The organism is Halopseudomonas pachastrellae (assembly GCF_900114765.1).
Taxonomy (GTDB): Bacteria; Pseudomonadota; Gammaproteobacteria; order Pseudomonadales; family Pseudomonadaceae; genus Halopseudomonas; species Halopseudomonas pachastrellae.
Genome location: NZ_FOUD01000017.1, coordinates 1 through 51,165 on the forward strand (window position 1 = coordinate 1; position 51,165 = coordinate 51,165).

At 58.9% G+C, this 51,165-nt stretch carries 45 protein-coding genes, 1 other RNA gene and 1 pseudogene; 28 read left to right on the plus strand and 19 right to left on the minus strand.

What is annotated here, in order from left to right; translation table 11 throughout:
* Positions 1 to 134: 134 nt before the first annotated feature.
* From BM116_RS13460 to phnC, 5 genes are read right to left on the minus strand one after another with little or no spacing between them, the layout of a single operon-like run.
* A complete protein-coding gene (locus BM116_RS13460) occupies positions 135 to 1,004 on the minus strand; it encodes a LysR family transcriptional regulator (protein WP_010466239.1) in 870 nt (289 codons plus the stop codon).
* On the minus strand, positions 998 to 2,008 hold the full coding sequence (gene ptxD, locus BM116_RS13465; protein ID WP_063142062.1) for a phosphonate dehydrogenase PtxD: 1,011 nt from the start codon (positions 2,006 to 2,008) through the stop codon (positions 998 to 1,000). Before ptxD ends, BM116_RS13460 begins: the two co-directional genes overlap by 7 nt.
* An 8-nt stretch (positions 2,009 to 2,016) precedes the next feature.
* Entirely contained in the window at positions 2,017 to 2,844 is an 828-nt protein-coding gene (phnE, locus tag BM116_RS13470) for a phosphonate ABC transporter, permease protein PhnE (protein WP_010466252.1), read from the minus strand.
* Positions 2,845 to 2,852: 8 nt separating this feature from the next.
* Complete coding sequence (gene phnD / locus BM116_RS13475) at positions 2,853 to 3,716, minus strand: phosphate/phosphite/phosphonate ABC transporter substrate-binding protein (protein ID WP_083728746.1); 864 nt, start codon at positions 3,714 to 3,716, stop codon at positions 2,853 to 2,855.
* Positions 3,713 to 4,540: a phosphonate ABC transporter ATP-binding protein gene (gene phnC / locus BM116_RS13480; protein WP_083728748.1), complete on the minus strand. Its 828-nt coding sequence runs from the start codon at positions 4,538 to 4,540 to the stop codon at positions 3,713 to 3,715. The genes phnD and phnC overlap by 4 nt, the downstream gene beginning before the upstream one ends.
* A 461-nt stretch (positions 4,541 to 5,001) precedes the next feature.
* Here phnC and BM116_RS13485 point away from each other — a divergent pair, with 461 nt between their 5' ends.
* The 6 genes from BM116_RS13485 (at position 5,002) to BM116_RS13510 (ending at position 11,547) form a co-directional block, all read left to right on the plus strand.
* Positions 5,002 to 5,982, plus strand: a complete 981-nt coding sequence (locus BM116_RS13485) for an IS5-like element IS1384 family transposase (protein ID WP_090475210.1) — start codon at positions 5,002 to 5,004, stop codon at positions 5,980 to 5,982.
* 208 nt (positions 5,983 to 6,190) lie between these two features.
* Positions 6,191 to 6,787 (plus strand): hypothetical protein, encoded by a 597-nt coding sequence (locus BM116_RS13490; protein WP_083728750.1) that lies wholly within the window; start codon positions 6,191 to 6,193, stop codon positions 6,785 to 6,787.
* 177 nt (positions 6,788 to 6,964) lie between these two features.
* On the plus strand, positions 6,965 to 8,077 hold the full coding sequence (locus BM116_RS13495) for a metallophosphoesterase (protein ID WP_083728752.1): 1,113 nt from the start codon (positions 6,965 to 6,967) through the stop codon (positions 8,075 to 8,077).
* Positions 8,074 to 10,722, plus strand: coding sequence for an AAA family ATPase (locus tag BM116_RS13500; protein ID WP_083728754.1), 2,649 nt, complete (start codon positions 8,074 to 8,076; stop codon positions 10,720 to 10,722). Before BM116_RS13495 ends, BM116_RS13500 begins: the two co-directional genes overlap by 4 nt.
* Positions 10,723 to 10,846: 124 nt before the next feature.
* Positions 10,847 to 11,260 carry a hypothetical protein gene (locus BM116_RS13505; RefSeq protein WP_139057020.1) on the plus strand — a complete coding sequence of 138 codons (414 nt, stop codon included), beginning with the start codon at positions 10,847 to 10,849 and terminating at the stop codon, positions 11,258 to 11,260.
* A gap of 53 nt (positions 11,261 to 11,313) precedes the next feature.
* Positions 11,314 to 11,547 (plus strand): hypothetical protein, encoded by a 234-nt coding sequence (locus tag BM116_RS13510; protein WP_083728758.1) that lies wholly within the window; start codon positions 11,314 to 11,316, stop codon positions 11,545 to 11,547.
* Between the two features lie 212 nt (positions 11,548 to 11,759).
* Here the strand turns inward: BM116_RS13510 and BM116_RS13515 are convergent, their stop codons facing one another.
* Both BM116_RS13515 and BM116_RS19330 read right to left on the minus strand, forming a co-directional pair.
* Positions 11,760 to 12,638 (minus strand): LAGLIDADG family homing endonuclease, encoded by an 879-nt coding sequence (locus BM116_RS13515; protein WP_083728760.1) that lies wholly within the window; start codon positions 12,636 to 12,638, stop codon positions 11,760 to 11,762.
* Positions 12,639 to 13,681: 1,043 nt separating this feature from the next.
* Positions 13,682 to 13,858, minus strand: a complete 177-nt coding sequence (locus tag BM116_RS19330) for a helix-turn-helix transcriptional regulator (protein ID WP_083728764.1) — start codon at positions 13,856 to 13,858, stop codon at positions 13,682 to 13,684.
* A 98-nt stretch (positions 13,859 to 13,956) separates the two neighbouring features.
* Between BM116_RS19330 and BM116_RS13530 the strand changes: the two genes are divergently transcribed.
* Positions 13,957 to 14,268: a hypothetical protein gene (locus tag BM116_RS13530; RefSeq protein ID WP_083728766.1), complete on the plus strand. Its 312-nt coding sequence runs from the start codon at positions 13,957 to 13,959 to the stop codon at positions 14,266 to 14,268.
* 288 nt (positions 14,269 to 14,556) lie between these two features.
* Here the strand turns inward: BM116_RS13530 and BM116_RS13535 are convergent, their stop codons facing one another.
* Positions 14,557 to 14,997 (minus strand): Xre family toxin-antitoxin system antitoxin, encoded by a 441-nt coding sequence (locus BM116_RS13535; RefSeq protein WP_235846764.1) that lies wholly within the window; start codon positions 14,995 to 14,997, stop codon positions 14,557 to 14,559.
* 730 nt (positions 14,998 to 15,727) lie between these two features.
* On the opposite strand from BM116_RS13535, the gene BM116_RS13540 reads away from it, so the two are divergent.
* The gene (locus tag BM116_RS13540; protein WP_083728770.1) at positions 15,728 to 17,830 is read left to right on the plus strand and encodes an AAA family ATPase; all 2,103 of its coding nucleotides are present in this window, start codon (positions 15,728 to 15,730) and stop codon (positions 17,828 to 17,830) included.
* A gap of 895 nt (positions 17,831 to 18,725) precedes the next feature.
* Positions 18,726 to 18,935: pseudogene (locus tag BM116_RS13545) on the plus strand (helix-turn-helix domain-containing protein); the annotation flags it as partial.
* A 1,202-nt stretch (positions 18,936 to 20,137) separates the two neighbouring features.
* Here the strand turns inward: BM116_RS13545 and BM116_RS13550 are convergent.
* The 3 genes from BM116_RS13550 to BM116_RS13565 all read right to left on the minus strand — a co-directional run bounded on the left by BM116_RS13550 (position 20,138) and on the right by BM116_RS13565 (position 23,104).
* Positions 20,138 to 21,706, minus strand: coding sequence for a tyrosine-type recombinase/integrase (locus BM116_RS13550; protein ID WP_083728772.1), 1,569 nt, complete (start codon positions 21,704 to 21,706; stop codon positions 20,138 to 20,140).
* A 322-nt stretch (positions 21,707 to 22,028) separates the two neighbouring features.
* Positions 22,029 to 22,715 carry an RES family NAD+ phosphorylase gene (locus BM116_RS13560; protein WP_083728774.1) on the minus strand — a complete coding sequence of 229 codons (687 nt, stop codon included), beginning with the start codon at positions 22,713 to 22,715 and terminating at the stop codon, positions 22,029 to 22,031.
* Positions 22,709 to 23,104: an antitoxin Xre-like helix-turn-helix domain-containing protein gene (locus BM116_RS13565; RefSeq protein ID WP_407920317.1), complete on the minus strand. Its 396-nt coding sequence runs from the start codon at positions 23,102 to 23,104 to the stop codon at positions 22,709 to 22,711. The genes BM116_RS13560 and BM116_RS13565 overlap by 7 nt, the downstream gene beginning before the upstream one ends.
* A 307-nt stretch (positions 23,105 to 23,411) precedes the next feature.
* Here BM116_RS13565 and BM116_RS13570 point away from each other — a divergent pair, with 307 nt between their 5' ends.
* Positions 23,412 to 24,731: an MFS transporter gene (locus tag BM116_RS13570; protein ID WP_090475213.1), complete on the plus strand. Its 1,320-nt coding sequence runs from the start codon at positions 23,412 to 23,414 to the stop codon at positions 24,729 to 24,731.
* A 38-nt stretch (positions 24,732 to 24,769) separates the two neighbouring features.
* Here BM116_RS13570 and BM116_RS13575 read toward each other — a convergent pair whose 3' ends face one another.
* The 4 genes from BM116_RS13575 to flgA all read right to left on the minus strand — a co-directional run bounded on the left by BM116_RS13575 (position 24,770) and on the right by flgA (position 27,292).
* Complete coding sequence (locus BM116_RS13575; protein WP_083726575.1) at positions 24,770 to 25,519, minus strand: flagellar brake protein; 750 nt, start codon at positions 25,517 to 25,519, stop codon at positions 24,770 to 24,772.
* A 68-nt stretch (positions 25,520 to 25,587) separates the two neighbouring features.
* Positions 25,588 to 26,046 carry a flagella synthesis protein FlgN gene (locus BM116_RS13580; RefSeq protein ID WP_083726577.1) on the minus strand — a complete coding sequence of 153 codons (459 nt, stop codon included), beginning with the start codon at positions 26,044 to 26,046 and terminating at the stop codon, positions 25,588 to 25,590.
* Between the two features lie 78 nt (positions 26,047 to 26,124).
* Positions 26,125 to 26,451: a flagellar biosynthesis anti-sigma factor FlgM gene (flgM, locus tag BM116_RS13585; protein WP_083726579.1), complete on the minus strand. Its 327-nt coding sequence runs from the start codon at positions 26,449 to 26,451 to the stop codon at positions 26,125 to 26,127.
* Between the two features lie 130 nt (positions 26,452 to 26,581).
* Positions 26,582 to 27,292, minus strand: a complete 711-nt coding sequence (gene flgA, locus BM116_RS13590; protein WP_083726581.1) for a flagellar basal body P-ring formation chaperone FlgA — start codon at positions 27,290 to 27,292, stop codon at positions 26,582 to 26,584.
* A 108-nt stretch (positions 27,293 to 27,400) separates the two neighbouring features.
* Between flgA and BM116_RS13595 the strand changes: the two genes are divergently transcribed.
* The 13 genes from BM116_RS13595 (at position 27,401) to flgL (ending at position 40,339) form a co-directional block, all read left to right on the plus strand.
* A complete protein-coding gene (locus BM116_RS13595) occupies positions 27,401 to 28,348 on the plus strand; it encodes a chemotaxis protein CheV (RefSeq protein ID WP_083726736.1) in 948 nt (315 codons plus the stop codon).
* Between the two features lie 33 nt (positions 28,349 to 28,381).
* Entirely contained in the window at positions 28,382 to 29,209 is an 828-nt protein-coding gene (locus tag BM116_RS13600; protein ID WP_083726583.1) for a CheR family methyltransferase, read from the plus strand.
* Positions 29,210 to 29,441: 232 nt separating this feature from the next.
* Positions 29,442 to 29,849, plus strand: a complete 408-nt coding sequence (gene flgB / locus BM116_RS13605) for a flagellar basal body rod protein FlgB (RefSeq protein WP_083726585.1) — start codon at positions 29,442 to 29,444, stop codon at positions 29,847 to 29,849.
* A 2-nt stretch (positions 29,850 to 29,851) separates the two neighbouring features.
* Positions 29,852 to 30,292: a flagellar basal body rod protein FlgC gene (gene flgC, locus BM116_RS13610; protein ID WP_083726587.1), complete on the plus strand. Its 441-nt coding sequence runs from the start codon at positions 29,852 to 29,854 to the stop codon at positions 30,290 to 30,292.
* A gap of 17 nt (positions 30,293 to 30,309) precedes the next feature.
* Positions 30,310 to 30,990: a flagellar hook assembly protein FlgD gene (gene flgD, locus BM116_RS13615; protein WP_083726589.1), complete on the plus strand. Its 681-nt coding sequence runs from the start codon at positions 30,310 to 30,312 to the stop codon at positions 30,988 to 30,990.
* 37 nt (positions 30,991 to 31,027) lie between these two features.
* Positions 31,028 to 32,425, plus strand: coding sequence for a flagellar hook protein FlgE (locus BM116_RS13620; RefSeq protein WP_083726591.1), 1,398 nt, complete (start codon positions 31,028 to 31,030; stop codon positions 32,423 to 32,425).
* Positions 32,426 to 32,620: 195 nt separating this feature from the next.
* Positions 32,621 to 33,358, plus strand: coding sequence for a flagellar basal-body rod protein FlgF (gene flgF, locus BM116_RS13625; RefSeq protein WP_083726593.1), 738 nt, complete (start codon positions 32,621 to 32,623; stop codon positions 33,356 to 33,358).
* Between the two features lie 42 nt (positions 33,359 to 33,400).
* Positions 33,401 to 34,186: a flagellar basal-body rod protein FlgG gene (flgG, locus tag BM116_RS13630; RefSeq protein WP_083726595.1), complete on the plus strand. Its 786-nt coding sequence runs from the start codon at positions 33,401 to 33,403 to the stop codon at positions 34,184 to 34,186.
* 12 nt (positions 34,187 to 34,198) lie between these two features.
* A complete protein-coding gene (gene flgH / locus BM116_RS13635; protein WP_083726597.1) occupies positions 34,199 to 34,876 on the plus strand; it encodes a flagellar basal body L-ring protein FlgH in 678 nt (225 codons plus the stop codon).
* Positions 34,877 to 34,889: 13 nt separating this feature from the next.
* A complete protein-coding gene (locus BM116_RS13640; RefSeq protein ID WP_083726599.1) occupies positions 34,890 to 35,990 on the plus strand; it encodes a flagellar basal body P-ring protein FlgI in 1,101 nt (366 codons plus the stop codon).
* A 14-nt stretch (positions 35,991 to 36,004) separates the two neighbouring features.
* Positions 36,005 to 37,093 (plus strand): flagellar assembly peptidoglycan hydrolase FlgJ, encoded by a 1,089-nt coding sequence (gene flgJ, locus BM116_RS13645; RefSeq protein WP_083726601.1) that lies wholly within the window; start codon positions 36,005 to 36,007, stop codon positions 37,091 to 37,093.
* A 2-nt stretch (positions 37,094 to 37,095) separates the two neighbouring features.
* Positions 37,096 to 39,069 carry a flagellar hook-associated protein FlgK gene (gene flgK / locus BM116_RS13650; RefSeq protein ID WP_083726603.1) on the plus strand — a complete coding sequence of 658 codons (1,974 nt, stop codon included), beginning with the start codon at positions 37,096 to 37,098 and terminating at the stop codon, positions 39,067 to 39,069.
* A 13-nt stretch (positions 39,070 to 39,082) separates the two neighbouring features.
* Entirely contained in the window at positions 39,083 to 40,339 is a 1,257-nt protein-coding gene (flgL, locus tag BM116_RS13655; protein WP_083726605.1) for a flagellar hook-associated protein FlgL, read from the plus strand.
* Positions 40,340 to 40,343: 4 nt separating this feature from the next.
* Here flgL and BM116_RS13660 read toward each other — a convergent pair whose 3' ends face one another.
* The 4 genes from BM116_RS13660 to BM116_RS13675 form a co-directional block, all read right to left on the minus strand.
* A complete protein-coding gene (locus tag BM116_RS13660; RefSeq protein ID WP_083726607.1) occupies positions 40,344 to 41,234 on the minus strand; it encodes a LysR family transcriptional regulator in 891 nt (296 codons plus the stop codon).
* Between the two features lie 8 nt (positions 41,235 to 41,242).
* Positions 41,243 to 41,635, minus strand: coding sequence for a Cu(I)-responsive transcriptional regulator (gene cueR / locus BM116_RS13665; RefSeq protein ID WP_083726609.1), 393 nt, complete (start codon positions 41,633 to 41,635; stop codon positions 41,243 to 41,245).
* Positions 41,632 to 44,004: a heavy metal translocating P-type ATPase gene (locus tag BM116_RS13670; RefSeq protein WP_083726611.1), complete on the minus strand. Its 2,373-nt coding sequence runs from the start codon at positions 44,002 to 44,004 to the stop codon at positions 41,632 to 41,634. Before BM116_RS13670 ends, cueR begins: the two co-directional genes overlap by 4 nt.
* 154 nt (positions 44,005 to 44,158) lie before the next feature.
* Positions 44,159 to 45,901: a potassium/proton antiporter gene (locus tag BM116_RS13675; protein ID WP_083726612.1), complete on the minus strand. Its 1,743-nt coding sequence runs from the start codon at positions 45,899 to 45,901 to the stop codon at positions 44,159 to 44,161.
* A 108-nt stretch (positions 45,902 to 46,009) separates the two neighbouring features.
* Here BM116_RS13675 and BM116_RS13680 point away from each other — a divergent pair, with 108 nt between their 5' ends.
* The 5 genes from BM116_RS13680 to dnaX form a co-directional block, all read left to right on the plus strand.
* Complete coding sequence (locus BM116_RS13680) at positions 46,010 to 46,660, plus strand: thiopurine S-methyltransferase (protein WP_083726614.1); 651 nt, start codon at positions 46,010 to 46,012, stop codon at positions 46,658 to 46,660.
* Between the two features lie 8 nt (positions 46,661 to 46,668).
* Positions 46,669 to 47,589, plus strand: coding sequence for an AEC family transporter (locus tag BM116_RS13685; protein WP_083726616.1), 921 nt, complete (start codon positions 46,669 to 46,671; stop codon positions 47,587 to 47,589).
* A 306-nt stretch (positions 47,590 to 47,895) separates the two neighbouring features.
* Entirely contained in the window at positions 47,896 to 49,524 is a 1,629-nt protein-coding gene (locus BM116_RS13690; protein WP_083726618.1) for a methyl-accepting chemotaxis protein, read from the plus strand.
* An 81-nt stretch (positions 49,525 to 49,605) separates the two neighbouring features.
* Positions 49,606 to 49,702: signal recognition particle sRNA small type (gene ffs, locus BM116_RS13695), an RNA gene on the plus strand.
* A 184-nt stretch (positions 49,703 to 49,886) separates the two neighbouring features.
* The coding region (gene dnaX / locus BM116_RS19200) for a DNA polymerase III subunit gamma/tau (protein ID WP_235846765.1) at positions 49,887 to 51,165 on the plus strand (1,279 nt) is incomplete at its 3' end.

The following is a 51,165-nucleotide window of genomic DNA, read 5'->3' on the forward strand; positions in this document are numbered from 1 at the left end:
GGCGTCGGCGAAGGTCATCTGCTTCATCGGGAAACTCGGTGGGTGGGGTCGCGGTATTTTGCCAAATCAGAAAGTCTTTTTCAGAGTTTCCCTAGGCTGACAAGCCAAGCGCTGGATCGCAACCATCCATCACCTTATCCAGCTAGATCTGCCTCCTCCAATAAGTGCCGCACAAATCCCGGCGGGTGCAGATTTCCGGGAGGTTTGCGCCAGATCAGTTGGAGACGCTTTTCAAGCCCCGGGATGGGAAGAGCTACCAGCGCGCCACTGCGAACTTCGTCTTGTACTGCGGAAGCCATCACCAACGACACGCCGAGTCCCGCCCTCACTGCTTGTTTGACTGCCTCGGTGCTGCCTAGCTGCATACCGCTGCGAGGCACGCCCAGTTCGCCAAAGTATTCGGTCAGAAGCCGTCCGGTACCGCTACCCGGTTCACCTCCCAGCATCGGCAGGTCCACCAGACGATCACGTTCTATGCACCCTGCTTCAGCCAGCGCATGGTCGGGGCTGACGATAAGCACCAGCGGCTCGACCCGCCAGAGGCGGTGTTCGAAGTCGGGGTGAGGTAGCCACCATTCCATGATCGCGGCGTCGAGCTGGCCCGCCAGTAGCTGGTCGGCCACATCCGGGTTGGCGGCGATGCGCAGATCCACCTCGCCCCTCTCATTTGCGGTCGTCAGATAGTTGCGCACGAATGGCTGGAGAAGGTAGGTGCCGATGTTGGAGCTGGCCCCGACGCGCTCACGATTGCCATGCAGGGCTTCTAGCGCCCGGGCGTGCATGTCGAGCAAGGCGGTCGCATGCGGCATGAAGGCCAGCGCCCGTGTGGTAGGCTGGCAGCCGCTACGACTGCGCTGCACCAGCGTTACGCCGACCTGCTCTTCAAGCTTCTGCAAGTGCTGCGACACCGTCGGCTGGGCCAGCCCCAACGCCCTCGCCGCGCTCTGAAAACTGCCTGTTTGAACGATCGCTACCAGGCTCTTCAGCCAGACCGGATTCAACATGCGGCAGGCTCGGCCTTGGGCAGACGGTTCGCAGCGTTGATTGGGCGCGCACCTGCCAATACCTGGATGATGTTCTGCGCTGCACAACGTTCAATCTCCAGGCGCACCGCGCGCACTGCCGACCCTATGTGCGGAGTGAACAGCGTATTCGGATGCGCGAGCAGCGCAGGATCGATCAGCCGCGGCCGGTCCGCGCGAGCCCAGTCTTCCATTTCGAATACATCCGCCGCATACCCGCCGAGCTGGCCTCGCTCAAGCGCCGCGAGCACGGCGGCTTCATCCACTACCGAACCACGACAGGGGTTTACAAGCAGAGCGCCCGGCCGTACGAGGGCAAGCAGCTCGGCGTTGACCAGATGCTGGGTATCGGCATTCAAGGGAAGCGCCAGCAGGATGAAGTCCGAGCTGGCGAAGAGTTCGCTGCACGCCACCCGGCGCAGGCCGAGCCGTTGCTCGGTTTGTGTATCCAGAGCCTTCGCCTCGTGGTACTGCAGGGTCGCGCCCCATCCCTGCAAGCGATCAGCCATGGCCAGTCCGATGGCGCCCATGCCAAGGATGCCGACCGTAGCGTTATCCAGCCCCGTGCCGTAGAACTGTGGTTGCCAGCCCTGGAACTCGCCAGAGCGGACGAACGCATCTGCTGCCCGCAGATGCCGCCCCAGCCCCACCGCCAGTCCGATCGCCAGCTCGGCAGTCGGGACCGTCAACAGATCAGGCACGAAGGTCAGCCAGACCCCGCGGGCAGTACAGGCGTCCACATCGAAATTGTCGAAGCCCTTGAGCGCGCAGCCGACTACACGCAGCTCAGGGCAGGCTTGAAGAAAGTCTGCATCGACCCGATCGGGCATGAACGCCATCATCGCCTGAGCATCGCGGCAGCGGCGCAGAATTTCCTCGCGCGGCAGCGTGCTGTCGGTCTGGTTGGTCATCAGCTCGCAATGTGGCGCCAGCAGTTGCAGGATCTCATCGTGTACTCGGTGAGTTATAACGAGTTTCGGCAGCATGGTTTGTCCTATTTGAAACGTTTGCGCAGCACGCCACTGAAGGCGTCTACTAGCGTGACCATGGCCAGGATGACCAGCAGGATTGCTGCAACCTCCTGGTACTGCATGATGCGCAGCGAGCCCATGAGTTCGAAGCCGATACCGCCGGCGCCAACCATGCCCATCACGGTGGAGGCGCGAAAGTTGTATTCCCAGCGGTAGATCGCCACGTCGGCGAACTGCGGCGTCACCTGTGGCAAAACCGCGTGCAGCAGCACTTGCATCGGCGTAGCCCCCGCCGCCCGAGCGGCTTCCACCGGCGCTTCGTCGACGTGCTCGATGGCCTCGGCGAAGAACTTGCCGACCATGCCGACCGAATGCAGACCCAGGGCAAGCACGCCCGGCAAGGCGCCGAACCCTACGGCTGCAACGAAGATGATGCCCATGATCAGCTCCGGCACCGACCGCAGGGCATTGAGCAGCACCCGGGCAACACCGAACACAAGGGGGTGCGGCGCCGTATTGCGCGCTGCAACGAAGGCCACCACCAGCGAGAACACCACTGCGATGGCCGTACCGGCGATGCTCATCGCCAAGGTGTCGATCAAGGGGCGAATCCAGCTTCGATAGCCCGAAAAGTCTGGCGGCATGGCCTCGCCTGCCAGGGTCGCGATGGAGGGCAGCCCGTTCAGCAGCGTGGTGGCATCGAGCAGCCCCACGTACCAGCAGGCCAACAGCACCACTCCGAATACAATCGCCACCTGCCCCAGCTGGCGCCACCAACCGAGGCCGAAGCCTCGAAGGATGTGCTCGCGTTGCTCTGCAGGCAGCGCCTGCACGTCGTAATGAGTAGACATATCGGTGCTCACATCGTGGCGAAGTCGAGGCCGAGCAGCGATCCCATGTTGCGGATCACATCGTAGTCGGCGTCGGTGATTGGCGCGAAGGCCTCGGCCTTGAAGTTGCGCAGCACTTCGGGATCGTCGATACCGACGAATACATCCCGCACCTTGGTTTTCAGCTCGGGGCTCAGGTTCGAGCGCATCGCCCAGGGGTACTGGGGGTATTCGCCGCTGTAACCAAGTACTTTCACCTTGCTCGGATCGATTAGGCCACGTTCGACTGCGTGATTGAAAATTACCTCCGACAGCCCACCCGCATCGGCGTTGCCGTTCGCCACGTTGACGGCAACGGCGTCATGCGTGCCCACAAAATGTTGTTCGTAGTCCTGCCCACCCGTCAAATCGGCCGTCTCAAGAAGCACGGTTTTGGGAATCAAATGGCTGGACGTCGATGCCCGGTCACCATAGGCCATCTTCTTGCCCTTAAGGTCGGCATACTCATTCACGCCTGACGCCACATTGGCGATAATCACCGAGCGATAGGTCGGCTTGCCGTCGATGACCATGGCAGCGAAGGGCTCGATGTCGCTTTTGCTTTTGGCCATGACGTAGGACAGCGGACCGAAATACGCCAGGTCGATACGGCCAAAGCGCATCGCCTCAATCATCGAGGAATAGTCGGTGGTTACGATCAGCTGCACCTTCTTGTCCAGATGCTCTTCCAGATAATCCTTCAGCGGCTGGTTACGCTTGATCAGCTCGGAGGCGTTTTCGTCCGGCAGCAGGGCAACCTTTAGCACATCCGGATCGGCATCGGCCGCTAGGGCGGACAAACTTGAAACAGCGGACAGCAAGCAAGTCAATAAGAGCGCGGATAAGCGTTTCATCGGGACATCTCCAGTGAAGGTTCGAGCATGACAGGTGGTTCAGCCGGAGCATTCGCTGGCTGAGTCGTAGAGCGGCCTGCATAGATGCGCTCAAGCTGCGCATCGGTGAGTTCCGAGGGCGCGGCATCGAAAACGATCTGAGAATCGGCCAGCCCGACGACGCGATCGGCGAAGCGGCGGGCATATTCGAGTTGATGCAGCGAAACGATGGCGGTGATGCCGTCTTCCTTGCAGATGTCGCGCAGCAATCCGAGAACACGGACCGAAGTGGCCGGGTCGAGACTGGCTACCGGCTCATCGGCCAGAATGATCGCCGGCTGTTGCGCTAGCGCACGCGCGATGCCTACCCGCTGCTGCTGGCCACCGGACAGTTTGTCCACCCGGCTTAGCGCCTTGTCTGCCAGACCGACCCGAGCGAGGCAACTGAGCGCAATCTCTTGATCGGCACGCGGCAGAGGAAACAGCGAGCGGAGCGTGTTGTGAAAGGCCAGCCGACCGGTAAGCACATTAGCCAGTGCGCTTTGACGTTCGATTAGCTGGTGGTGCTGAAAGATCATGGCGGTACGCCGACGATGCTGACGCAAGGCCGAGCCGCTGCCGAGTTCACCGAGTTCGCTGGTGACACTGCCGCCAGTGGGCGTGACGAGTCGATTGAGACTACGGAGCAAGGTCGACTTGCCTGCGCCCGAGAGACCAAGCAGCACGGTGAACTCACCACGCCGAAATGCAATCGAGGTATCGCGTAGGGCTGTCACGCCGCCTGGATAGACGACGCTCAACCGGTCGACCCGCAGCACGGCGTCCTGTATCGGATGGGGCTTCATTTGATCACCTTTCGCAATATTGCTGGCCGCACAATTGCGGTTCGCGATGCAAAGGGTAGAAATTCCTTGTTACCGCACTGCTTCTAAAGGATGACATTTCGATGAATACTTCGAATCTGCCGTAGCGGGGCGGCAAGCGAAGCCGTGGAAGAACGGGCGCAACGTAGCGTCTTTCTTCACGCGGGATACAGGAGGCTTTGATTGATACTGCTGCGGATTCGCTACAGTAACGTTGGGCCAGAACGTAATGCCATCCAAGCAAGAGAGCGCACACTAGCGGACTATAGGAGACATTCTATTCTTGCCCGTCGATTGACCTAGGCCGTTATGTGGCTGGTCGAAACCTTCAGGTGCCGCCCAACTAGACGTCTGTTGTCGCGCCCAGCTTAATGCTAGGGAAACTCTGAAGAAGACTTCCAGATTTTGGCAAAATACCCGGATTCCACCCACCGAGTTTCCCGATGAAGCAGATGACCTTCGCCGACGCCGAGTACGCCGGTAAGCGCAAACAAACCCGCAAAGAGTTGTTCCTGATCGAGATGGATCGGGTGGTGCCGTGGAAGGGCTTGATTGCTTTGATCGAGCCACATTATCCGAAGGGTGAAGGCGGTCGTCCGGCCTATCCGCTGATGGCGATGCTGCGCGTGCACCTGATGCAAAACTGGTTCGGTTACAGCGATCCAGCGATGGAAGAGGCGCTGTACGAGACCACGATCCTGCGCCAGTTTGCCGGGCTGAACCTGGAGCGCATCCCCGACGAAACCACCATTCTCAACTTCCGCCGCTTGCTGGAGAAACACGAGCTGGCGGCCGGCATCCTCGCTGTCATCAATGGCTATCTGGGCGACCGCGGCCTGTCGCTGCGCCAGGGCACCATCGTCGATGCAACGCTGATCAATGCGCCCAGTTCGACCAAGAACAAGGACGGCAAGCGCGACCCGGAAATGCACCAGACCAAGAAGGGAAACCAGTATTATTTTGGCATGAAGGCCCACATCGGCGCCGATGACGAATCGGGTCTGGTGCACAGCGTAGTGGGCACGGCGGCCAATGTGGCGGATGTCACCCAGGTGGACAAATTGCTGCATGGCGACGAAAACGTGGTCTGCGCCGATGCAGGCTACACCGGTGTCGAAAAGCGGCCCGAGCATGAAGGACGTGAAGTTATCTGGCAGGTGGCGGCACGCCGCAGCACCTACAAAAAACTCGATAAGCGCAGCGTGCTGTACAAAGCCAAGCGCAAGATTGAGAAGGCCAAGGCTCAGGTACGAGCCAAGGTCGAGCATCCGTTCCGGGTGATCAAGCGCCAGTTCGGTTATGTGAAGGTGCGCTTCCGTGGTCTGGCGAAGAACACGGCGCAACTGATGACGCTGTTCGCTCTGTCGAACCTGTGGATGGCGCGCCGACATTTACTGACGAATGCAGGAGAGGTGCGCCTGTAATGCGGGAAATGGCCACCGGAGTGGGGTCCGGGTGGCGAAAACGTAAGAAATACTCGTCGAATTGATTGTTTTTTGATCATTTGGCGAGTTTAAAAGTTGCGCTAGGTGGTATGCCGGGGAAATACATGGCTACTTCAGACCATCCCTAGTTCAGGCATAGGTACCAGAGAGTTGGTGCTCTACAGATAATTCAACAAGGAAAGGTGGCATGAGCAAGGCTATAGGCATTAGCGATTGGGGACAGGTGTTAGATGAGGTGAATGGTGGCTATGGCGAGTACCTTTCGCTCTATAGCTATGACAAATACCCCGCGGCAGACTACGAGCGGTTCAAGAAAACCTTCTCAGCGTTAAACGCCGATGTCGAAATGCGTGCAGCCTTAATGTGGAAGTGGGGCCACTGGGGTAAGGACAACTTCCCTGCCAAGCAGCAAGCATTGACAGCAGTCGCCGGCCAACTGTGGCCACGTTATTGCGATTGGGCGAGTTCACTCGACTGCGAGCGTACGGCAGAGAGTTGTTTTAAGTGGTGGTGGGGAGCGCTGGAGAAGAAACGTTACATTACGTGTGCGTACCTGACTCACCTGACCCATCCAGAACAGGTTCCGATTATCGATCAGCACAACTTCCGCGCCATGAATCACTTGTGTCGTGTTCAGAAGGCCAAGAGAGTTCCTTCAAATTGGAGCGATATTGAGCGTCTGAAGTCCTTTGTTGTGCAGCTCGCCGAACGCCTAGACGTCACAGAGTCGGATTTGGATAAATATCTGATGATGTATGGGCGCAGCTTGAAGCGGGCGCGGTAGAGCCCTGCTTTGGCAGGGCTCCGTGCGGCAAGCGGCAACTCCTGCCCCAAAACTTTACCTGTACGAATAGCCAATCTGGACGTCCAGACGGTTGTTGCATAGGGTTCATGCTTGGCCAGATAGCCAGCGGGGTTTCGCTCGGCTGGCGCCACCCGCAGCAAGGAGAAGAAGCGGCCCATGTCGAGGATATTACACACCGCTGATTGGCAGATCGGTCGGCAGTACAGCAGATTCGAGGTGGAAGACGCTGTGGTATTGGCGGCAGCGCGGACCTCCACGGTTGAAAAAATTGCAGCACTGGCGGCGGCTGAGAATGTTGATGCGGTGCTTGTGGCTGGGGATGTATTTGATGCGCAGGGCGTCAGCGAACTGACCATTCGGCGTTTGTTCAATGCTACATCCGTCTTTGCCGGCCCTTGGATTATGTTGCCCGGAAATCATGATGCAGCTTTGGCTGAAAGCGTCTGGGATCGTGCCGAGCGCATCGGTGCCATCCCAGCCAATGTTCATGTAATCAAAGAGCCGGGTGTGCTGGTGCTGGAAGAACAAGGCATTGCTGTTTTGGGCGCGCCATTGACCCAGCGTCAGACATACGATGACCTGACTGCCTGGTTTGACAGCGCGCAGACCCCAGCAGGGCTTCTACGAGTCGGGTTGGCCCATGGCAGCGTGCAGGGCTTGCTGCATGAGGATGTCGATTCCCACAACCCGATTGCTGCTGACCGCGCGGCAACCGCGCATCTTGATTATTTGGCTCTGGGCGACTGGCATGGATTCAAGCAGGTCGACCAGCGCACGGTTTACAGTGGCACTCCGGAGCCTGATCGCTTCAAGGACAATGGGGCTGGTCAGGTTGTGTTGGTTGACTTGCCGGCCTTGGGCGAGCCTCCGGTGCTGTCTACAAGGCATGTAGGGCAGTTTATCTGGCTCCAATGGAGTGCTCAGCTCGAAGTTGCCAGCGACTTGGATGTGCTGATCGAACGGCTTCAAGAGCTGGAGCCCAATTCAGTGCTCAGTCTGAAAGTTTCAGGGCAAACCGATCTCGCCGGTCAGGCTCGTTTGCAGCGTGCGCTCGCGGTTGCGCAGGCTCGCTGTCGTAGCGTCGACTGTGATGTTAAAGACTTGCGTCTTGAGCCCACAGACGAAGATATAGCCGCGTTGAGCGCAGACGGTTACCTGGGCGACGTTATTGCCGAGCTACGCGACCGCGAGGGTGATTCCCCAGTCGCCAAGGATGCCCTCGTGCTGCTGACCAGCTTGCTGAGCAAGGACGCGGAGGTGCAGGCATGAAGGTTCAATCCATACGTGTTGAGCAGTTGCGGCAGTTTCGCCAGCCGCTTGAAATCCGTGACCTCGGACCGGGCATCAACCTGTTCGTCGGCCCTAATGAGTCTGGCAAAAGCACCTTGGTACGCGCAATTCGAGCCGCGTTTTTCGAACGATATAAGTCCAGCAGTGTTGAGGATCTGAGACCCTGGGGGGACTCCTCGGCAGCGCCTGAAGTGGCGATCGAATTTGAGTGGCAGGGCGAGTATTGGAAACTCAACAAACGCTTTCTGCGGCAAAAGCGATGCGACCTGCAGATCGGAGGTCGATCTTGCAGTGGTGAGGAAGCAGAAGACCAGCTCAGTACTCTGTTGGGCTACGAATTCGCAGGCAGCGGTGCCAGCAAGCCTAAGCATTGGGGAATTCCAGGCCTCTTGTGGGTAGAGCAGGGGCAGGGGCAGGAGATCAACGACGCGGTAGACAGTGCCGAGGCGCATTTGCAGGCGGCTCTTGGCGGCAACGTAAGCGAGCTTACCAGCTCCGTCGGCGATGCCGTTTTTGAGCGAGTGCGGGAGGAGCGTAGCAAGCTCAGGACCGCGTCCACCGACAAGCCAACCGGTGAGCTAGCCAAGGCGATCAAGCATGTTGCGGAGCTGGAAAGCCATCATGCTGAGCTACTAGACAAAGTTGATAGCTACCGCTTGCAGGTTGATCGTCTAGGGGACCTCCTGATTGCTCAAAAGCAGGATGACAGTAAACCTTGGTTGGCCTTCAGGGCCGATGCCAAGGCGGCAATGCAGCAGCTTGAGGCAATCAAGGCGATGCAGAGCGAACAGGCTCGAGAACACCGTGAGTTGCAGCAGAATCAAGAGAGCCAGCGACTATATAGTGAAAGCCTGCAGCAGGGTTCGCAGCGCCAGGCGCTGCTTGCCGAGCGCCAGCGTGAGTTGAGTGGTGCCACTCACTCGCTGGCAGACAAACAGGCCCTTGAGCCTTCTCTGTTGCAGCGTTTGCAACAAGCGCAAAGTCAAAGCCAGGCGGCGGGGGAGCAGCTTAGACTGGCCCGACTGCAAGAACAGCGGTGTGAACGGCAATCTGCCCTGCAGCTGCTCAAGAGCGCCTTGCATGATGCCGAGCAAAAGCTGGAGCAGGCGAAGTCCGAGGCCGCGAGCTTGGCGCAGCAACGCGCGCAGCTGGCAGCCCTGGTTGTTGAGCCGGCCGCGCTGAAGCAGTTAAAGGTGGTAGCGCAAGAACTGGATCGATTACAGATTCTGCAGCAAACAGCGGCTACCAGGCTGCGCTATCAATTCCATGATGGACAGGTTGCGAAACTTAACGGCGTAGCTATCGAGGGCGCGTCGGAGCAGCTTTTGTCTGTTCCGGGCATATTGGAAATTGAAGGCGTTGGTCGGCTGGAAATTTACCCGGGCGGCACCAACCTCGCGGTTACTGCTGAGCGTCAGCGGCAATACGAGCAGGAGCGCCTTGCCCTGCTGGACCGGCTCGGAGCCGCCGATCTTCAGCAGGCTGAAGGCAACGCGGTGCTGGCGCAGAGGCTAGAGGGCGAAATCGGTAGTCTGCAGAAGGCTATTGCACAGCTGGCACCCGATGGCATCGACGCATTGGCGCAAACAGTGCAATCCCTGCGGGAGCGTGCAGAGCACGCGCAAAACCAGCTTGACCAGATGCCCTCTGCAAGTGACAGCGTCACCACTGTCGACTTGGCGCAGGAGCAGCTGAGCGTTGCGACAGAACGGTTGAGCAGTCTCGAGTCAGCCTTGGTCGATCAGCGCCGTGAGGTTGCACTACTTGCGCAGCAGGTACAACACCTCAGCGGCGAGTGTGAGCGTCTACAACGCGAGGTGGATGACCCCGCAACCAGGGCTCGAGAAGAACAACTGCTTCAGCAATTGGGTATGTTGAAACTTGAGCAGCGGCGTCTGGAGCAGTCGCTGGAACAGCGTAGCCAGGAAATTCACGCAGCCCGTCCGGATATTTTGGAGCAGGATATCAAGCGGCTGGAGTCGAGTGCAGACGCCGCGGAACACGCCAGCCGTCAGCGCGATAGGGAAATTCAGGATCTCAGGGTGCGTCTTGAAGTGATGGGGGCTGAGGGGCTTGAAGAGCAGAGCGCCGAAGTCCAAACCACGCTGCAAGCCGCTCGGGGGCGACTGGATGAACTCGAGCGCAGAGCGGATGCGCTTTCATTGCTGCAACGCTTGCTTCAGGAAAAGCGCCAAGAGTTAACTCAGCGCTTGCAGGCACCGCTGCAGAAACACCTGAATCACTACCTGCAGCTACTGTTTCCACAGGCCTCGCTGGTTGTCGATGAACACCTGAAACCTGTTCAGCTAGCACGTGGCTCCCGCGGCGAAGCATTTCATGAAGCGTTGGGGGCCCTGAGCTTTGGGGCAAGGGAGCAAATGGGGTTAATCAGCCGTTTGGCCTACGCCGACATGTTGCAGGAAGCGGGGAAACCCACGCTGATCATTCTTGACGACGCATTGGTGCATAGCGATACGCAGCGATTAGCTCAGATGAAGCGCGTTCTATTTGATGCTGCTCAACGGCATCAAATTTTGTTGTTCAGTTGCCATCCGGAAAATTGGCAGGATCTGGGTATACGGGCTCGTGAGATGGCGGGGCTAAAAGCCGCTGGGACAGAATAATTTTGGCGCGAAGCTAATGTTTATGGGGACAAAGCCCGCCATTCTGGCCGAGGTTCGGCGCCTGACGCAAAGTCAGCGCTGAGAGCGCCCCTCTTGCTGCAGAGCCGCAGTTTGAGCCAGGGCCGTGTTACAAGCCAAGGGAGCAGTGGGCGCCCCGGTACCGGATACGCATGAGCGCCCGCCTGTGTTGGTAGAGGCGGAGTTGCTCAAAAGCAGCATTACCGGCGGTAACAAAATCCGTATGGCTTCGCGCTACGTGGAGAATATCTTCGCCGATACTATCGAGCCAGAAACTCGCAGAAGCATCTGGAGCCCGGCGTACGCGGCTAGCATCATCTGGACTGCTGCCGGCAATAAGATCCAAACACGGATTGAGAGTTGTCCCTACTTTACAACGCCTGCGGACGTATTGGCGCGTGCCAAACCTGCCAAAACCATTGAGAAGGTGCACCGATTTATCCGTGCTCTATCATCTCACCCTTCGACCTCGCTAGCCCTGCGCTATTGGGCGACTGAGCACCTAGATGAAATCGAGTGATGCGCCTGTTGTTCTGGTAATTTTACGGTTTGAAAAGGATTTATAGGGGATTTATGGAGTATTTGTTCTATATCGGCATCACGCTGTTCGTGATTGGTTTTATTTGGTTCTATGTGTTGGCCTTTGCTCAAAGCATTCTATGGGGTATTGGTTGTGTGCTGTTTTTCCCAGTGTGCTTGGTGTTTCTGGTGCTCGATTGGCAGCGAACTTGTATGCCGGCCATCGCGATGTTCTCCGGTGTTGGCTTTATAGTGGCCGCGACCGCGGCGGGTGTTGGGATGAAATGAGCCAGACGCGGGCTCACATACTCAGTGTGATCTATAGTGTTTTGCCGCGTGCATAGGGGCGGACCCCATCTCCAGCGGGTGTTGAACGGGGCGGCGGATTCGATTCCGGGCTGGCTTTAGCTGACTTTCTTGCAGAGCGCGAATTGAGGGGCGGCGACACGTTCTATATGCTGCGGACAACTACAGTCAGGGAGACAGGCTTGATATATCCGCTAACGATTTTTGCGTGCACTTGGCTTCTTGAGGAGATCACGGTGTCGCATTCTGTCGATCTCGGCCTCCGCCACAGTCCATTTTCGGGTGAGTTTATGCACCCCCAGGCTCAGCAGCTGCTCGCACAGGCGGCGGGCGTTGTAGCCATACAGGCTTATATAGTGGGCTACGCCCCGGACGTGGAGGTAACGAGAGGGAGAGCCGCCGCTGATACTAGCAAACTCTATAACTAGCCAATCTGCGATCTCCTTGGACGCTGTGACGATGCTGACTTCCAGTGTGCGGTTCGCGTCTCCTATGTGCCCATCCCCCTCTATGAAGCCGACTAGAAATGCTAATGTTTCAGCATTGTTCAGGTTGGCACCTGGAGGTTTCAGAGTAGTGGTTTTGTTAGGAGTGACGTTCCAGTTCCGCTCGAGGTCTTGTATCCACTGAGGTACGCCGGAGATGCGCAGCTCTGCCTGAAGGTGGCCGCTCCCAGATTTGTAGATGCGGATTGGTCCGGTGTAGCCCGTGGCCATGCGGACCCACTCCAGCAGATAACGGTCCTCGTATTTTAGGGAAATGCTAACCTGATTTATTTTTTTTCCGCCGCTTTCTAGGCGAATACAGCCGTCGGCAGCGAGCAGCCCGGCCAGATAGGAGTTGTCGGCGTTGGGGGTCTGAAAAAAACTATGGTTTTTGTCGTAACAGGCGTTCTTTCTAGAATTTACAAAGCTGATGCCCAACCGTTGCCCCCGCTGGGTGACTGACCCCTCGCTACGCCCTAGATGCGCCGCTATCTCAGCGCGAGTCATTGCTGTAGCGTGCGCTCGGAGATATTGGTCTTCAGCGTCGGTATAGGCGTCGATCAGGTAGTTGGCGTGTCTGAGTTGCATCTGGTGCGCCTGCCCTCTGACCGAGGACCAACTGCGGTTCAGGCGGGTAGCGATATCGCGTGCGCAGACCCCTTGTGCATATGCGTCTGCCAGAGTGGAACGTTCCGATGGTGTCCAGGCGCGTTTTCCGCTAGGCATAGTAGGGCTCCCCCCCCATTGAGAAATCGTGGTCACTCGTTATTGTAGTCGGCATTTTTGCGGGGGCAGCGCCAATGCCTTTCTAGGACGCTATCGTGAATGAGGGTTTTGTGTGGAGTCAGGGTTGCACTACGCCAGATGCTTGGTGTGGCACACCGGAGCTGCTGGTATCGGAATCAGAATATGGATACAGACCCGAGGTCCTTCCAGCCTTCCATGATGACTGTCACGTGGCGGGAGGCTTCACCGCATCTATGTACGCTTCTTCCGTTTTAACTGCCGGAAGCCAATCCTTGGCGGCTTGGCGGCTTGGCGGCTTGGCGGTTGCTACATTTCGGTCCATATGGCTGTTATTGGGCGTTGCGGGCGAGTATCTGCAATGTTCGATATGATGAGAGGTGTGTATGGACGTCAAAATTCAGAAGTGGGGCAGAGGGGCGGCGATCTTCCTGCCGTCCGCTGTGCTTGAGCAGCCGAGTCTAGCCGTTGGTAATGTGCTAAGACTTGTTGTTACGCCTGAAGCGATAACACTGAAACCGGTTAGTGCGACGCCGCACTACAAATTGGCTGACTTGATCGCGCAGTGCGATGTTAGCGTGCCGGAGCCGGCAGACCTTCACGCGTGGAGCTTAATGCAGTCGGTGGGGCGTGAAGTAGATCTGGGAGAATAGAGTCGGCGATTGCTGGCGTTGGCATATTTCGGGAGCCTGTAGGGAAGTGCGGGGGAGACGGCGCAAATTATTCGCGAGCTCTGGTTGTGTTGTGTGGCCTATAGCGTTTTCAGCACGGGAGACTGCATTACGAATTGCGGAAAGCTGCTGTTGACGTCGTATACGCGCCCACCTTGTCTCCCAAAGACTGAAGTGCCCCTATCCCATGATGGCACTGGGGTAGGGGCTCAGAGCTTAAGCTACGGACGGCGCCATCCAGTCCTCAATCTGATCGCTGCGCCAGGCAACACGTCGAGGCCCCAGTTTTGTACGCTGCGGAAAAATGCCGAGTTTTTCCCACCGGTATATGGTGCTGGATGACAGTGACGTCCGGGCGATGACCTGTTGCAGTGTGTAATAGGTTGTACGCATATGAAACTCCAGTCGTATAAATAGGATACGGGAATATTTTGAGTTTTCGGAGGTAATGGTAGTTTTGACGCTGATTTTTCAACGGAGTGTTGAGCCTCATGCCTAATGATCTGCGCAGCTCATTTAGTAGTTTTTTCTATGCGTTCATGCAGGTTGCGTTTGCAGCTGCATTACTGTTCGTGTTGTGGTTGGATGCACAGCTGGAACCGGACCAATCTGTATTTTTAGTGGTGCAGTCAATTGCAGTTTTTTCGCTGGTTTTGTCTGTCTGCTGGTTGTTGGTTGCAGTTTTTTCCAGCCAGCTGTCCGGCGTCCTCGCAGGTATTCGAGCGCACCCCTGGGGGCACGCAATCGGTGTGGTGGCGAGTGCGGCTATGTTCTGGGTGGCCTGGTGCCAGGTCCCAATTTGAGGAGCCGATATTTTTTGCGGCGTTGGTCTCAGCAGTTTTGCCGGTCGTAATGATTAAACGCGCGAGCGGTTGGGGGCTGCACGTTTCAACTCTATTCGGTTACTAATAATTTAATTGCTGTTTTCTGGTCTAGCCAGCTACTAGAATGAGCCTGAAAGCTCATGGTCTAGAGACTATCTGGGCGGTATTAGAGTTTCAAGTTTTTTAATTGGTTGATAATTTTCAATGGTAGTCAGCAAAGCCGACCATTTTCTATGGATGGCGATTTTTATTGTCGGAACTAAGTAGTTACGCCTGAGCTCCCCACTCTATTGCATTTAGCAGGCGCCGAACCTGGCGACCACCTAGTTCAGTGCGGCAATGCGATGTCGGAGACTCGCCGCCCAGAGAGAGGTTGCTTGATGAAAGCCATTTGATGGCCGCGTCTCGGGTCTCAAGCACCTCAAACGCGTGTTGGGCAACCACTAAGAGTCGATCAATTCGCTCAGAGCCGCCGCTATTAAGTCGCCCGCCGTCGCGCTCTAAACGAGCTAGTGTCGCCGGACGCGTGTTCGCCATATCAGCAGTTTCCTGCTTGGTCAGTTGAAGTGACCGACTGATCGCGCCCACGAGGGTAGCGTCGATCCCGCGCTCGATTCGCTGGATCCGCTCCCGTTCGCTGAGCTGCTGATGTCCAAGCACGATATCCCAAAATGCTTCTGTATCCGTGCTGGTTGTTGTCATGGTCATAGCTACGATCATCGGCGACTGACGAACGTTAGCATAACGTGTGCGAGCCAGAAATCGCTGGAGCCATCGCTGTTACTTCGTTGGGAAATTGCGGGCGGAAATGAGCCCGCCGCTACGGATCCCTGTTTGCCGCCACGCCGCAGGGAGCCTGGCTCTTGATCTGGCTGCCTGTGCCGGTGACCTAGGGGAAGTAGCCTAAACATTGCCTCTACTTAACGTCCTCAGCGGGCCTGGAATTCTCTGGCGCGAATTACACAGTCAGTGAGCAAGTCGCGTTCGGGTAAATTTTTACAATACCGATATTCCCTCTAGATCGGCCTTCGATTCTGCAGGTGTGGACATGACGGAATGATGGCGGCGGTTGCGCGTTGAGCTGGGCCAATGAGCCTGGAGGGCGCCAGAGCTCTAGTGCTGTCGGAGGACGAACAGGGCGGTTGGAATCGGTCACGGATTATATCGACCTTCGGTGAGCTGGTTTCCGTTGCGTATTACGGCTCTTGCATGTCAGGCGCCTATCGTTACTGATACTAGGATACTCCAGCGCTTTGTGCGTCCATTCGCTGATGGTTTGCTGCTGCAGGCCGCTCAAGGTGTTGTATGCCTATGTTTAGGCATCGGAGCCTCTGCTCAGCAGTGGCGCTATAAGCGACCAACGCTATGCGACATCAGTTGTCGCGCTCTGGTGTCATGATGGCTTTTGTCGCTACCAGGAGCTAATGCGGTAAATGCTATGAAAGCTTTTTCCCAGTTTCTTCCGCTTGACCTCGAACTGCCCATGACACCTCAACCCGATGTCTCGACGCTGTCGATGCATTTTGCATTTCGTCTGATGATCTATATGCAGGGGCACCGCCAGTTGCTGCAGCATCGTGGCATTGCTGACGTTGAGGTAGCTCGCAGCCTTGGACTGGGAGAATTTGTCGAAGTAGACACCTATGACCGCCAGCACTTGCAACAGCAGTTGCGCCGCAATGCTCGCTGTTTTGCCGAAGCTGGGCACAAGCTTGCTTATCCCGAGCCCCTCGGCATAAACCTCCAGGCGCTGGCGCGGATGCTAGGGCTTAACAGTGCTGCTTGTCAGGTGCTTGGGTTGTGCGCACTGATGCACAGCGATTCCTTGCTGCACCGCTGTATTACCCTTTTTGGCGGCTTTGATAATCGCCGCTTGGTGCACACCCTTGCGCTGCTGCTGCAACTGCCGCCTGGAGATATTCAAATAGCTATGGGCAAGGGGGCGCCGCTGTTTGCCAGCGGCTTATTGGAGGTCGACTACGCGGTCGGCGACTTCCACCTCTGTGACCGCCTGTCCTTCAGTAGCCCCGACCTGCTTGATCAACTCTGTCATCACCGCGGCGCTACCGAAGACTTGTTTCGGCATTCGTTTCGGATCAGCGAGCCTGGCCTACTGAGCGCCGCCAGTTACCCCCATCTTGAGCAGGAAATTGACATTGCGCTCCGTTTTTTACGCAAGAGTCAGGCGCAGAGCAGGGTTGGCGTAAACGTGTTGATCTACGGTCCACCGGGTACAGGAAAGACCGAGCTATGCCGCCTGCTTGCCAGCGAGCTGGGAAGCGAACTCTACGAGATCGCGGTCAGTGATCGCGATGGCGATCCAATTCCTGGGCATCAGCGTCTATGCGCTCTACGCTCGGCAATGCACGTGCTACGCGGTAGTCAGGCGCTGGTGCTGCTTGATGAGATTGAGGATATCTTTCATGAGCACGGCAACAGCTCCCGGCGACTGTACAAGAGCTGGGTCAACCGCGTTCTGGAGGAGAACAATCAACCCTGTTTCTGGCTGAGCAACGACATCCGTGAGTTGGACTCGGCCTATATCCGTCGTTTCGACCTGATCATCGAGGCGACCAACCCGGCTCGGCAGTCTCGCGAACAGATTCTGCTCAATTTAGGCGCCGGGCGATTGGGGCAGGACATGCTGGGCAAGCTGACTAGTCACGATGCGCTGTCACCAGCAGTGTTCAAGCGGGCCTATGAAGTGGCGCGCATGAGTCAGCCGCGTGCGGGGCGACGGCAAAACCAAGTGCTTGAGCGCATTCTGGATGCCACGCTCAAGGCTCAAGGCCATGCTCCCCTGGAGCGGAGCGGCGATAAATCCTCCCGTCTACCGGGGCTATATTCACCTGCCCTGGTTAATACCGATATTGCCCTTGATGACCTGCTTGCCGGGCTTAGGCGCTGCCCGCAGGCGCGCCTGTGTTTCTACGGCCGGCCTGGCACCGGCAAAACAGCTTTCGCCCATTGGCTGGCTGACAGCCTCTCCAAGCCGGTGCTGGTCAAGCGCTGCTCAGACCTGATCGGTCCTTTGGTTGGTCAAACGGAGCAGAATTTAGCCGCGGCCTTCAGCCAGGCTCAAGAGACCGGTGCAGTGCTGGTGCTCGACGAGGTCGACAGCTTTCTGCAGGATCGCAGCAAGGCTAAGCACACCTGGGAAGTTACCGGCGTCAATGAAATGCTTACGCAGATGGAAGCCTTCGACGGCCTGTTCATCGCTTCGACCAACCTGATGAATGACCTGGACGAGGCAGCACTGCGGCGTTTCGATCTCAAGGTTAACTTCAAGGCGTTGCGTGCTGAGCAGATCGTTGAGTTGTTCCAGTCGCATATCCTTGAATTGAAACTGAAGGACCCGCATCAGTTAGGACTGAATAAGGTTGTCGGGTTGAACAATCTGGCCCCGGGCGACTTTGCTGCCGTGGCCCGGCGCGCCCGTTTTAAGCCATTCAGCGATGGCCTTGGCTTTGCCGACGCGCTGGTGGAAGAGGTCGGATTGAAGCGAGACGGCGTGAAGAGGCCGATTGGGTTCGTAAACTGAAAAGTACACTGAGAGTTTTTCACGCACGCTGATTCACAAAGAATCTTGCCTTCCTAGCTTGCACTTAGGGGGGGGGCAAGTCCATCAGAGCTTATGCCCCAAATGATAAACGTGAGGCGAAGTGTGTTGAAGGCCAGAAAAGGCTGATTAAAACACGTGGAGCATACGCTTACATTCCTGATGTGTGACGAGATGCTGTAACTAGTGCCGGAGACTTGCTTGGCCCCAGCTGATGGCGGTTGCGTAATATTAGTTAAAGTGTGATGTCTCGGGTAGGGAGTGACGATTTGGGAAAGTTTGCTCTCGAATACCTTGGGTTTCTCCTTTTTAGAAGGCGTCGCTAGTGCGCGAGTTTTTAATATTTTGGGCTCAGGGTTGAGAGGGTTTTTTTAAATTCGTTTTGTTGGTCTTGCCTTTTTTGGCTCTTGCTCTCCTGAGAGAAAATGCGTTTCATATTAATTTGGCTATGGCTCGGCGGGCGATTTTAACGGCAGGGAAATATGGCGGGTTGAGCGAGATGTGAGTTGCTTTGTGATGCGGTGGCGGAGCAAGTGATGTTGGGTTTAAATTTTGCGTTCGGGTGGTTTGGAAAGTATAGGTTTCTTGCGGTGCATTCTGTTTCGCATGTAGATGCAATTCATATGCTAGTTTGAAGGGGTGTTGGTTTTTTATCTTTCTTTATCGAGGTGCTGCTTGATGGCACGCGTTAGGGTTGTTAATCGTCAGTGAGTTCTGGGGTGGCGGGCGCTTGTTTCTCTAGAGTTTTACTGCGCTGGTTGCCTGTGGTTGAAAAAAGAAAAAGTTTTCCCATTTATAGCGCTTTATTAAAAAGCGCTTATCAGTTGGCGGCCGCAAAACTGAGTGCAACACCTGACCTTTCCGGTACAGTGTCGCCATGTCCTACCACGAACTCAGTCTCGAAGAACGCTCCAACATCCAGGTCGGTCTGCTGCGCGGCATGAGCCAGCGGGCCATTGCCCGAATGCTTAACCGCAGCCCCTCGACGATCTGTCGCGAGATCCGTCGTAACCGCGGCGCCCAAGGCGAGTACAACACCCAGCACGCCCAGCGAGCGACGTGCGAGCGCCGCATGCCCTGCCGCCCCCTTTTCTGCGGGGCTGCTTGGGAGCCTGCTCTCAGCCAATCATAGGGTTCGGTTTTTTGTCGGTGGTTACATCAGCACGTAAATTCGACCGATTTGCATGGTCTGTGAATTTTTCCAAGTAAGTGGCTGGCAGCTAGTTTTCAGCCTCTCGAAGAAAAACATGGAATATTTGTCTGCGAGCCAGGGGTACGGTGCTATCTAAAATAGCGAAATTAGGCCCGTGGAGTGATTTTTTCTGCCCTCTGGCACCCTTGAGCGTTTTCTCAGGAAAAATTGAATCTGGCGCGAGTTTGGGGCGGGCGCGATGCCACCATTTTTCAGTAGGTATTTTGCAGCGGGGCTATTCGCGTAAGCCTTCAGGTATGGACCCATTTTGCCATTCTCTATCTATGGAAAAATAGGGGGGTATTTGTCCCTATGTAAAGTCTCCGCGAAATTGGCAGTTTATCACCTAGGGACAAATACCCCCCCTATTTGTCCCTAAATATGGAAAATCACCTCTGAGCCAGGCGGCATCGATTGCTGTTTGCTGCAGGGGTATTTGTCCCTAATTAGGGACAAATGGGGTATGACTCGATACAAAAGGCCGCTGGCGAATCAGTCGGTTGGTGGCCGACTCGTTATGTGACCCGAGCTCCATCGAGTAGACGGGAATAACCCCATTTGTCCATATATATGGACAAATCACCCCTAGGATAGGGAGCGCTGCCTGTATGGCGTGTGGGGGTATTTGTCCCTAATTAGGGACAAATAGGTATTGGCTGCTGTCAAATTGACAGGGCTTTCGATGCGGTTGCCGAAGATGAACGTCATATCTGCCACCTGCCGCTTGAGCCTTGGCAGATGCGGGGGCTGGGAAGGTGCGAGACCATCAGGCTGTATAAGCTTAGGCGGAAAGCCTGAGCACGGATACTTCCCGGCGGGCGCCCTGTCTGTCATTAATCTTGCGCGATGGAGATTTCGACACGAAGAAGGTGCTATACACTGAAAATTAGATTATTAGCGCTATAAAGTAACAAGTGGCTGGCGTGATCTCAGCATGCCCGGCAGCACTTTCTATAACTGGTGGAGCAAATATGCCGGTGTGGATGTAGTGAGCGTAGTGCCCTTTTAACGAAGTAAAGTCATTTCTTAGGCCGATGATTCGTAGGGCGCCTAGATTGTTATGTATCTCAGGACTGATCTGAAAATCTACAATATAATTATATGTCTCTAATGCTGACTATTACTTCCTTTCCTACCCTGGCGAGCATGTTTGAAAGAGATTCGAACGTGAAACTTTTCGATAGACCTTTCTCTATCTGCCCTAAGCGCTGGGCACTAATGCCTAGCACTCGAGCTGCTTCCGCTTTACTTATGTTTTGCTCTTTTAGCCAAGCGGATAACGCGTTAACCAACGTGGCCATTACGATGGAATGTGCAGCCGAATAAGGCGTCATTTTTTGACCCGCTAATTCTGCAGCGCGGGGCGCGATTGATTCAGGGGATTCACTATTGGATCCAAGCAGTGCTGTAGTAACTACATAGGCCCACTCATGCCAGATAAGTTTCTGCTCCTCCTGATGCCGGTTTTTGTTGTAGGTTTCCTCTAATCGTGGTTTCGAGTGGTTGAGCATACTCTCGATAACATCACGTGTTGCCCCGCAACGTTGGCTCCACCCTGTAGATGCTGACCTTCTAAGGTCGTGTGGTGAGAAAGGTTCGAAGTCTTGTAGCGGAGCAGGGTGAGTTGTGCGGCTTGTACTTGATCCCAAAAGTCGGGCGATGGCAGTGTTGATGCTATCGGGATGGATAGCAGTTCCCCGGCCTTGTCCGCTGAATACGAAGTCGTTGCCCTCGAACATTTCCAAGTTTTGTAGCAGCTGGATGGTTTCGGGTGCGAGGTAAACAGTATGGGGACGGCGGTTTTTTGTCCTTTCTGAATTAATTTCCCATGTGCCTGATTGCAGGTCGAGTTCCTGCCAGCGCATGCCGGCAACCTCATCGCGTCTTGCGCCGGTCAATATCAAAATCTTTATGGCTGTGCTGAGATGCTTTCCGAGCAGGCCGGCTTCTTCCTGAGTTTCCAGGGTTTGCCAAACGCGGACTATTTCTGGAACCGTGAGAAAACGCTTGCCTATGGCGCCAGCAGAGCCACCAATTTTGCCTGATGTAACCCCGCGCAGAGCGTTGTCATCAATGAGCTGACAGTCTTCCGCATAGCTGAGCATTGCGCGCAGGACATTTAGTTGGTGCCTAGCTTCAACCGGGACCGTTGTTGCTAGCTTTCTAAGAAATGGCACGAGTATCTGTCGGTTGACGTCGCGCACCAGCAACGGTCCGAGCTCGGCTTTGCAGTATCGGTTCCAGCGAGCCTGATGCTCCCTGACCGTTTTGGGGGCCGGAATTCGTTTTGATCGTTGGCTGGGAGTTGCGCCATAAAATTGCAGCCATTCGTCAAAAAGTGACTGCATCGTTGTTGCCTGCTCGTTTGACTTGATCCGAGCTTGCCAGGAGAGGCGTGGGTCCAGCCCATCGGCTGCGAGATTGTAACCTTCCAGGTGTTTGTCCTTGGCCTCCTGCAACGTCATGGACATTGCGTTACCGATCGTCACGTCGACAGGCTTACCTTTGATGATGTAACGGGCAACGTATTTGCGCCCAGCTGCAGCTGTGACTTTGACGTATAGTCCTGACCCGACATGGCTGTGTACGGCTCGTCGATAGAAGGGTTTTAAAGGGTTTGGTTTGAGCTTGCGGATCAGATCTTGGTTATTCAGTGCCTTGGCCATTTAGGTTCTCAGGAGGCTGAAGATATCCTCAAAATGATACACGTTTTAATACCCGAAATCTGAGCGATACCCTGAATGAACACGGTGTTTTATGACGCTTTGTGGATTTTTAGGTTTTTGATTTTTAAGGAAAAAAGATGTTTGTGGTGTGTGTTGAAATACACCTGAAACCGCCTCCTAAGCGGTAGGTCCCCGGTTCGAATCCGGGCTCGCGCGCCAGTAAAAACAAAGGCTTGCCCGGTTTTTAATCGGCAAGCCTTTTGTGTTTTTGGTGCATGGTGGCAGCTTTGGCGGCACTATAGGCTCAGTTTCCTGCCTACACTCAAAACACCGACAATTTCCCCACACTGGTAATGCCGTCAGACCAGATCATTTCGTAGGCGGCGGTCTGGACGCAGCTGTGTACGATTTTTGGGGTGAACAGGCCCCAGCAGAGGGCGTGCTGGGTCTGGTTGCGTACCGACCAGTACTTCACGCCGTTGGCGCCATCCTTGCGTAGGCTGGCGCCGAAGGCCTGGCTGGCGCTGTAGTCGGCTGGTGCGTAAACGGGGTCGCTCATGGGGCGGTCGGTCAGATCAAGCAGGCCGTGGTCTGCGAAGGTGCAGCGCAGGCCGCGAAACAGCATGCGTTCGTATGCCAGTGCCGGTACCTTGCTCCAGTACAGTTGCTGGTGATGCCTTACCTCAAGTACGGCGGTTTCGATGGTGTCTGCGACATAGAGCACACCGTAGCTGCCGTTGCTGAAGCGCGAGCCTGCCGGGTTGACGTGGGTGAATGGGGCGGTGGCCATGTTGCAGCCGTTGATGCCAAAGGGGATGTCGGCGGTGTTGATCAGCTGCAGGTTGCCCAGTTCGTTTTGCAGGCGGGGGTTGGTCAGCTCCTGAAGCAGGAACAATGCGTGGAAGTCGTCGGCGTCGGCGACATCATCAAACAGCGAGGTTGACGGGTATTTGCTGTTGATCAGGCGGTAGCCCGTGATACTTGGCGCCGAGCTTGCCGCGCTTACCATTGGGCCCCGCGGAGGCTGTCGATGCGGCGAAAGGTTTCGTACAGGGCAATCATGTCGCCGCCTTGCACGACGTCCATTGGGCTTCTGCCGTTGAAGAACTCGTTGTGATTCTCCATTTGCATGAAGCCGTAGACGTTGGCTGGGTTATCAAACAGCATGCGCAGGGCGCTGTGGATGTTGAGTACCAGTGACACGCGTTTGAGCTGGTCTTCATCCAGCGACACGGCCTTGTCTGTCCGCGCGCGGCTGATGGTGCTGCGCGATACTCGCAGAATATTGCCAGCCTGCTCGGTGCTGGTTTTCCATTTGGCCAGGATGTTCAGCGCGGTGCGCAGACCGACCAGGGCCATGTCTTTCTTTGCGGCGGCGGGTGCTGTGGTCATGGCGATGCCCGTTGAGTTGCTGGTGTTGGTTCAATGCTCCTTTATATTGCGCCTGCTGAAACGTAATATCAAATTTTGTGTCTTGAGAGTCTGTTTGGTGCTGCGCTCAGGGCGCTTTTACTGCGGAACACCGGCTGCTATTGCCTGTCCACAAATGCATTGCCGCCGAATCCGTGTCTGCAGGCGCTGTTTCATGTAGATTCGGCTACTCTTGTTAGGCGCTGATCTCGCCTGCATCGTGCCCGGTCGGAGTGCCGGGTTGGCAGGTCGGTGTTTAATCGCTTTCACGCACTGCAATCGCTACGGAGTTTGGATGTCTCGCGCGCTTACGGCCTTTTCCTCATTGTATTTCGCTACGCTGCTGATGCTGCTGGGCAGTGGTCTGTTGAGTACCTACCTGGGGCTGCGGCTGGCGGCCGAAGGGGTTAGCGAGTTGTGGATCGGTCTGTTGATGACCGGCTATTACGCAGGCCTGGTGGCGGGGGCGTCGATCGGGCACCGGCTGATCGCCCGGGTGGGGCATATTCGCGCCTTTGTGGCCAGTGCCGGCGTTGTCACGGCCTCGGTGCTGGGGCATGCGCTGACGGAGTCGGTGCAGGTCTGGCTGGCGCTGCGGGTGCTGGTGGGCATGGCGATGATGTGTCAGTACATGGTGCTGGAGAGCTGGCTGAACGAGCAGGCCGAGTCGCACCAGCGGGGCATGGTGTTTGCCAGCTATATGGTGGTTACCTTCCTGGGGCTGGTGCTTGGCCAAGTGGTGTTCGCACTCAAACCGGAGTTGGCGATTGATCACCTGCTGTATGTGGCGATGTGCTTCTCCCTGTGTCTGGTGCCGGTGGCAACCACCCGCCAGATTCACCCGGCACCGCTGCATCCGGCGCCGCTCAAGGTAAAACTCTTTGTGCAGCGTATTCCCCAGGCGCTGACGACCATTGCGGTGGCGGGGCTAATGCTAGGTGCCTTTTACGGTATGGCGCCGGTGTTTGCCGGTGCGGTTGGGCTTAACAACTCCGAGATCGGTATGTACATGGCGGTCACCATTTGTGCGGGCTTGGCGGCCCAGTGGCCGGCCGGTTGGCTGTCTGATCGGGTGGATCGCAGCCAGCTTATCCAGCTCAATGCGATGGTGTTGACGGCTGTCTCGGTACTGATGGCAATCGGTTTCATACCGGGCGGTGCGCTGATCTTCTTGACGGCGTTGTTCGGGTTGATGGTCTTTACCCTGTATCCGATGGCAGTGGCGCTGGCCAATGACCATGTGGAGCCCGATGACCGGGTACCGCTGTCGGCGATGTTGCTGGTGACCTTTGGTCTGGGTGCCAGTATCGGGCCGCTGCTCAGTTCGGCCATGATGAAGCTGTGGGGGCCGAGCATGCTCTACATCTTCATGGCGGCCTGCAGTGCCATTCTGGTGTTCCGCGTGCGGGCCGATGCGGTTACTGGCGAGAACTTGGTCGAAGCTGCGCCCCTGCAGTTCATGCCGGCGGCCGGTAACCTGGCCAGCTCACCGCTGGCGGCAGCCTTTGACCCGCGCGTTGATGAGCAGGCAGTAGCCGATCAGATGACCGATGAGGATGCCGCGGCGCCTGCCGCCGCTGAAGAGGTAGCAGAAGACGATCACCTGCCAGGGTGATCGTCTTCTGCCGGTCTGGCGTGGTTATGGAGGAGGGCCTAGAACAGGTCTTCCCTCTCCAGTCGGCGGGCCTCGCGTTGCAGATAGTTGACGAAGCGATCGATGCTGCGCTGCGCCAGCGCGCTGGGCTGTTTGAACATCAGGCCGACGTGGGTCTCGTTGGCGTCTTCTCGAAAATGCACGTGGCGCACTTCAGCTGCCACTTCCACCCGACCTGCATCCGGCAGGTAGAGGATGGCGGGTGTGTACAGCTCGCCCGCCGTCATGGAACGGCTCAGGTCTCCCTCCAGACGCACCTTGCAACCGGTGGCTGACAGGTCCATCAGATAGGCGGTGAAGCGTCGCTGGCGCTCCGGGTGCGCCAGTTCGATGGCGATATCGGCAGTGCGTCGGACGCTTGCCCGAAAGGCGCCTCGCTTCTGGTGGTAGTGCATCTCTTCAGGTACGCCGGTGGCGTAGGCCGGGGCATCTTCCAGTTGAACCTGGGTGGCGCCGGGGCAGTGCCAGCGCATGTGAATGCCTTCATGCCAGGCGTCGATACGGAAGGGCTCGCCCTGGCTGGCGTACTTGTCGCCTTCTCGCGGGATCATTTCATCGATCCACAGCTCGGCCTGATCGGTATCAAGCTTGACGATAAAGCTCTGGAATTTCTGGTTGCGGTCGGCAAAGGTAATGGTCAGCGGGTCGCGACTTTGCATCAGCGTTTTGAGCAACGCCATGATTTCGACTTGGGCGCGGATTTCGCGGGGCGGCTGTGGGTCAGCTTCTTGTGAGAATAGGTTGGACACGTCTGCTACTCGGTTTCAGCAATAAATTGACAACTATACACAGCGTGCTGGCGCTTTGGCATATGCGATCAGGCTTTGGTGAGGTCGCGGGTCTGACCGCTGCGGCTGGCGTTGCCCAATTGGTCATAGACGCCGGCGCTGGGTTCGCCCTGATTACGCAACAGATCCAGCAGTGAGCGGGTTGCGTGCTGGCTGTGGCGCACCAGTCGGGCGTTGCGATCATTGGCTTGCTGGCATGCGCTCAGCGCTGTGATGAAAGCCTGATAGGCCGCAGACAGAGCCGGGTCTTGCTGGGCTTTGATGTGATCGGCCAGTTCGCCCAATTGCAGCTGGTTCTGCTGGCAGTAGCTCTTGATCTGCTGGTCGTGGCGGATCAGTTGTTCGGCGTAGGGGCGTTTGGCGTCAAGAATTTGCTCAAGGTTGCCGATATCCTGACCGGTCAGCGCGTCGCGTTCCTGGTCAAGCAGGGCCAGGTAGGACTGGCAGTCTTGTTCGGCTTGCTGAAAGTGCGGGTGCAAGGGGTGCATGACCTGCCTCCTGGCTGCGCGTTAATTGGATGCTGCAGCCAAGAGTACAGGCACGGAGGGCTCGGTGACTACTGCCTGTCAGCCTTCCAGGTTCAGCAGCTTGTCGGCAATGCGGCTGCTGTCCGGTTTGTAGCTGCCATCGGCGATGGCCTGACGCAGTTGACTGACGCGCTCGCTGTCGACCTCGGGCAGGTCGCGCAGCTTTTCTTCGATGGCCTGCAGTTGCTGCGCCTGGGCGCTCAGGTTGACCGAAGAAGGAGCGTCGCTCTTTTCTGCCTGCTGCGCTGCAGTATCGGGGGTGCGATCGGTTACGGCGCCGGCTTCGCGCTTGGCGGCGGCACTGCTGGCTTGGCTGTTACGGCCGACGCCATTGGCTCCGTTGGGCGAGTTGAAGTCGATGACCATGATAAATTCCTCAAGCTGTTAAATCTTCTCTAACCGCTGTAACGGCAACGCGATGGAAAACTTTAGGGAAAATTTGTGTGACGACGATCACAGCCCTGCAGGGCCCGAGTATACCCGTTTTATTGGCGCATCACATGCCAGCCTCAACCTGTCCGGGGCCGGTCACCCGCGCGCGTATCACGCGGTTTGAGCGGGTGTTGCGCACGCGAATCTGCTCCCCTTGGGTACCGTCCTCCAACGCTTCCCCCGGCATTTTTACCGACACGCTGCTGTTGCCGGAGCTGATCACCACCTTGTCGCCACGGCGCACAATGCGGTTGTTCTCAAGCTGGGTGTAGCTCAACACGGTGTCCGCCGAGACGTTGCGCTTGAGTTGCATGCCGATGGCCTGGGCCGGATCAAGCAGGTAATTGCTCCCCAGTAACCCGGTGTCTCGTTCGGCCAGGTGCACATCCTCTGCGCCCACCACCGAGCCACGCGACAGCGGGCGGGTACTGACGACCACCGGTTGAAACAGGCTGACCTGCGCCGGTACAAACAGCCGCCAGGGGGAGGGTGCACTGCAGCTTACGCGCACGGTTACGCGGCCCACCGGTGTGGCCGGGCTTTCAAGGCTTGCGCTCAGCGCATCGTCATTACATAGCGGCAGACGCAAACGTTGATCCAAGCGACTAAGCTGTATCTCATGGCGCGCTTGCAGGCCGCTACTGGCGACATGTTCTTGCACTTGCTGTTCAAGAAAGTCGCGGGTGGCGCCGATAAGCTGTTCGATGAGCGGGTTTGCGTGGAGACTGGCGGAAAAAAAAATCGCCAACGCCGCGCACCCGGTGATAAAACGCATACAATTACCTACATTTCTGATGTGTGGTGCGTGTCGGATTGCTGTCGCTTGCAGGCAGGTCTTGCAGGAAACATGCCGCATCACCGTGTTGACGATGAGGAGCAGCCCATGGCTGGTGTGATGGATTCAGTCAATCAGCGTACGCAGCTGGTTGGGCAGAACCGACTCGAACTGCTGCTGTTTCGCCTGGCTGGCAATCAGCTCTATGGCATCAACGTTTTCAAGGTCAAGGAAGTGCTGCAGTGTCCGCGCCTGACGGCCATGCCCAAGTTGCACCCGGTGGTGCGGGGTGTCGCGCACATCCGCGGCGGCACCCTGCCAATCCTAGACCTCAATCGCGCGACCGGTGGTCCGGGGCTGGACAATCTGGATACCGCCTTTGTGATCATCACCGAGTACAACTACAAGGTGCAGGGCTTTCTGGTGCGCTCGGTCGAGCGCATCGTCAACATGAACTGGTCTGAAATCCATCCGCCGCCAAAGGGCACCGGTCGTGAGCACTACCTGACCGCCGTCACCCGGGTCGACAACCAGATGGTCGAGATCATTGACGTGGAGAAGGTGCTGGCTGAGGTCGTGCCGACCAACGAGAATATCTCTGCCGGCGTGGTCGATGCCGATACCCAGGCTGAGGCTGTGGCCCGCCGAGTGCTGATTGTCGACGACTCCTCTATTGCGCGTAAGCAGGTCACGCGTTGTCTGCAGGAGGTGGGTGTCGAAATTGTGGCGCTTAACGATGGCCGACAGGCGCTGGACTGGCTTAAGGCGCGGGCCGACGAGGGTGAGGACGTCAGTCAGAGCTTGCTGATGATGATCTCCGACATCGAAATGCCAGAAATGGACGGTTATACGCTGACCGCCGAGGTGCGTAACGATCCACGACTTAACCGCCTGCACATCATGTTGCACACCTCGTTGTCCGGTGTGTTCAACCAGGCGATGGTAAAAAAGGTAGGGGCAGACGATTTTCTTGCCAAATTCAAACCGGATGACCTGGCCCAGCGTGTCATCTCTCGCCTGCACCTGTTACGTGAAGGCGGTGCTGGTGAAGCGTGATAGCTTGAATTCAACAACTACAAGGCAGACTTCGTGACTTTGGCGAATCAGGACTTTCAGCTGTTTCGGGACTTTCTGGAAAAGGCCTGCGGCATTGTGCTGGGCGACAACAAGCAGTATCTGGTCTCCAGCCGCTTGAACCGCCTGCTGGAACAGGAAGGCATTGCCAGCCTCGGCGAATTGGTCAAGCGTATTCAGGCGCAGCCGCGTGGCGGGTTGCGTGAGTCGGTTATCGATGCGATGACCACCAACGAAACCCTGTGGTTTCGTGATGTGTACCCTTTTGAAGTGCTCAAGACGCGGCTCATTCCCGAGTTCATCAAGCAATCGCCGGGGCAGCGCCTGCGCATCTGGTCGGCGGCCTGCTCCTCGGGGCAGGAGCCTTACTCCCTGAGTATGGCGATTGACGAGTTTGAGCGCTCTAACCTGGGTCAGCTGCGCGGCGGCGCGCAGATTGTTGCGACCGACCTGTCTGGCGGCATACTCAATGCTGCCAAGAGCGCTGAGTACGACAGCCTGTCGGTGGCGCGAGGCCTCTCGCCTGAGCGGTTGAATCGTTATTTTGACCAGAACGGCCCTGGCCGCTGGACCGTCAAAACGCCGATTCGTAACCGGGTTGAGTTTCGTGCCATGAATCTGCTGGACAGCTACTCCATGCTCGGCAAGTTCGACTTTGTGTTTTGCCGCAACGTGCTGATCTACTTTTCGGCAGACGTGAAGAAGGACATCCTGCGCCGTATTCACGCCACGCTTAAACCCGGCGGTTATTTGATGCTGGGCGCCTCCGAGGCCCTGAACGGCCTGCCCGAGCTGTACCAGATGGTGCAGTGCAGCCCGGGGATCGTCTACAAGGCGCGTTGATTCGCGCCTTGTGGTATCTGCTTTGCCTTACTTTTTTCCCCTCTTTGCCGCTTGCCGATTCTGTTGCCGGCCTGCCGGTGCTATTGCCGTTTGCCGGTAAGCCTTTGCCGCTTTTCTGACGCGCTTATTCCTATCTCATTGAAAAATAGATGATTTTATATTTGGCACGTTGATTGCTTTGTCATGCTCAGTGACAGCTTTTGGTCAGTTGGCCGAAACGAGGATGGGTGCGATGAGTATCAACTTTGACAATGCGTTGGGCATACACGAGCAGGCGCTGCGTTTTCGCGGTCAGCGGGCAGAAGTGCTGGCCAACAACATTGCCAACGCCGAAACCCCGAATTACAAGGCGCGAGACCTGGACTTTGCCGCCGCGCTGGCAGCGCAGCAGGGCGAGGGTGAAAGCGGCTCGCTGCCGATGGCGCGTACCGATGCGCAGCACATCGCCATCGATGGCTTGATTGATCAGGTTGCAGGGCTGCGTTATCGCAACGCGCTGCAGCCGGCGGTTGACGGCAATACGGTGGATTCGGAGGTCGAGAAGGCCGCCTACACCCAGAACGCCATCGACTTTCAGGCCAGCTTCACCTTCCTCAACAGCAAGTTCAAAGGGCTGATGACAGCCATCAAGGGAGAGTAAGCATGTCCCTCGACAAGGTATTTGATATCGCCGGCTCCGGCATGAGTGCGCAGTCTCTGCGCCTGAACACGGTGGCCAGCAACATCGCCAACGCCGAGACCGTTTCCAGCAGCGTTGATGAGACCTACCGTGCGCGCAACCCGGTGTTTGCCACCATTTTCAACAGCCAGCAGGCCACCGGCGGCTCGCTGTTCAGTCCGGATCAACAGGCGGGTGACGGCGTATCGGTACTCGGCATTGTCGAGTCGGATGCCACGCTGGAGCCGCGCTATGAGCCGGATCACCCGATGGCCAATGAAGAAGGCTATGTGTATTACCCGAATGTGAATGTAGTCGAGGAGATGGCCAACATGATGTCGGCGTCGCGGTCCTACCAGACCAACGTGGAAGTCATGAATACCGCCAAAACCATGCTGCAGCGCGTTCTGACGCTGGGTCAGTGAGCGGAGAGAAATAGACCATGAGCATTAGCAATGTTGCAACCGGTGCCAGCGCGCTGGACCAGTATCAGATCGACTCCGACCGGTTCGCGACTGGGGATGAGTTGGGCAAGGACCAGTTTCTGGAGCTGCTGGTGGCGCAAATGAATAACCAGGACCCGCTCTCGCCGCAGGAAAACGGCGAGTTTATCGCCCAGCTGGCCCAGTTCAGCACGGTCGAGGGTATTGGTAATCTGAACACCTCGATGGAGTCGCTGCTCAGTGGCTACCAGTCATCGCAGGCGTTGCAGGCATCGTCCATGGTTGGTCGCACGGTGATTGTGCCGGCGGACCAGGCTGTGGTGGATACCGAAGCGGGGCTGGAAGGTCAGCTGGCGCTGCAGCAGAACAGCACCAATGTGTTCGTCAACATCTATGACCAGGCCGGCAGTCTGGTGAAAACCATCAACCTGGGCAGTCAGGAAGCCGGCATGCATGACTTTACCTGGGATGGTACCGACGCCAGCGGCAACCTCGCCGAGCCCGGTATCTACACGGTAGAGGCGATGGCATCGATTGATGGCAAGAACACCCAGATGGCGACCCTGTTGCCTGCCAACGTGGACAGTGTGTCCATTGGCGCCGGCAGCAGCGGTGAAATGCTGCTGAACGTAGCGGGGCTTGGCAGCATTAGCCTGTCCAACGTCTACGCAATCAAATAAGTGTCGTCCGACATACTGTAGGTGAGGAGATAAAACCATGGCTTTCAATATCGGCTTGAGTGGTATCCGGGCGGCAGCATCCGATCTGAATATCACCGGTAACAACATTGCCAACGCCGGCACCGTCGGCTTCAAAAGCTCGCGCGCTGAATTCGCCGACGTCTACGCCGCCTCGGTGCTGGGTTCGGGCAGTAATGCCACCGGCAGCGGTGTGGCACTGGCTGACGCGGCGCAGCTGTTCAATCAGGGCAACATCAGTTTTACCGAGAACAGCCTTGATCTGGCTATCAACGGTAACGGTTTCTTTGTGACCAGCAATAACGGCGCAATCAGCTACACCCGTGCCGGTTACTTCGGGACCGACAGCAGCGGCAACATCGTCAACAATGCCGGTGAGCGTCTGCAGGGGTTTGCGGTCAACGCGGTGACCGGTCAGATCAACCAGGGTGTGCAGACTGACCTGCGAGTGGATACCCGCTCGGCCGATCCGAATGCCACCACCGGTGTGGTGTCCACCCTGAACCTGAATTCCACCCAGACCCGCCCGACCGTGTGGACCCAGCAATATGACGCGGCCTACGCGGCGTCTATCGCCACCGCGGCGGACCCGGCCAACCCGACGGCGGCCGAGATTGCTACTGCCGAGGCGGCCGGTCAGGCTGCGGCAGCAACAACCTTTGATCCGACCAACTCGGCGACCTACAACAGCTCTACCTCGGTCACCATTTACGACAGCCTGGGTAATTCCCATGTCATGACCAAGTACTTTGTCAAGAACGACGCCAATAGCTGGGACATGTATGTGCTGATCGATGGCCGTGATGTGCAAAGTGGTGTCGAGGCCTCTGACCCGGCTTTCGATCCGACCACGACTACCCGTTTTGACGTGGACTTCAACAGCGTCGGCGAGCTGACCACCAATCAGCCGTTCAACCTGAGCGGCTGGGTGCCGCTGGACAGCGAAGGTCAGCCCACAGGTGCGGATTCTCCGGTCAACAACCTGACCATTAACCTCACCGGCTCCTCGCAGTACGCCTCCAGCTTTGCGGTGACCTCGGTGAGTCAGGACGGTTTCACCACCGGTGAGCTGGCTGGTCTGGAAATTGACGACGCAGGTCTGTTGGTCGCGCGTTACACCAACGGTCAGACCCGGGTTCAGGGTCAGGTAGTACTGGCAACCTTTGCCAACCAGCAGGGCCTGACCCCGCTGGGGAATACCGCCTGGTCGCAGTCTTACGCCTCGGGTGAGCCGGTGATCGGCGCGCCGACCACGGGCACCCTTGGCAGCATTCAGTCTGGCGCGCTGGAGGAGTCCAACGTGGATATCTCCGAGCAGCTGATCAATCTGATCGTGGCGCAGCGTAACTACCAGGCCAACGCCAAGACCATTCAGACCGAAGATGCGGTAACCCAGGCGATCATCAACCTGCGCTAAGCGCGCAGGCAATAACGCCAACAGAGCGGCAATACCGGCAAAAGGACTTGCCGGTATTGCCGCTTTTGTTTTTTATAACCTTATGAAAATAAACAAAAAAATACTATTTTAAAGGGTTGGCATGATCTCTGCTTGATACTCCGTAAGCAAGCAAAAGCGGCAAATCCTTGTCGCGCAAACGAAGCGGAGCAGGGCATGGACAAATCTTTGTACATCTCCATGACGGGGGCCAGTCAGAACGCGTTGGCGCAGCGCTCGCACGCCAACAACCTGGCCAACCTGACCACTACCGGTTTTCGCCGTGACTTTGAGCAGGCGCGTTCCATGCCGGTCTTTGGTGACGGCTACGCCACCCGCGCCTACGCCATGACAGAGCGCCCCGGCACCGACCTGTCCTCCGGCACCATGATCGAGACCGGTCGTGAACTTGACGTGGCCGTGCAGGGTGAAGGCTGGATCGCGGTGCAGGCGCCGGACGGCTCCGAAGCCTACACCCGCGCCGGTAGCCTGAATATTGACGCTTTCGGCATCTTGCGTACCAGTGGCGGTCTGCCGGTGCTGGGTAACGGCGGTCCGATTGCGATTCCGCCGGCAGAGAAGATCGAAATCGGCTCTGACGGCACCATCAGTATCCGTGCGTTGGGCGAAGGCCCGGCGGTGATGGCCGAGGTCGACCGCATCAAGCTGGTCAACCCGCCTGCTGCGGCGCTGGAGAAGGGCGAGGATGGCCTGATGCACACCCAGGCAGGCGAGGAGCTGGCCGATGGAGCAGTGCAGGTGGCAACCGGTTTTCTGGAGGGCAGCAACGTTAATGCGGTGGAAGAAATGACCGCCATGCTGTCGCTAGCTCGCCAGTTCGAACTGCATATCAAGATGATGCGAACCGCCGACGAGAACGCGCAGGTTACCGACCGCATTCTGCAGATGAGTTAATGCTACTGCGCGTCAATTACTCGGCGCGCGAGGAGAAAGGTGATGCTTTCAGCTCTTTGGGTCAGCAAGACAGGCCTGTCCGCCCAGGACACTATGTTGACGACCATTTCCAACAACCTGGCCAACGTCTCGACGACCGGCTTCAAGCGCGATCGTGCCGAGTTTGAAGATCTGCTGTACCAGATCAAGCGCCAGCCCGGTGGTCAGAGCACCCAGGATACCCAGCTGCCCTCGGGCCTTCAGCTGGGTACCGGGGTCCGCGTGGTCGGCACCCAGAAGATCTTCACCGAGGGTACGCTGCAGACCACCGAGCAGCCGCTCGACATGGCGGTCAACGGGCGCGGTTTCTTTCAGATTTTGATGCCCGACGGTGGAATCGGTTATACCCGCGACGGCAGCTTCCACCTGGATGCCGATGGTCAGATCGTGACCTCCAACGGTTTCCCGCTGGAGCCCGGCATTGTGCTGCCCGACGACGTGCAGACCTTCACCGTGGGTGAAGACGGCACCGTCAGCATCACCACCTTTGGCAACCCGGCCGCGCAGCAGATCGGCAATATTCAGACTGCCGACTTCATCAACCCGGCGGGTCTGCAGTCAATTGGCAACAACCTGTTCCTTGAGACCGCATCAAGCGGCGCGCCGCAGGCCGGTAACCCCGGTCAGAACGGCTTGGGTACGGTGTTGCAGAACACCCTGGAGAACTCCAACGTCAGCGTGGTGGAGGAGCTGGTCAACATGATCACTACCCAGCGCGCCTATGAGATGAACTCCAAGGTCATTTCCACCGCAGATCAGATGCTGCAGTACATCAGTCAGAACCTCTGACGGGAGCCCATCATGATCCGTCTGGCTAATTTGTTGATGTTGCTGGCGCTGGCCGCCCTGACTGGCTGCATGCAGGCGCCGCCTGTGCGCGATGACCCAGCCTATGCGCCGGTGCTGCCGCGCACGCCGCTGCCGCAGGAGCTGAACAACGGCGCGATCTATCAGCCCGGCTTCGAGATGAGTCTTTACAACGACCGCAAGGCACACCGCGTCGGCGACATCATCACCATCACCCTGAGCGAAAGCACCGCTGCGCAGAAGAAGGCTGAAAACGAGATCGATAAGGACAGCTCGACCACCATCGCCAACCCCACCATTCTGGGGAACGCGGTGGGCTTCAAGGGACTGGACCTGGGCGTCAGCATGTCGGGTCAGCGTGCCTTTGAAGGCAGCTCCGACGCCAATCAGAGCAACAGCCTGTCTGGCTCCATCACGGTCACCGTGGCCGAGGTGCTGCCCAACGGCATTCTGGCGATTCGCGGCGAGAAGTGGATCACCCTCAACCAGGGTGACGAGCTGATCCGCATCAGTGGTCTGGTGCGCACTGACGACATCGGGCCGGACAACACTGTGCTGTCGACCCGTGTGGCCGATGCGCGCATTACCTATTCAGGCAAGGGCGCTTTTGCCGATGCCAACCAGCCCGGCTGGCTGAGTCAGTTCTTCCTCAGCCCCATGTGGCCGTTCTGACAGGAGTACTGCCATGCGCAGCCTGATTATCTGCCTCTGTCTTTTCCTTGCCAGTCCGCTGGCGCTGGCTGATCGTCTGAAGGACATCGCCAGCATCGCCGGGGTGCGCAGCAACCAGTTGATCGGTTACGGCCTGGTCGTGGGCCTCGATGGCTCTGGTGACCAGACCAGCCAGACCCCTTTCACCGTGCAGACTTTCGAGAATATGCTGACCCAGTTTGGCATCACCGTGCCGGAAGGAACCCGCATTCAGATGAAGAACGTCGCTGCCGTGGCTATCCACGCGGATCTGCCGCCGTTCTCGCGTCCGGGCCAGACTATCGACGTGACCGTGTCCTCGATTGGTAACTCCAAGAGCCTGCGCGGCGGTTCGCTGCTGATGACGCCGCTCAAGGGGATCGACGGCCAAGTCTATGCCATCGCCCAGGGCAACCTGGTGGTGGGCGGCTTTGGCGCCGAAGGTGCCGACGGCTCGCGCATCACGGTGAATATTCCGAGCGCCGGGCGTATCCCTAACGGCGCGACCGTCGAGCGTTCGGTATCCAGCCCGTTCACCTCTGGCGATCACCTGATCTTCAACCTCAATCGGCCGGACTTTACTACGGCCAAGCGTGTGGTTGATCGCATCAATGAAACCTTTGGCCCTGGCGTTGCCCAGGCGCTAGACGGCGGCTCGGTGCGGGTCCGTGCGCCGATCGACCCCAACCAGCGGGTGGACTATCTGGCCATGGTCGAGAACCTGACCGTGGAGCAGGGCAGCGCGGCGGCCAAGGTCATTATCAACTCTCGTACCGGCACCATCGTGATTGGTCAGGATGTGCGCGTGCAGCCGGCAGCCGTTACCCATGGTGGCCTGACTGTCACCATCAGTGAAAATCCGCAGGTCAGTCAGCCGGACGGTGTGCTGTCCGGCGGCCAGACGGTTATTTCACCGAGTTCTCAGATCAATATCGAGGAAGGCGACAGCCGCATGTTTGTGTTCAATCCGGGCGTTTCGCTGGATGAAATCGTGCGTGCGGTCAATCAGGTCGGCGCTGCGCCGGGCGACCTGATGGCCATTCTCGAAGCGCTTAAGCAGGCCGGCGCCTTGAATGCCGATCTGGTCATCATCTGACCGGGGAGCGAGCCATGAGCATCACCACCAGCTACACCGACATCAACAGCATCAGTCAACTCAAGACTGGCAGCGACGCCAACAGCCCGGAGAACGTGCGCAAGGTGGCGCAGCAGTTTGAATCGCTGTTCGTCAACATGATGATCAAGAGCATGCGTGATGCCAACGCGGTGTTTGCCGAGGGCAACCCGCTGAATACCCCGCAGACCAAGTTTTACCAGGAAATGTACGACAACCAGATGGCGGTGCATTTGTCCGAGGGCCGCGGGCTGGGCTTGAGCGATGCGCTGATGCGTCAGCTCTCGCCCAAGGCCGAGGCCGCAAGCACCGGCGCTGATACCGGTGCCTCGGGCGCCGCTGCGTCGGGCGCCGGCGCGTCGGCAGTAGATCAGTCCGCGCTGTTGGCGCGCCGCCGTCTGCAGGTTGCCTCCGATTACAGTGCCTGGGCCGAGCGTCTGGATCGTGCCGAGGCCAGCACTGCCAGCAGTCAGAGCAATGACTGGCAGCCACTGCGCGGTATCGAGGCCATGCGCCGCAGTGCATCGACGGTGGCGGCGGTATCCGGTGAGGCGGCTCAGCGCACTCGCTTTGCCAACAGCCAGGAGTTTGTCGAGACCATGCTGCCGATGGCCGAGAAGGCCGCGGCGCGCCTGGGTGTTGACCCGCATTATCTGGTTGCCCAGGCGGCGCTGGAAACCGGCTGGGGCAAGTCGGTCATTCGTCAGTCCGACGGCAGCTCCAGCCACAACCTGTTCGGTATCAAGGCCCATGGCGGCTGGCAGGGTGACAGCGCCAATGTGGCCACCACCGAATACCGCAACGGCGTCAGTACCCGCGAGCGGGCGGATTTTCGCAGTTACAGCTCCTGGGAGCAGAGCTTTGAGGATTATGTGAGCTTTCTGGAAAGCAACGGCCGCTACAGCAAGGCGCTGAGCAGCACTGCGAACCCGGATACCTTCTTCCGTGAGCTGCAAAGCGCCGGTTACGCGACCGACCCGCAGTACGCGCGTAAGGTGTCGCAGATCGCCCGTCAGCTGATCGGCAGCAGCGATAGCCGTGTTGCCAGCACTGACACCACTTCAGACAACGGCGGCAGGGCCTGAGCATGGCAAATCTATTCGGTATCGGCCTCAGCGGCCTGAAGACAGCCCAGACCCAGCTATCGGTCACCGGTCAGAACATCACCAACGTCAACACCGCCGGCTACACCCGGCAGACGGCGCTGCAGGCGGCACAAACCCCAAGCTTCAGTGGTGCCGGCTATCTGGGTAACGGCAGCAAGGTGGTGGATGTAGAGCGTATCTACAACCAGTTTTTGACTAACCAGGTCAGAACTGCGACCTCGACCAACGCCGAAGTGCAGGCCTTTCAATCGCAGCTCGAACAGCTCAACACCCTGGTGTCGAGCAGCGCGACCGGTATCACCCCCGGCCTGCAGAGCTACTTTGACGCGCTGCAGACCGCTATCGAAGACCCGGCCAACCTGCCGGCGCGTCAGCTGTTCCTGTCCGAGGCCGAAGGGCTCGCGTCGCGTTTTAATACCGTGCAGACCAGTCTGACCACGCAGAACCAGTTCATTGGCCAGCAAATGAGCACCCTGGCAGATCAGGCCAGCCGTCTTGCCACCTCCATTGCCAGCTACAACGACAGCATCGCCGTGGCGGCTGCCAACGGCGCTCAGCCCAATGACCTGCTCGATGCCCGGGATGAAGCCGTGCGCGAGCTGAGTGAATTGATCGGCGTGACCGTGGTGCAGCAGGACGACAACGTTCTGAATATCTTTATCGGCTCGGGCCAGCCGCTGGTGGTCGGTAACGAAGCCTCCACACTGGCGGTGCGGCCCGGTGCCGGTGATCCATCGCGGGTGGACGTGGTACTCAAGGCCGGCAACGCCACGCAGGACGTGACCGGGCTGATCAGCGGCGGTGAGCTGGGTGGCCTGATCAAGTACCGCGATGATGTGCTGGACCCGGCGCTCAACGCCATTGGCCGTCTGGCGCTGTCGATTGCCAGCGAGTTCAACCAGCAGCAGGGCCAGGGGCTGGACCTCAACGGTAATGCCGGTGCCTCGCTGTTCAACGATATCAACAGCGCTGAACTGGTGGACGGGCGTAGCCGTGCGCGCGTCAACAACAGCGACCCGAACGCCAAGCTCGACGTGCTGATCAGCGATACCTCGCAGTTGAGCACCTCCGATTACGAAGTGGTGTTCACCACTGCCACCGAGTTCACCGTGCGCCGTACCTCGGATGACAGCGTCAGCGGGCCTTATGACCTGAGTAGCGTGCCGCCGCCCGAGCTGGACGGCTTTACCATTGAGCTGGGCGGCGGCGGTATCGCAGCGGGTGACCGTTTTCTGCTGACCCCGACCCGTCACGCCGCTGCTGAGATGTCGGTGGTGATGCAAGAGCCGCAGGAGCTGGCCTTTGCTGCACCGGGCTCGATTCAGGCCAGTCTGGACAATCGCGGTACCGGCACCCTGAGTCAGCCGGCACTGAGCGCCGGCCCGTCACCGATCGATCCGGCAGCGCTGCAGGGGCTGCTGCCCATCGAGCTGAGCTATGACGAGGCCAGTGGTGAGCTGCAGGTGACCGGCGGCACCGCCACGCTCAACCCATCGCCACTGGTGATTACCCCCGGCCAGACCAACAGCGTCGAGGTGACTGTGGGTGGCTACACCTTCAGCATGGCCATGACCGGCACGCCGAAGGATGGCGACAGCTTCAACCTGGAATTCAACACCGGGGTTGCGGATAACCGCAACGCCTTGGCGATGTCCGACCTGCAGACCGCTCAGGTGCTGGGGCAGGCCAATGGTGCGGAAGGTTTTTCCTTTGTCGACGGCTACGGCGATCTGGTCCAGCGTGTGGCGACCTACACCGCCCAGGCGCGCACCAACTCCGAATCTAGTGCCTCGGTGCTGACCCAAGCGACCAATAACCGTGACTCGGTGTCGGCGGTCAACCTTGATGAAGAGGCGGCCAACCTCATCCGCTTTGAGCAGTATTACAACGCTTCGGCCCAGGTGATTCAGGTTGCCCGGACCATTTTTGATACGCTGATCAACAGCGTCAGATAACGGGTAACGACCCATGCGTATCTCAACCATTCAGCAGTTCAATAGCGGTGTACGTGGCATCCAGGATAACTACAGCAATGCCACCCGCACCCAGGAACAGATCAGCTCGGGCAAGCGCATCCTGACCCCGGCGGATGATCCGGTCGCGACCGTACGCCTGCTGCAACTGAGTCAGGAGTCCAACCGTCTGGAGCAGTTCAGCACCAACATGACGGCGGCCAACAACAGCCTGACCCAGGAAGAGGCGATTCTCAACTCGGTCAACAACAGCCTGCAGCGCATTCGTGAAATCGCCATTGAAGCCGGTGATGGCTCTATGAGTGACGCCGACCGCCAGGCGCTGGCAACCGAGTTGGAACAGCGTGAAGAGGAACTGTACAACCTGTTCAATAGCCAGAACGCGCGCGGCGAGTACCTGTTTGGTGGTTACCAGAGCAGCGAGCAGCCCTTTGTCAAAAATCCGGACGGCAGCTACAGCTACCAGGGTGACGAAGGTCAGCGCTCAATCCAGATTGCTGGCTCCAAGTACGTGGCGATCAATGACAACGGCAAGGATCTGTTCGTCAATGTCGCCAACGTCAACCGCGTCAATACTGAAGCCGATGCCGCCAACACCGGCACCGGGCGCATTTCACTGGGTGTGGTGGAAGACAAGACCACCTATGACAATACCTTCTACCCGCAGGGCAGCGTCAGCATTGTGATCGGTGCCACCGGCGACAGTTACGAGATTGTCGATAGCGCCGGCAACCCGCTGGCACCGCCGGTGACCGGTGATCTGGAAGAGAACGACGAAGGGGGCTACACCGTCCGCTATGCCGGTGTGGCCGTGACGCTGGATGGTGAGTTGGCCGCCGGCGACAGCTTCAGCATTAGCACAGGTGACAGCGCGGGCAGCACCAACCGGGAAACCCGCAGCATTCTGGAAACCGTCTCGCTGTTGCGCAGCACGCTGGAAACCGGCGGTAGCAGCAGTGAGGACAAGTGGCAGCGGCGAGATGTGATCGCTGTGACCCTGGATAACCTCGACAACGCGATGAATCAGGTGTTGAGCGTGCAGACCACCATTGGCGCGCGTATGAACGTGATCGAGTCGACTCTGACCGAGAATGAGGAAGTGTCGCTGATCAATACCGCCGTTACCTCCGAGCTGCAGGATCTGGACTATGCCGAGGCACTTAGTCGCCTGAGTCTGCAGAGCGTGGTGCTGGAGGCGTCACAACAGAGCTTTGTCAAAGTCAGCGGGCTGAGTCTGTTCAACCTGTTGTAAGCGGTTAGCGCGTCTGGCTTTCGGCGTGCAGCATCTCGATAAAGGCGGATGCGGCAGGCGAAAGCGGGCGCTGGCGACGGGTCACCAGACCAAAGCTGGTGCCGGGTAAGAGCTCCGGCCAGTCCAGCAGCGTCAGGGTTTCGGCGCTCAGCTCATCGTGCAGAATATCCAGATCGCCAATGCTCAGGGCGTCGCTGTGGCGGACTACGCGCTTGAGCACATCCAGGTTGTCGCATTCCAGGCTGATCAAGGGTTCCGGGCGCGGCAGGGTGTAGCGCAGGGTCTGGAGTATCACATCCGGGACGCGAAAACTCGCCAGCGGATAGGCGGCCAGCAGCTCGGGCGTCAGGTCCGTGCGCCCGGCCAGTGGGTGGCTTGCCCGGCAGAACAGCCGGCTGGGGGCCTGGCGCAGTGGGGTTACCTCCAGCAGCGGGTCGTTTTCCAGTTCGCGTATGTCCGCAACAAACAACTCCAGCTGCTCCGCCAGCAGTTGATTGCGCAGCGCCAGCCAGTGCTGCACTTCCATGTGTACCCGCACTCCGGGATAGCGGCGGTTGAACTGGCCCAGCACGCGGGGCAGCAGCCCTGCGGCCGGAAAGGGGCCAGCGCCCATCAGTAGCTCACCGGCTTCCAGATCGTTGAATTGGCGCAGGGCGTTGCGCAACGCCGTGCTGCCGGCGAGCAGCCGCTGGGCGTGCTCCAGCACCAGTTGGCCCTGCGGCGTCAGCTCAACCCCCTTGCCACCCCGGTTGATCAGATCGCAGCCGAGGCGCTGCTCCAGTGTCTGGATGCTACGGCTCAGCGCAGGTTGGCTCAGGCCGATGGCTTCACCGGCACGGGCAAAGCCCTGGTGCTCGACCAGGGCAACAAAGTGGCGTAGGGATTTCAGTTCCATAGGGCGTCTCAGCAGGGGCTGGCCAGCGAGTTGATGATCGGGCAGTCCGGGCGGTGGTCACCCTGACAGCAATCGGCCAATTGCGCCAGGCTGGCGTGCATGGCCTGCAGGTCGGCGATGCGCTCCTCCAGCTCTTTCAGGTGCTCGCCGGCCAGCGCTTTTACCTCGGCGCTGGAGCGCGAGCGATCCTGCCATAGCTGCAACAGCCGGGCTATCTGCTCCATGCTGAAGCCGAGGCGCCGCGCGCGCTGGATAAACCCCAAGGTGTGCAGGTCGCTATCGCCGTACTGACGATAGCCGCCCTCACTGCGCGGCGGCGCTGGCAGCAAACCGATTTTCTCGTAGTGCCGAATCATGCGCGGGCTAAGGCCGCTGGCAGTGGCTGCCTGGCTGATATTCATGCGTCCTCCGGTTGCCAGCGTTTGAGCAGCAGCGCGTTGCTGACCACGCAGACGCTGCTGGCGGCCATCATGGCGCCGGCGATCATCGGGTTGAGCAGGCCAAAGGCGGCCAGCGGAATGCCCAGGCAGTTGTACACGAAAGCCCAGAACAGGTTTTGACGAATCTTGTCGCCGGTGCGGCGTGACAGCGCCAGCGCCATGGGGACCAGGGCCGGGTCACCGCGCATCAGGGTGATGCCGGCGCTGTGCATGGCAACATCGGTGCCGGTGGACATGGCCATGCCGACATCGGCGCTGCTCAGTGCGGGAGCGTCGTTGATGCCGTCGCCGATCATGGCTACAACCTTGCCCTGTTGCTGCAGGCGCTGCACTTCGCTGACCTTGTCGGCTGGCAGCACGCTGCCTCGCACCTGATCGAGCCCCAACTGGCGGCCAATGTGCTCGGCGGCGCTCTGGCTGTCACCGCTGATCAGCAGCGACTCGATGTGCTGCGCCTGCAGTTGGTCGATGGTGGCACGGGCGTTGTCTTTCAGGCTGTCGGCAAAGCTCAGCAGCGCCAGCACCTGATCGCCTTGGGCCAGCCATGACAGGCTTGCCCCGTCGGCTTGCAACTCGGCGGCCTGTTGCTGCCAGGGCGTCAGATCAAGCTGTTGCTCCTCTAGCAGGCGGGCACTGCCCAGCCAGGCATTCTGGCCGTCGACCAGGCCCTGGGCGCCGCGCCCGGCGAGCACCTGCAGGTTGTCGGCAGGTGCTGCCTGGATGCCTTGCTCGGCGGCGTAGTCGCACAGTGCACGGGCCAGCGGATGCTCCGCCTGTTGTTGCAGGGCCAGGGCAACGCGCAGCACGTCTTCGGCGCTATGCCCGTTCAGAGGCTCGACGCGGGTCAGCGCGGGTTTGCCCCGGGTCAGGGTGCCGGTTTTGTCAAAGATCACGGCGTTGACCAGGCGGGCACGTTCGAGCGCTTCGGCGTCGCGAATCAGAATGCCGTAACGTGCGGCCACTCCGGTGCCGACCATGATGGCGGTCGGCGTGGCGAGTCCCAGGGCGCAGGGACAGGCAATAACCAGCACGGCAATGGCGTTGAGCAGCGCCGCCTGCGGGCCGATGAAGAAACTGCCGATCGCCCAGGTCAGCAGTGCGATGGCAATCACCACCGGCACGAATACCGCCGCGACGCGATCGACCAGGCGCTGGATGGGCGCCTTGGAGCTTTGTGCGTTCTCGACCATGCGCACGATCTGCGCCAGCAGCGTGTCCTGGCCGACGCCGGTGGTGTTGATCAGTAGTACGCCGTCCTGGTTCAGACTGCCGGCACGCACGGCATCTCCGGGGCCGCGGCTGACCGGCAGGCTTTCGCCGGTGAGCATGGACTCGTCGATATGGCTGTTGCCTTCGGTAATCTCGGCGTCAACCGGGATGCGTTCGCCAGCGCGCACCACCAGCTGATCACCCGGCAGCACCTGGCTGAGCGGCACGTCGCGTTCGCCATCGGCATCACGCAGCCGCGCGGTGTCCGGGCGCAGGGCGGTGAGGGCGCGGATCGCCTCCAGGGTCTGCCCCTTGGCGCGGTTTTCCAGGTATTTGCCCAGCAGGATAAAGGTGACGATGACCGCAGAGGCCTCGTAGTACAGGTGCAGCTCGGTGCCTGCCGGTTGGGTAAGCAGGTTCCAGGTGCTCAACGCCCAGCCGGCGCTGGTGCCCAGCACTACCAGCAGGTCCATGTTGGCGGTGCGGTTGCGCACCGCATGCCACGCGCCACGGTAGAAGGTGGCTCCAAACACAAACTGCACAATGCTCGCCAGAATCAGCTGCAGCCAGCCAGGCAACATCCAGTGCCCGGCCCCGAGCAGGGCAGGGAGCATGGCGAGCAACATGGGGGCGCTGAGCAGGGCGGCGATGATCACATGGCGCCGTTGTTTGGCCAGATCTGGCCCTGCGTCGTTGGCGGGGGCTTCGGCTTCCAGCCATTGTCCGGGATAGCCGGCCTGACGCAGCGCGCGCAGCAGCGCGTCCTGGTCGGTGCCCTGCAGCATCCGCACCCGGGCCTGCTGGCTGGCCAGGTTGACCTGGGCTTCGAGCACGCCCGGCACCTTGTTCAGCGCAGCCTCGGTACGGCCAACGCAGCTGGCGCAAGTCAGGTTGTTCAGTTGGATCTGTCTGGTCTGCTGCTCGGCAGGGTAGCCGGCCTGTTGCAGTGCCTGCTCTACGGCCAGCAACTGGCTGTTGTCCTGCACATCCATTCGGGCGGTTTGCGCCGCCAGGTTAACTGCGACCTGCTGGACGCCGTCTACGCCTGCAAGGGCCCGCTCAACCCGGCCGACGCATCCGGCGCAGCTCATACCATCCAGCTGCAATGTAATCTCCGACATGACCTGCTCCTGCGCTATTGACTCCATTGCAGCATGAACCCTGACATCATGTGAAGGTCAAGCGCGGAGTGCATGCCTGCGGCAAAGCGTCACTCAGGGCAGCACCCTTGGTTCCAGGTGCCTTTGGACATTCTGCTGCTGCGTTGCGCCTGGCCTAGAACCCAAGCACCGGGCCGCCGCCGTTGCCGAGCTTGAGACCAACCTTGAGAATCCAGTCATTGTCCATGGCAGCGACAACCCAGGTGTGGCCCTCCCACTCGATCTGGTCGCCGACCACCGGGTGGCCGCCGAATTGTCGGCTGAAGAAGGCAGCCAGGGTCTGGTCGCGCATCTCTTCGGGCACGGCAAAGCCGTAAAACTTGCCTACCTCTCCCAGTGTCGCGTCACCCTCGAGAATGAAGTCACCAAAGAAGCTGCGGCTTTCCAGTCGGCGTGGCGGCTGCGCCTTGCTGAACAGCTTGGACAGCGCCGGCAGGTCGCGCGGGCGGCCAACCACACAGAGCACGTCGCCCAGTGCCAGCTGGGTGCTGCCGGTGGGGTGCAGCAGGTGGTTGCCACGGAACAGCGCGGCAATGCGGGTATCGTCCGGCATCTTCAGATCACGCAGGGCCACGCCGACACACCAGTTGGCGTTATCGAGCTGGTAGACCAGCAGTTCAAAGTCACCCTCGATGGCGGTGTCCAGGCTGGTACGTTGCAGGGGTTCGGGTTGTGGCGGAATCTCCACTTTGCACAGGCGCGCCGCCAGTGGCAGCGAGGAGCCTTGCAGCAGCAGCGACACCAGCACCACCACAAAGGCCAGGTTGAACAGCAATTGCGCCTGCTCCAGGCCGGCCAGCAGCGGGAAGATAGCCAGAATGATCGGCACCGCACCACGCAGGCCAACCCAGGCGATAAACAGCCGCTCACGCCAGGAAAAGACAAAGGGTGCCAGGCAGATCAGTACCGCAATGGGGCGGGCAACCAGAATCAGAAACAGCGCGATCATCACGGCGGGCACCGCGATGATGATCATCTCGCTGGGGGTGACCAGCAAACCGAGCATCAGGAACATGCCGATCTGACTGAGCCAGGCCATCCCATCCTGCACCTGCAGGATGTTCTGCAGGTTACGCACCCGGTTGTTGCCGAGAATCAGGCCGGTCAGATAAATGGCCAGAAAGCCGCTGCCGCCAATCTTGTTGGTCGCGGCAAATACCAGGATGGCGCCGCTGGTAATCAGCAGCGGGTACAGGCCGGCGGGCAGGGTGACGCGGTTGACCAGCCAGACCAGGCCAAAGCCGCCCGCCAGACCGCACAGCGCGCCGATGCCGAACTGCTCGATCAGCAGCAGAGCAAAGGACCAACTGAAGCTGGTCTGCCCGTTGGCGAGCATTTCGACCAGGGTGATGGTCAGGAAGATTGCCATCGGGTCATTCGAGCCGGACTCGATTTCCAGTGTGGCGCCAACGCGCTGCTTGAGATTCAGCCCCTTGCCCTGCAGCAGCGAGAATACGGCTGCGGCATCCGTTGAGCCGACAATCGCGCCCAGCAGCAGGCCCTGCAGCCAGTGCAACTCCAGCAGCCAGGCGGTGAGCGCGCCGGTCAGCGCGGCACTGATCAGCACGCCGACGCTGGCCAGCGACATGGCTGGCCATAGACCCACGCGGAAGTTTTCCACCCGGGTACGCATGCCGCCGTCCAGCAGGATAATCGCCAACGCCAGGCTGCCGATCAGAAACGCGCTGTTGGCATCCTCAAACTGGATGCGGCCGATACCATCGACCCCTGCGAGCATGCCGATAACCAGGAAGATCAGCAGCAGCGGAATGCCCAGGCGCGACGACAGCGAGCTGGCCAGGACGCTAAAGCAGAGCAGCACGGCACCTATCAGGAATAGGGTGTTGATGTAGTCCATGGGGCAACTCGACGGCGGGTGATACGAACCACACCACTATATCGTCTCTGTCCCGGTGCAGTAAAAAAATTACTGTATAGTCAATGCATTGTGTGTAGCGAGGACAGTATGGACGCAACATTCTGGCAAGAGCGGTGGCAGCGCGGGGAAATCGGTTTTCACAAGGCGTCGATTAATCCACTGTTGCAGCAGTGGTGGCCGCGTCTGTCACTGAGTGGCACGGAGTCGGTGCTGGTGCCTCTGTGTGGCAAGTCGCTTGACCTGCTTTGGCTGCGTCAGGCGGGGCACCCGGTGATCGGCGTTGAGTTGGCGCGTAGCGCGCTTGAGGCTTTTGATGCCGAGCACCAGCTGGCGCTTGAGTGGACGCAGCAGGGTGACTTTTCCGTGGCACGCGGCGCGGGCTTTGAGCTGCTGTGCGGCGATTACTTTGCCCTGCAAGCGGAGCAACTGGCCGCGGTGTCGGCGGTATATGATCGCGCGGCGCTGATTGCCCTGCCGCCGTCGATGCGTGAGCGTTACGTCGCCCAGCTGCGCAGTCTGTTGCCAGATGGCTGGCAGATGCTGCTGGTGACCTTGGACTATCCTCAGGAGCAGCGCCCCGGCCCGCCGTTCAGCGTGCCTGACGCCGAGGTGCGGGCGCTGTATCAGGGCTGCCAGATCGAGGTGCTGGATGAGCAGGATGTGCTGGCTGATCACGCCGTCTTTGCCAGCCAGGGTATGCAGTCACTGGTTGAACGGGTCTATCTCATCTCTGCCTGAGGCGTCCAATGCTCGCCGCGTTTGCCCTGCTGTACAAACTGCTGCCGTTGTACGTCACGGTCGGCCTCGGCTGGCTGGCCGGGCGTTACCTTGAGGCCAGTGGCCGGCATATAGCCGGCATCATGATGTACATCGTCACGCCTTCGGTGGTTTTTGCCGGCGTGATGCGGGCGCCGCTGTCGCCTGAAGTCATTGCGTTGCCGTTTCTGACCTTTGCCCTGTGCAGCCTTCTCGGCTGGCTGCACCTGCAGGTGGCGCGCCGCTGGTTCCCCGAGTCCGGCGCCAACATGATTCCGCTGGCGGTGGGCACCGGTAACACGGGTTATTTTGGTATCCCGGTCGCCTTGCTGCTGTTTGGCGAGCAGGGCCTGTCGATCTACATCGTCTGCATGCTCGGGACCACGTTGTTTGAAACCTCTGTCGGCTTTTATCTGGCCGCACGCGGGCGCTTTGGCATTCGTGATTGCCTGATCAAGGTGGCGCGGCTGCCGTCTCTGTATGCGTTCTTTCTGGCCGTTGTGCTCAACGGCGCGGGGCTGTCTATCCCCGAGGCGTTTGTGCCGCTGTTTGATAACTTGCGCGGCGCCTACAGCGTATTTGGCATGATGATCATTGGCATGAGTATCCTCAGCTTTCAGGGCTTGGCCGGTGATCTGCGCTTTACCGGACTGGCTTTGCTCGGCAAGTTTTTCAGCTGGCCGCTGATGGCGTTAGCGTTCTGCTGGTTCGACAGTCATGTGACTCAACTGTATGGACAGGATGTCTATCAGGCCATACTGCTGATCTCCATAACGCCGATTGCTGCCAACACGGTGGTGATCGCAACCCTGCTCGAGACCCATCCTCGTCAAGTGGCTGGCACGGCGCTGCTCAGCACTCTGGTGGCCCTGGTCTATATCCCTTTGATGATCTCCTGGCTGTTTGTCTGAGCGGCGTTGGCGGTTTTTTGCGACTAGACTTCAAATAGAGAAAAATTTGACGGAAAGCAGCTAATGCCGACTGGGCATTGGCCGATAATTCAATTACGGAACTGAATGGGAGCGCTGGTCCAGTCGCTGCAAAAGCGAGCAGGCCGGCGTTGTATAAGGGAAGCCGGTGTCGCTAGGGCTTCTCGGGGCGAAGGGTTACGCCCGGCTGCTTCCGGTATGGCGGAGTCCTGCCGAGCCTGTTTCAGGGAATAACCGGCCCGCTGCGGTCTTTTTCTGCCTGCGTCTGCTACAAGAGTGATAACCGCTATGCCTAGCCTGATTCGAGACATGAGTTTTCGCTGGAAGCTAACCATCCCCTTGCTGATTCTGGCTGCGTTGCTGGTCCTGTCGGGGCTGTTTGCGTTCTGGGCACTGACCACCGTGGAGAAGCGTTTGCACCGTGTTGCGTCAGAGTTGCTGCCGCAGAGCAGTGTGGTGCTGGAGGCTGACCGGGATCTGTACCAGGCGCTGAGTGCCGAGCGTGCCATCATTGCCGGGGTAAACAGCGCGGGGCTGGATGCAGAGCTTAGCGACAACCTGCAGCAGGCCAGCGACCGCATCGCGGGCTATGGCGAGGCGACTGATTCTGCCCAGGGTAAGGCGCTGGTCGCCGAATTTAGCCGCGCCTTCGCCACCTGGAAGGCGACAGCGATGGACAACGTGAGGCTGGCGCGCAGCGGCGCTGCAGCCCAGGCGTCAAATATCAGCTACGGGCGTGGCTACGAAGAGTTTTCGCGTGCCCGCGATCTGATCGATCAGATGACCGGGTTGATTAACCAGCAGGTTGACGTTGAAGAGGTCGAGGCGGCAACCGACGTCGGCGCCAGTCACGCACGGGTGACAACGGTGCTGATTGTCGGCGGTATCGTTTGCTTGCTGATGATCATATTCTTCCCCGGCCTGATTACCAATCCGCTGCGCGAGCTGCTGCAGCGTATTCGTGACATCGCCGACGGTGAGGGTGATCTGACCCAGCGTGTGGTTGTGCACTCCAATGATGAACTGGGCCAGCTCAGTCGCGCGGTTAACGCCTTTCTGGAACAGCTGCAGACGCTGATTCGCCAGGTTGCCGAGTCCACCTTGCAGGTTGCCTCGGCGGCAGAAGAAATGAGCGCTATTGCCAGCGGACAGGAGAAACTGGTCAATGAGCAGTACATGGCCGTTGATCAGGTCAGCACCGCAGCGACCGAGATGAGTGCGGCGATTCATGAGGTGGCAGACAACGCTCATAGCACCGCTGACGCCGCCCGAGAGGCTGACCGTCAGGGCCACGCGGCGGCTGATGTCGTGTCCGCGACAATGAGCGACCTGCGTCGCCTTGCTGCAGACGTGGAAGAGGCCGCAGGCGTGATCAACAATCTGGAGCAGGACACCGACAAGATCGGCGGCGTGCTCAGCGTAATTGAAGGTATCGCCGAACAGACCAACCTGTTGGCGCTCAACGCGGCCATTGAGGCAGCGCGTGCCGGTGAGCAGGGGCGTGGCTTTGCGGTGGTTGCCGATGAAGTGCGTGCACTGGCGGCCCGTACCCAGGATTCGACCCGTGATATTCAGCAGATGATTCAGAAGCTGCAGTCCGGGACCGGTCAGGCGGTTGCGGTGATGCAACGTGGTGCCGAGCTGGCAGGGCAGAGTGTCGAGAAGGCAGGTGCAACCGAGACCTCGCTCAGCGAGACCTCAGCATCGGTGATGCGCATCAACGACATGGCGGCGCAAATCGCCGCGGCCTGTGAAGAGCAAAGCCAGACCACCGAAGACATCGCCCGCAATATCAGCGGTATTCGCGACCTGTCCAACCAGTCGGCTCAGTCGTCCCAGGAAAGCCGCGACGCGAGCAATGCGTTGGCACGTCTGGCGTCGGCCCTGCAGGAACAGGTTGGGCGCTTCAAAACCTGATATTCGGGTTGTAACTTGAGCACAAGCCGTTACAATAGCGCGGCCTGAGAGCAGTCAGCACTCAGGTCGCTATGGTGGCCCCGTCGGTCCCCTCGCAATGATCAGCCGTGAACCCGGTCAGGCCCGGAAGGGAGCAGCCGCAGCGGTCATATCGTGTGCCGGGGTGTGGCTGCGGGGCCGCCTCCAACTTTATCTCCCCCTCTTGTTATTGCCCGGCAGATTTCAGCCCTGTCAGCCTGCGCTGATCGTGCATCTGGTGCTGCCTCTCTGCGTGCTGAAATTGCTCACCGATGCTCGCAATGTGCGACCTGCTTGGGTACATTAGCCGCTTGCATTCGACCGAACGGAAACGAACAGAGCCAATGAGTTATCAGGTACTTGCCCGCAAATGGCGTCCGCGCCTGTTCCGTGAAATGGTCGGACAGACCCATGTGCTGCAGGCGCTGATCAACGCGCTGGACAACAACCGCCTACACCACGCCTATCTGTTCACCGGTACGCGCGGTGTCGGTAAGACCACGATCGCGCGTATTCTGGCCAAATGCCTGAACTGTGAGGCCGGCGTCAGTTCGGAACCCTGTGGTACCTGCTCATCCTGTCTGGAAATTGACCAGGGGCGTTTTGTTGACCTGATCGAGGTCGACGCCGCCAGCCGTACCAAGGTAGAGGACACCCGCGAGCTGCTGGAAAACGTGCAGTACGCTCCCACCCGTGGGCGCTTCAAGGTCTACCTGATCGACGAAGTGCACATGCTGTCCAGTCACAGTTTCAATGCACTGCTGAAAACCCTCGAAGAGCCGCCGGAACACGTCAAGTTTCTGCTGGCCACCACTGATCCGCAGAAACTGCCGGTTACCATTCTCTCGCGCTGCCTGCAGTTCTCGCTCAAGAACATGCCGCCGGAGAAGGTGGTCGAGCACCTGCAGCACGTACTCACCGACGAGCAGATTGGCTTTGATCAGGAGTCGCTGTGGCTTCTGGGACGCGCGGCCGATGGCTCGATGCGTGACGCGCTGAGTCTAACCGACCAGGCCATTGCCTTTGGCAACGGCCAGTTGCAGGTGGCTGAAGTACGCAACATGCTGGGCACTATCGATCATGGCCAGGTGTTTTCTGTTCTCGAAGCGCTGATTGCCGGTGATGCGCGGGCCCTCATGGCGGCGGTGGCCGAGTTGGCGGAGCAGGGCGCGGACTTTTCCGGCGTGCTGGCCGAACTGATTTCGACGCTGCAGCGCGTTGCCATGGCCCAGGTGGTACCTGAGGCGACCGATAACAGTCTGGGTGATCAGCAGCGAGTGCTGGATCTGGCCGGGCAGGTCAGTGCCGAGGACGTGCAGCTGTTCTATCAACTGGCCCTGCACGGGCGTCGCGATTTGCCGCTGGCGCCGGAGCCACGTGGCGGCCTGGAAATGGCGCTATTGCGGATGCTCGCCTTCCGGCCCGGTACCTTGGCTGATGTGCGGCCAGCGGGGCAGGTGGTGCCGCCGGGCGACGTGCCGGAAAAGCCGGCGGGGTCCAGTCCGGCCAAGACTGAACCCGAGGCGACCCAGGCAGCAACAGCGCCCGCTGTTGCTCCTGCTGTCTCTGCCGCAGCTAATACTGCTGCACCTGCACCTGCACCTGCACCTGCACCTGCACCTG

What these genes read in the sequence shown, in the direction of transcription:
- BM116_RS13620 (WP_083726591.1), top strand. Translation starts at nt 31,028, where the DNA reads ATGGCTTTCAATATCGGCTTGAGTGGTATCCGGGCGGCAGCATCCGAT.
- flgL (WP_083726605.1), top strand. Translation starts at nt 39,083, where the DNA reads ATGCGTATCTCAACCATTCAGCAGTTCAATAGCGGTGTACGTGGCATC.
- flgD (WP_083726589.1), top strand. Translation starts at nt 30,310, where the DNA reads ATGAGCATTAGCAATGTTGCAACCGGTGCCAGCGCGCTGGACCAGTAT.
- BM116_RS13550 (WP_083728772.1), bottom strand. Translation starts at nt 21,706, where the DNA reads ATGGCCAAGGCACTGAATAACCAAGATCTGATCCGCAAGCTCAAACCA.
- flgJ (WP_083726601.1), top strand. Translation starts at nt 36,005, where the DNA reads ATGAGCATCACCACCAGCTACACCGACATCAACAGCATCAGTCAACTC.
- BM116_RS13560 (WP_083728774.1), bottom strand. Translation starts at nt 22,715, where the DNA reads ATGGTAAGCGCGGCAAGCTCGGCGCCAAGTATCACGGGCTACCGCCTG.
- cueR (WP_083726609.1), bottom strand. Translation starts at nt 41,635, where the DNA reads ATGAATATCAGCCAGGCAGCCACTGCCAGCGGCCTTAGCCCGCGCATG.
- BM116_RS13640 (WP_083726599.1), top strand. Translation starts at nt 34,890, where the DNA reads ATGCGCAGCCTGATTATCTGCCTCTGTCTTTTCCTTGCCAGTCCGCTG.
- BM116_RS13535 (WP_235846764.1), bottom strand. Translation starts at nt 14,997, where the DNA reads ATGACCATGACAACAACCAGCACGGATACAGAAGCATTTTGGGATATC.
- BM116_RS13685 (WP_083726616.1), top strand. Translation starts at nt 46,669, where the DNA reads ATGCTCGCCGCGTTTGCCCTGCTGTACAAACTGCTGCCGTTGTACGTC.
- phnE (WP_010466252.1), bottom strand. Translation starts at nt 2,844, where the DNA reads ATGTCTACTCATTACGACGTGCAGGCGCTGCCTGCAGAGCAACGCGAG.
- flgG (WP_083726595.1), top strand. Translation starts at nt 33,401, where the DNA reads ATGCTTTCAGCTCTTTGGGTCAGCAAGACAGGCCTGTCCGCCCAGGAC.
- BM116_RS13595 (WP_083726736.1), top strand. Translation starts at nt 27,401, where the DNA reads ATGGCTGGTGTGATGGATTCAGTCAATCAGCGTACGCAGCTGGTTGGG.
- phnD (WP_083728746.1), bottom strand. Translation starts at nt 3,716, where the DNA reads ATGAAACGCTTATCCGCGCTCTTATTGACTTGCTTGCTGTCCGCTGTT.
- BM116_RS13690 (WP_083726618.1), top strand. Translation starts at nt 47,896, where the DNA reads ATGCCTAGCCTGATTCGAGACATGAGTTTTCGCTGGAAGCTAACCATC.
- flgH (WP_083726597.1), top strand. Translation starts at nt 34,199, where the DNA reads ATGATCCGTCTGGCTAATTTGTTGATGTTGCTGGCGCTGGCCGCCCTG.
- ptxD (WP_063142062.1), bottom strand. Translation starts at nt 2,008, where the DNA reads ATGCTGCCGAAACTCGTTATAACTCACCGAGTACACGATGAGATCCTG.
- flgF (WP_083726593.1), top strand. Translation starts at nt 32,621, where the DNA reads ATGGACAAATCTTTGTACATCTCCATGACGGGGGCCAGTCAGAACGCG.
- phnC (WP_083728748.1), bottom strand. Translation starts at nt 4,540, where the DNA reads ATGAAGCCCCATCCGATACAGGACGCCGTGCTGCGGGTCGACCGGTTG.
- BM116_RS13680 (WP_083726614.1), top strand. Translation starts at nt 46,010, where the DNA reads ATGGACGCAACATTCTGGCAAGAGCGGTGGCAGCGCGGGGAAATCGGT.
- BM116_RS13500 (WP_083728754.1), top strand. Translation starts at nt 8,074, where the DNA reads ATGAAGGTTCAATCCATACGTGTTGAGCAGTTGCGGCAGTTTCGCCAG.
- BM116_RS13540 (WP_083728770.1), top strand. Translation starts at nt 15,728, where the DNA reads ATGAAAGCTTTTTCCCAGTTTCTTCCGCTTGACCTCGAACTGCCCATG.
- flgC (WP_083726587.1), top strand. Translation starts at nt 29,852, where the DNA reads ATGTCCCTCGACAAGGTATTTGATATCGCCGGCTCCGGCATGAGTGCG.
- flgB (WP_083726585.1), top strand. Translation starts at nt 29,442, where the DNA reads ATGAGTATCAACTTTGACAATGCGTTGGGCATACACGAGCAGGCGCTG.
- BM116_RS19330 (WP_083728764.1), bottom strand. Translation starts at nt 13,858, where the DNA reads ATGCGTACAACCTATTACACACTGCAACAGGTCATCGCCCGGACGTCA.
- BM116_RS13570 (WP_090475213.1), top strand. Translation starts at nt 23,412, where the DNA reads ATGTCTCGCGCGCTTACGGCCTTTTCCTCATTGTATTTCGCTACGCTG.
- BM116_RS13460 (WP_010466239.1), bottom strand. Translation starts at nt 1,004, where the DNA reads ATGTTGAATCCGGTCTGGCTGAAGAGCCTGGTAGCGATCGTTCAAACA.
- flgK (WP_083726603.1), top strand. Translation starts at nt 37,096, where the DNA reads ATGGCAAATCTATTCGGTATCGGCCTCAGCGGCCTGAAGACAGCCCAG.
- BM116_RS13670 (WP_083726611.1), bottom strand. Translation starts at nt 44,004, where the DNA reads ATGTCGGAGATTACATTGCAGCTGGATGGTATGAGCTGCGCCGGATGC.
- flgA (WP_083726581.1), bottom strand. Translation starts at nt 27,292, where the DNA reads ATGCGTTTTATCACCGGGTGCGCGGCGTTGGCGATTTTTTTTTCCGCC.
- BM116_RS13660 (WP_083726607.1), bottom strand. Translation starts at nt 41,234, where the DNA reads ATGGAACTGAAATCCCTACGCCACTTTGTTGCCCTGGTCGAGCACCAG.
- BM116_RS13510 (WP_083728758.1), top strand. Translation starts at nt 11,314, where the DNA reads ATGGAGTATTTGTTCTATATCGGCATCACGCTGTTCGTGATTGGTTTT.
- BM116_RS13675 (WP_083726612.1), bottom strand. Translation starts at nt 45,901, where the DNA reads ATGGACTACATCAACACCCTATTCCTGATAGGTGCCGTGCTGCTCTGC.
- BM116_RS13580 (WP_083726577.1), bottom strand. Translation starts at nt 26,046, where the DNA reads ATGCACCCCTTGCACCCGCACTTTCAGCAAGCCGAACAAGACTGCCAG.
- BM116_RS13515 (WP_083728760.1), bottom strand. Translation starts at nt 12,638, where the DNA reads ATGCAACTCAGACACGCCAACTACCTGATCGACGCCTATACCGACGCT.
- BM116_RS13530 (WP_083728766.1), top strand. Translation starts at nt 13,957, where the DNA reads ATGCCTAATGATCTGCGCAGCTCATTTAGTAGTTTTTTCTATGCGTTC.
- BM116_RS13485 (WP_090475210.1), top strand. Translation starts at nt 5,002, where the DNA reads ATGAAGCAGATGACCTTCGCCGACGCCGAGTACGCCGGTAAGCGCAAA.
- BM116_RS13490 (WP_083728750.1), top strand. Translation starts at nt 6,191, where the DNA reads ATGAGCAAGGCTATAGGCATTAGCGATTGGGGACAGGTGTTAGATGAG.
- BM116_RS13495 (WP_083728752.1), top strand. Translation starts at nt 6,965, where the DNA reads ATGTCGAGGATATTACACACCGCTGATTGGCAGATCGGTCGGCAGTAC.
- flgM (WP_083726579.1), bottom strand. Translation starts at nt 26,451, where the DNA reads ATGGTCATCGACTTCAACTCGCCCAACGGAGCCAATGGCGTCGGCCGT.